At 54.6% G+C, this 57671-nt stretch carries 51 protein-coding genes (2 of these 51 running past the window's edge); 24 read left to right on the forward strand and 27 right to left on the reverse strand.

Translation table 11 applies throughout. From position 1 onward, the window contains the following. Positions 1-714: the 3' portion of an oxygen-dependent coproporphyrinogen oxidase gene (gene hemF, locus AB1287_RS09850; RefSeq protein ID WP_435617651.1), read on the forward strand. 186 nt of this gene lie to the left of the window's left edge; the window shows 714 of its 900 coding nt (coding positions 187-900); its start codon lies beyond the left edge, outside the window; it ends in the stop codon at positions 712-714. Positions 715-791: 77 nt separating this feature from the next. Here hemF and maeB read toward each other — a convergent pair whose 3' ends face one another. Then, positions 792-3071, reverse strand: coding sequence for an NADP-dependent oxaloacetate-decarboxylating malate dehydrogenase (gene maeB / locus AB1287_RS09855; RefSeq protein ID WP_312625109.1), 2280 nt, complete (start codon positions 3069-3071; stop codon positions 792-794). Between the two features lie 280 nt (positions 3072-3351). Between maeB and tal the strand changes: the two genes are divergently transcribed. Together tal and tkt are read left to right on the forward strand one after the other, a co-directional pair. After that, on the forward strand, positions 3352-4302 hold the full coding sequence (gene tal / locus AB1287_RS09860) for a transaldolase (RefSeq protein WP_312625107.1): 951 nt from the start codon (positions 3352-3354) through the stop codon (positions 4300-4302). A gap of 21 nt (positions 4303-4323) precedes the next feature. Continuing rightward, positions 4324-6318 (forward strand): transketolase, encoded by a 1995-nt coding sequence (tkt, locus tag AB1287_RS09865; protein WP_435617652.1) that lies wholly within the window; start codon positions 4324-4326, stop codon positions 6316-6318. 89 nt (positions 6319-6407) lie between these two features. On the opposite strand, the gene AB1287_RS09870 is transcribed toward tkt, so the two are convergent. Continuing rightward, on the reverse strand, positions 6408-7454 hold the full coding sequence (locus AB1287_RS09870) for a DUF1176 domain-containing protein (protein ID WP_312625105.1): 1047 nt from the start codon (positions 7452-7454) through the stop codon (positions 6408-6410). Positions 7455-7529: 75 nt separating this feature from the next. After that, positions 7530-8105 carry a GDP-mannose pyrophosphatase NudK gene (gene nudK / locus AB1287_RS09875; protein ID WP_312625104.1) on the reverse strand — a complete coding sequence of 192 codons (576 nt, stop codon included), beginning with the start codon at positions 8103-8105 and terminating at the stop codon, positions 7530-7532. Between the two features lie 217 nt (positions 8106-8322). Between nudK and acrD the strand changes: the two genes are divergently transcribed. Further along, positions 8323-11436 carry a multidrug efflux RND transporter permease AcrD gene (gene acrD / locus AB1287_RS09880; protein WP_435617653.1) on the forward strand — a complete coding sequence of 1038 codons (3114 nt, stop codon included), beginning with the start codon at positions 8323-8325 and terminating at the stop codon, positions 11434-11436. A 98-nt stretch (positions 11437-11534) separates the two neighbouring features. Here the strand turns inward: acrD and ypfM are convergent, their stop codons facing one another. After that, positions 11535-11594 (reverse strand): protein YpfM, encoded by a 60-nt coding sequence (gene ypfM / locus AB1287_RS09885; RefSeq protein ID WP_100181659.1) that lies wholly within the window; start codon positions 11592-11594, stop codon positions 11535-11537. A gap of 354 nt (positions 11595-11948) precedes the next feature. On the opposite strand from ypfM, the gene AB1287_RS09890 reads away from it, so the two are divergent. The 3 genes from AB1287_RS09890 to AB1287_RS09900 are packed head-to-tail and all read left to right on the forward strand — an operon-like array spanning position 11949 to position 13652. Next, on the forward strand, positions 11949-12302 hold the full coding sequence (locus tag AB1287_RS09890) for an ArsC family reductase (protein WP_312625102.1): 354 nt from the start codon (positions 11949-11951) through the stop codon (positions 12300-12302). A 3-nt stretch (positions 12303-12305) separates the two neighbouring features. Beyond that, a complete protein-coding gene (dapE, locus tag AB1287_RS09895; protein ID WP_435617654.1) occupies positions 12306-13433 on the forward strand; it encodes a succinyl-diaminopimelate desuccinylase in 1128 nt (375 codons plus the stop codon). Positions 13434-13460: 27 nt separating this feature from the next. Then, positions 13461-13652: a YpfN family protein gene (locus AB1287_RS09900; RefSeq protein ID WP_312625099.1), complete on the forward strand. Its 192-nt coding sequence runs from the start codon at positions 13461-13463 to the stop codon at positions 13650-13652. Between the two features lie 44 nt (positions 13653-13696). On the opposite strand, the gene AB1287_RS09905 is transcribed toward AB1287_RS09900, so the two are convergent. Further along, on the reverse strand, positions 13697-14491 hold the full coding sequence (locus AB1287_RS09905) for a helix-turn-helix domain-containing protein (RefSeq protein ID WP_435617655.1): 795 nt from the start codon (positions 14489-14491) through the stop codon (positions 13697-13699). A gap of 101 nt (positions 14492-14592) precedes the next feature. Here AB1287_RS09905 and AB1287_RS09910 point away from each other — a divergent pair, with 101 nt between their 5' ends. Then, positions 14593-15720 carry a multidrug effflux MFS transporter gene (locus tag AB1287_RS09910; protein WP_435617656.1) on the forward strand — a complete coding sequence of 376 codons (1128 nt, stop codon included), beginning with the start codon at positions 14593-14595 and terminating at the stop codon, positions 15718-15720. A gap of 393 nt (positions 15721-16113) precedes the next feature. On the opposite strand, the gene lpxP is transcribed toward AB1287_RS09910, so the two are convergent. From lpxP to AB1287_RS09925, 3 genes are all read right to left on the reverse strand, one after another. Continuing rightward, positions 16114-17022, reverse strand: coding sequence for a kdo(2)-lipid IV(A) palmitoleoyltransferase (gene lpxP / locus AB1287_RS09915; RefSeq protein ID WP_312625097.1), 909 nt, complete (start codon positions 17020-17022; stop codon positions 16114-16116). A gap of 209 nt (positions 17023-17231) precedes the next feature. Next, the gene (locus tag AB1287_RS09920) at positions 17232-17507 is read right to left on the reverse strand and encodes a hypothetical protein (protein WP_435617657.1); all 276 of its coding nucleotides are present in this window, start codon (positions 17505-17507) and stop codon (positions 17232-17234) included. A gap of 75 nt (positions 17508-17582) precedes the next feature. Further along, complete coding sequence (locus tag AB1287_RS09925; RefSeq protein WP_435617658.1) at positions 17583-17792, reverse strand: YnfU family zinc-binding protein; 210 nt, start codon at positions 17790-17792, stop codon at positions 17583-17585. 120 nt (positions 17793-17912) lie between these two features. On the opposite strand from AB1287_RS09925, the gene AB1287_RS09930 reads away from it, so the two are divergent. Next, on the forward strand, positions 17913-18146 hold the full coding sequence (locus tag AB1287_RS09930; protein WP_312625286.1) for a hypothetical protein: 234 nt from the start codon (positions 17913-17915) through the stop codon (positions 18144-18146). Between the two features lie 19 nt (positions 18147-18165). Here AB1287_RS09930 and AB1287_RS09935 read toward each other — a convergent pair whose 3' ends face one another. The 3 genes from AB1287_RS09935 to AB1287_RS09945 all read right to left on the reverse strand — a co-directional run bounded on the left by AB1287_RS09935 (position 18166) and on the right by AB1287_RS09945 (position 27360). After that, positions 18166-26745 (reverse strand): GH36-type glycosyl hydrolase domain-containing protein, encoded by an 8580-nt coding sequence (locus tag AB1287_RS09935; RefSeq protein ID WP_435617659.1) that lies wholly within the window; start codon positions 26743-26745, stop codon positions 18166-18168. A 156-nt stretch (positions 26746-26901) separates the two neighbouring features. After that, positions 26902-27072: a YnfU family zinc-binding protein gene (locus AB1287_RS09940; protein ID WP_435617660.1), complete on the reverse strand. Its 171-nt coding sequence runs from the start codon at positions 27070-27072 to the stop codon at positions 26902-26904. A 75-nt stretch (positions 27073-27147) separates the two neighbouring features. Next, the gene (locus tag AB1287_RS09945) at positions 27148-27360 is read right to left on the reverse strand and encodes a cold shock domain-containing protein (protein WP_435617661.1); all 213 of its coding nucleotides are present in this window, start codon (positions 27358-27360) and stop codon (positions 27148-27150) included. A 275-nt stretch (positions 27361-27635) separates the two neighbouring features. On the opposite strand from AB1287_RS09945, the gene AB1287_RS09950 reads away from it, so the two are divergent. Further along, the gene (locus AB1287_RS09950) at positions 27636-27854 is read left to right on the forward strand and encodes a cold shock domain-containing protein (RefSeq protein WP_312625091.1); all 219 of its coding nucleotides are present in this window, start codon (positions 27636-27638) and stop codon (positions 27852-27854) included. Positions 27855-28546: 692 nt separating this feature from the next. Here AB1287_RS09950 and AB1287_RS09955 read toward each other — a convergent pair. Continuing rightward, positions 28547-29506, reverse strand: coding sequence for a LysR family transcriptional regulator (locus tag AB1287_RS09955; RefSeq protein WP_435617662.1), 960 nt, complete (start codon positions 29504-29506; stop codon positions 28547-28549). Between the two features lie 128 nt (positions 29507-29634). Here AB1287_RS09955 and AB1287_RS09960 point away from each other — a divergent pair, with 128 nt between their 5' ends. Further along, the gene (locus AB1287_RS09960; protein WP_435617663.1) at positions 29635-30387 is read left to right on the forward strand and encodes a glucose 1-dehydrogenase; all 753 of its coding nucleotides are present in this window, start codon (positions 29635-29637) and stop codon (positions 30385-30387) included. A 235-nt stretch (positions 30388-30622) separates the two neighbouring features. Here AB1287_RS09960 and AB1287_RS09965 read toward each other — a convergent pair whose 3' ends face one another. Continuing rightward, a complete protein-coding gene (locus AB1287_RS09965; RefSeq protein WP_312625088.1) occupies positions 30623-31378 on the reverse strand; it encodes an SDR family NAD(P)-dependent oxidoreductase in 756 nt (251 codons plus the stop codon). A gap of 110 nt (positions 31379-31488) precedes the next feature. Between AB1287_RS09965 and AB1287_RS09970 the strand changes: the two genes are divergently transcribed. Beyond that, positions 31489-32160, forward strand: a complete 672-nt coding sequence (locus AB1287_RS09970) for a TetR/AcrR family transcriptional regulator (RefSeq protein ID WP_312625086.1) — start codon at positions 31489-31491, stop codon at positions 32158-32160. A 133-nt stretch (positions 32161-32293) separates the two neighbouring features. Next, the gene (locus tag AB1287_RS09975) at positions 32294-32608 is read left to right on the forward strand and encodes a PTS sugar transporter subunit IIB (protein WP_312625084.1); all 315 of its coding nucleotides are present in this window, start codon (positions 32294-32296) and stop codon (positions 32606-32608) included. Between the two features lie 167 nt (positions 32609-32775). On the opposite strand, the gene AB1287_RS09980 is transcribed toward AB1287_RS09975, so the two are convergent. Continuing rightward, the gene (locus AB1287_RS09980; RefSeq protein WP_312625082.1) at positions 32776-33174 is read right to left on the reverse strand and encodes a VOC family protein; all 399 of its coding nucleotides are present in this window, start codon (positions 33172-33174) and stop codon (positions 32776-32778) included. Positions 33175-33263: 89 nt separating this feature from the next. On the opposite strand from AB1287_RS09980, the gene AB1287_RS09985 reads away from it, so the two are divergent. Continuing rightward, positions 33264-33983, forward strand: a complete 720-nt coding sequence (locus AB1287_RS09985; protein WP_435617664.1) for a helix-turn-helix transcriptional regulator — start codon at positions 33264-33266, stop codon at positions 33981-33983. A 242-nt stretch (positions 33984-34225) separates the two neighbouring features. Here the strand turns inward: AB1287_RS09985 and ypfH are convergent, their stop codons facing one another. From ypfH to dapA, 6 genes are all read right to left on the reverse strand, one after another. Continuing rightward, positions 34226-34921 carry an esterase gene (ypfH, locus tag AB1287_RS09990; RefSeq protein ID WP_435617665.1) on the reverse strand — a complete coding sequence of 232 codons (696 nt, stop codon included), beginning with the start codon at positions 34919-34921 and terminating at the stop codon, positions 34226-34228. A gap of 78 nt (positions 34922-34999) precedes the next feature. After that, positions 35000-37000: a tRNA(Met) cytidine acetyltransferase TmcA gene (locus AB1287_RS09995; RefSeq protein ID WP_435617666.1), complete on the reverse strand. Its 2001-nt coding sequence runs from the start codon at positions 36998-37000 to the stop codon at positions 35000-35002. 3 nt (positions 37001-37003) lie between these two features. Beyond that, positions 37004-37888, reverse strand: a complete 885-nt coding sequence (gene ypfJ / locus AB1287_RS10000) for a KPN_02809 family neutral zinc metallopeptidase (RefSeq protein WP_312625077.1) — start codon at positions 37886-37888, stop codon at positions 37004-37006. A gap of 127 nt (positions 37889-38015) precedes the next feature. Then, on the reverse strand, positions 38016-38729 hold the full coding sequence (gene purC / locus AB1287_RS10005) for a phosphoribosylaminoimidazolesuccinocarboxamide synthase (RefSeq protein WP_312625076.1): 714 nt from the start codon (positions 38727-38729) through the stop codon (positions 38016-38018). Between the two features lie 112 nt (positions 38730-38841). Then, on the reverse strand, positions 38842-39873 hold the full coding sequence (gene bamC, locus AB1287_RS10010; RefSeq protein ID WP_435617667.1) for an outer membrane protein assembly factor BamC: 1032 nt from the start codon (positions 39871-39873) through the stop codon (positions 38842-38844). A gap of 16 nt (positions 39874-39889) precedes the next feature. Further along, the gene (gene dapA / locus AB1287_RS10015; RefSeq protein WP_312625073.1) at positions 39890-40768 is read right to left on the reverse strand and encodes a 4-hydroxy-tetrahydrodipicolinate synthase; all 879 of its coding nucleotides are present in this window, start codon (positions 40766-40768) and stop codon (positions 39890-39892) included. A 153-nt stretch (positions 40769-40921) separates the two neighbouring features. Here dapA and AB1287_RS10020 point away from each other — a divergent pair, with 153 nt between their 5' ends. Next, on the forward strand, positions 40922-41491 hold the full coding sequence (locus AB1287_RS10020; RefSeq protein WP_312625071.1) for a glycine cleavage system transcriptional repressor: 570 nt from the start codon (positions 40922-40924) through the stop codon (positions 41489-41491). Positions 41492-41493: 2 nt separating this feature from the next. Then, a complete protein-coding gene (bcp, locus tag AB1287_RS10025) occupies positions 41494-41964 on the forward strand; it encodes a thioredoxin-dependent thiol peroxidase (RefSeq protein WP_435617668.1) in 471 nt (156 codons plus the stop codon). Between the two features lie 46 nt (positions 41965-42010). On the opposite strand, the gene AB1287_RS10030 is transcribed toward bcp, so the two are convergent. Further along, positions 42011-43072, reverse strand: coding sequence for an AI-2E family transporter (locus AB1287_RS10030; protein ID WP_435617669.1), 1062 nt, complete (start codon positions 43070-43072; stop codon positions 42011-42013). Positions 43073-43295: 223 nt separating this feature from the next. Between AB1287_RS10030 and bepA the strand changes: the two genes are divergently transcribed. After that, positions 43296-44759: a beta-barrel assembly-enhancing protease gene (gene bepA / locus AB1287_RS10035; RefSeq protein ID WP_435617670.1), complete on the forward strand. Its 1464-nt coding sequence runs from the start codon at positions 43296-43298 to the stop codon at positions 44757-44759. Between the two features lie 9 nt (positions 44760-44768). After that, a complete protein-coding gene (gene arsC, locus AB1287_RS10040) occupies positions 44769-45125 on the forward strand; it encodes an arsenate reductase (glutaredoxin) (RefSeq protein WP_435617671.1) in 357 nt (118 codons plus the stop codon). Positions 45126-45128: 3 nt separating this feature from the next. Here arsC and AB1287_RS10045 read toward each other — a convergent pair whose 3' ends face one another. After that, a complete protein-coding gene (locus tag AB1287_RS10045) occupies positions 45129-45944 on the reverse strand; it encodes a helix-turn-helix domain-containing protein (protein WP_435617672.1) in 816 nt (271 codons plus the stop codon). Positions 45945-46100: 156 nt separating this feature from the next. Here AB1287_RS10045 and celB point away from each other — a divergent pair, with 156 nt between their 5' ends. Genes celB through AB1287_RS10060 form a run of 3 tightly spaced genes read left to right on the forward strand, consistent with a single transcriptional unit; the run spans position 46101 to position 49820 of the window. Next, entirely contained in the window at positions 46101-47420 is a 1320-nt protein-coding gene (celB, locus tag AB1287_RS10050) for a PTS cellobiose transporter subunit IIC (RefSeq protein ID WP_435617673.1), read from the forward strand. Between the two features lie 2 nt (positions 47421-47422). Further along, complete coding sequence (locus AB1287_RS10055) at positions 47423-48376, forward strand: N(4)-(beta-N-acetylglucosaminyl)-L-asparaginase (RefSeq protein ID WP_435617674.1); 954 nt, start codon at positions 47423-47425, stop codon at positions 48374-48376. A gap of 4 nt (positions 48377-48380) precedes the next feature. Further along, positions 48381-49820: a M17 family metallopeptidase gene (locus tag AB1287_RS10060; RefSeq protein ID WP_435617675.1), complete on the forward strand. Its 1440-nt coding sequence runs from the start codon at positions 48381-48383 to the stop codon at positions 49818-49820. A gap of 78 nt (positions 49821-49898) precedes the next feature. On the opposite strand, the gene AB1287_RS10065 is transcribed toward AB1287_RS10060, so the two are convergent. The 5 genes from AB1287_RS10065 to bglK all read right to left on the reverse strand — a co-directional run bounded on the left by AB1287_RS10065 (position 49899) and on the right by bglK (position 55251). Beyond that, positions 49899-50600, reverse strand: a complete 702-nt coding sequence (locus AB1287_RS10065) for a DnaA inactivator Hda (RefSeq protein ID WP_312625285.1) — start codon at positions 50598-50600, stop codon at positions 49899-49901. Positions 50601-50706: 106 nt separating this feature from the next. Continuing rightward, positions 50707-51996, reverse strand: a complete 1290-nt coding sequence (gene uraA / locus AB1287_RS10070) for a uracil permease (protein WP_312625058.1) — start codon at positions 51994-51996, stop codon at positions 50707-50709. A gap of 81 nt (positions 51997-52077) precedes the next feature. After that, complete coding sequence (upp, locus tag AB1287_RS10075; RefSeq protein ID WP_312625056.1) at positions 52078-52704, reverse strand: uracil phosphoribosyltransferase; 627 nt, start codon at positions 52702-52704, stop codon at positions 52078-52080. A gap of 227 nt (positions 52705-52931) precedes the next feature. After that, on the reverse strand, positions 52932-54362 hold the full coding sequence (locus AB1287_RS10080) for a 6-phospho-beta-glucosidase (protein WP_435617676.1): 1431 nt from the start codon (positions 54360-54362) through the stop codon (positions 52932-52934). Positions 54363-54375: 13 nt separating this feature from the next. Then, on the reverse strand, positions 54376-55251 hold the full coding sequence (bglK, locus tag AB1287_RS10085) for a beta-glucoside kinase BglK (RefSeq protein ID WP_435617677.1): 876 nt from the start codon (positions 55249-55251) through the stop codon (positions 54376-54378). Positions 55252-55502: 251 nt separating this feature from the next. On the opposite strand from bglK, the gene purM reads away from it, so the two are divergent. The 3 genes from purM to ppk1 form a co-directional block, all read left to right on the forward strand. Next, positions 55503-56540, forward strand: a complete 1038-nt coding sequence (gene purM / locus AB1287_RS10090; RefSeq protein ID WP_312625052.1) for a phosphoribosylformylglycinamidine cyclo-ligase — start codon at positions 55503-55505, stop codon at positions 56538-56540. Beyond that, positions 56540-57181 carry a phosphoribosylglycinamide formyltransferase gene (purN, locus tag AB1287_RS10095; RefSeq protein WP_312625051.1) on the forward strand — a complete coding sequence of 214 codons (642 nt, stop codon included), beginning with the start codon at positions 56540-56542 and terminating at the stop codon, positions 57179-57181. Before purM ends, purN begins: the two co-directional genes overlap by 1 nt. A gap of 208 nt (positions 57182-57389) precedes the next feature. Further along, a protein-coding gene (gene ppk1, locus AB1287_RS10100; protein WP_312625050.1) for a polyphosphate kinase 1 crosses the window boundary here: on the forward strand, positions 57390-57671 show its start. 1779 nt of this gene lie beyond the right edge of the window; only the first 282 of its 2061 coding nucleotides appear in the window; it begins with the start codon at positions 57390-57392; its stop codon lies off the right edge, out of view.

Here is a 57671-nt window from a genome sequence, read left to right on the forward strand (position 1 = left end):
AGCCACGTCCACGGTGATGCCATGCCCGCCTCCGCCACGGCGCACCGCCCGGAGCTCGCTGGCCGCAGCTTTGAAGCAATGGGCGTGTCGCTGGTGGTCCATCCCCGCAGCCCGCACGTGCCCACAAGTCACGCTAACGTCCGCTTCTTTATCGCAGAAAAGCCCGGTGCCGATCCGGTGTGGTGGTTTGGCGGTGGTTTCGATTTAACGCCCTATTACGGCGTGGAAGAGGACGCCGTTCACTGGCACACCGTTGCCCGCGACCTGTGCCTGCCGTTCGGCGAAGACGTTTATCCCCGCTACAAAAAATGGTGCGACGACTACTTCTTCCTGAAGCATCGCAACGAGCAGCGCGGCATCGGCGGCCTGTTCTTTGACGACCTGAACACCCCAGATTTCGACACCTGCTTCGCCTTTATGCAGGCGGTGGGAGACGGCTTCACCGATGCCTATCTGCCAATCGTTGAGCGCCGTAAAGCGCAGCCCTGGGGTGAGCGTGAACGGGATTTCCAGCTTTATCGCCGCGGGCGCTATGTGGAATTTAACCTGGTGTGGGATCGCGGCACGCTGTTCGGCCTGCAAACCGGAGGCCGCACGGAGTCGATTTTAATGTCGATGCCGCCGCTGGTGCGCTGGGAGTATAACTGGCAGCCAGAAGAAGGCAGCCCTGAGGCTGCCCTGAGTGAGTTTATTCAGGTGCGGGACTGGATTTAATACCGGGCGGTGCATTCGCTTGCCCGGCCTACGCTATCCTGTAAGTCGGGTTAGCGTAGCGCCACCCGACAAACTCCTTAAAGCGGCTCAGTCTGCGCCTCAACCACCGCCAGCGCCACCATATTGACGATGCGGCGTACCGAGGCGATTGGCGTCAGAATGTGCACCGGCTTGGCCACCCCCATCAGCACCGGGCCGACGGTCACGCCCTCTGAGCTGGAAACGCGCAGCAGGTTGTAGCTGATACGCGCCGCTTCCATATTCGGCATCACCAGAATGTTGGCGGCACCTTTCAGCGGGCTGTCTGGCATCCGTTCCTGGCGAATGCTTTCCACCAGCGCGGCGTCGCCGTGCATCTCCCCGTCGATCATCAGTTCCGGATCGCTCGCCCGCACCAGCTCAAGGGTCTCACGCATTCTGACTGCCGCTGCACAGTTCGACGATCCAAAGTTCGAATGCGACAGCAGCGCCACGCGCGGCTCAATCCCGAAGCGGCGCACGGTTTCCGCCGCCATCAGGGTGATTTCCGCCAATTGCTCCGCCGTTGGGTCGTTGTTGACGTAGGTGTCAGCAATAAAGGTGTTGCCGCTTGGCAGCAGCAGCGCGTTCATTGCGCCCGCCGTGTGGACGCCATCGCGATAGCCAAACAGCTGCTGAATCACGGTGAAGTGCTCATGATAATCGCCGATGGTGCCGCAAATCAGCGCATCCGCTTCACCACGCTGGACCATGATCGCGCCAATCACCGTGGTGTTGCTGATCACGTGGCGCTGCGCCTGCTCCTGGGTGATCCCCTTGCGCTTCATGATGGCGTAATACTCCATCCAGTACTCTTTAAAGCGTGGGTCAGATTCGTTGTTGACGATTTCAAAGTCCACGCCAGGCTTCATTTGCAGGCCAAGCTTTTGCAGACGCATTTCGATAACGTTCGGACGACCAATCAGAATCGGCTTTGCCAGACCAAGCGTAATCAGCTCCTGGGTAGCATGCAGCACGCGAGTATCCTCACCTTCCGCCAGCACCACGCGCTTCGGCTCTTTGCGCGCCTGGGAGAAAATCGGCTTCATGAACAGGTTGGTTTTGTAGACGAACTCGCTCAGCTTCTCTTCATAGGCGGCGAAATCGGCAATCGGACGCGTCGCCACGCCCGAATCCATCGCCGCTTTGGCCACGGCCGGCGCGATTTTCACAATCAGGCGCGGATCGAACGGTTTTGGAATGATGTACTCCGCGCCAAAGCTCAGATCCTGATCGCCATAGGCGGAGGCCACCACTTCACTTTGCTCGGCGTGCGCCAGTTCGGCAATCGCATGCACCGCCGCAAGTTTCATCTCTTCGTTAATCGCCGTTGCGCCCACGTCCAGCGCGCCGCGGAAGATGAACGGGAAGCAGAGCACGTTGTTCACCTGATTCGGGTAGTCGGAACGCCCGGTGCAGATGATGGCGTCCGGACGCACCTCTTTCGCCAGGGTTGGCAAAATTTCCGGCTCAGGGTTAGCCAGCGCGAGGATCATCGGCGCGCGGGCCATTTTCTTCACCATCTCCTGGGTGAGGACTTTCGGGCCAGAGCAGCCGAGGAAAATGTCAGCGCCTTCGATAACGTCGTCCAGCGTGCGCTTGCCGTCATCAATCACCGCGTAGGCCGCTTTGGTCTCCGCCATGTTCGGTTCGCGATCTTTATAGATAACGCCCTTTGAATCGCAGACCACGATATTGTGTTTCTGCATCCCCAGCGCCACCAGCAGGTTCATACAGGCAATTGCCGCCGCGCCTGCTCCGGAGACCACCATGCGCACATCAGAAAGATTTTTTTCAACCACGCGCAGGCCGTTCAGGATCGCCGCCGTGCTGATAATCGCCGTACCGTGCTGATCGTCATGGAACACGGGAATGTTCATGCGCTCGCGCAGCTTCTGCTCAATGTAAAAGCACTCCGGCGCTTTGATATCTTCGAGGTTAATGCCGCCAAAAGTGGGTTCCAGCGCAGCGACCACATCGATGAACTTATCCGGATCGAGCTCATCCACTTCGATATCGAACACGTCAATCCCGGCAAATTTTTTGAACAGCACGCCCTTCCCTTCCATCACCGGCTTCCCGGCAAGCGCACCGATATTACCGAGGCCAAGTACCGCGGTACCGTTAGAAACCACCGCCACCAGGTTGCCGCGGGCAGTGTATTTGTAGGCCGCCAGCGGGTCTTTCTCGATTTCAAGGCACGGGGCGGCAACGCCCGGCGAATAGGCCAGAGCCAGGTCACGCTGGGTCGCCAGCGGTTTGGTAGGCGAAACCTGAATTTTCCCGGGGACTGGGAATTCGTGGAAGTCGAGAGCGCTTTGTTTTAACTGGTCATCCATTTGGGGTTCCTTTTTTACATCACGTCATTATCAGGAGAAATGTCTTTCCGGTGCTAACCCCTGAGTATCCTCCGTTACTGGTTTGTAAACTTTGAAGGCCGCCATACTCTCGTCATCAAAACGCCATTTTGTTATTAATTTTTAACACCTCTGTTAACACGCATCGCAAAGCAAGGCGATCGTCGTCTGCTATGCTTTTGAGTTAAGACCTTCATTCATCATCCGGAACGGCAAGCGAAAACATTCGCATAACGCCTTGCTTTCTAAGGAGTCTTATTTCATGAACCAGCTAGATGGCATTAAGAAATTCACCACCGTGGTCGCCGACAGCGGCGACATCGAATCCATCCGCCATTATCAGCCCGAAGATGCCACCACCAATCCGTCGCTTTTACTCAAGGCCGCCGGGCTTGAGCACTACGCACACCTGCTTGACGACGCCGTGACCTATGCCAAAAAGCAGGGGGCAAGCCGCGAACAGCAGGTGGTTGACGCCAGCGACAAACTGGCGGTCAACTTCGGGGTAGAAATTCTGAAAAGTATTCCCGGGCGTGTTTCCACCGAAGTGGACGCACGCCTGTCGTTCGATAAAGACAAGAGCATCGCAAAAGCGCGCCATCTGGTAGAGCTGTATGCCGATCAGGGCATCGACAAATCCCGCATTCTTATCAAGCTCGCGTCAACCTGGGAGGGCATTCGTGCCGCCGAGGTGCTGGAAAAAGAGGGCATTCACTGCAACCTGACGCTGCTGTTCTCCTTTGCCCAGGCCCGCGCCTGCGCAGAAGCGGGCGTGTTCCTGATTTCCCCGTTCGTCGGGCGTATCTATGACTGGTATCAGCAGCGCGAGCCGATGGATCCGTACGTGGTGGAAGAAGATCCCGGCGTGAAATCGGTGCGCAATATCTACGATTACTTTAAACAGCACCGTTATGAAACGGTGGTGATGGGCGCAAGCTTCCGTCGCACCGAGCAAATTCTGGCGCTGGCGGGCTGCGACAGGCTGACCATTGCCCCGCCGCTGCTGAAAGAGTTGCAGGAGAAAGATGCTGAAGTGAAGCGCAAACTGATCCCGGCCTCGCAGTTCTTTAACCGCCCTGCACCGCTCACCGAAGCGCAGTTCCGCTGGGAGCACAATCAGGACGCCATGGCGGTGGATAAACTGGCCGAAGGCATCCGCCTGTTCGCCGTCGATCAGCGCAAACTCGAAGATCTGCTTGCCGCCAAACTGTAATTTTTGCCACGGAGAATAACTATGTCCCGTAGAGAGCTTGCCAACGCCATTCGCGCCCTGAGCATGGACGCAGTACAGAAAGCCAATTCCGGCCACCCGGGCGCGCCCATGGGGATGGCGGATATCGCCGAGGTGCTGTGGAACGATTTTCTAAAGCACAACCCGAACGACCCGCACTGGCTCGACCGCGACCGCTTTATTTTATCCAACGGCCATGCCTCCATGCTGCTGTACAGCCTGCTGCACCTGACGGGCTACGATTTGTCGATGGAAGAGATTAAAAACTTCCGCCAGCTGCACTCCAAAACGCCTGGCCATCCAGAAATAGGCTATACGCCGGGCATTGAAACCACCACCGGGCCGCTCGGTCAGGGGCTGGCGAATGCCGTCGGGCTGGCGATTTCTGAACGCACGCTCGCTGCGCAGTTCAACCGGCCGGATCATGATATCGTCGATCACTATACCTACGTCTTTATGGGCGACGGCTGCCTGATGGAGGGCATCTCGCACGAGGCCTGTTCTCTGGCAGGCACGCTGGGGCTCGGTAAGCTGATTGGTTTCTACGATCACAACGGTATTTCCATTGACGGTGAAACCGAAGGCTGGTTCACCGACGACACCGCCAAACGCTTCGAGGCCTATCACTGGCACGTAGTGCATGAGATCGACGGGCACGATCCGGAAGCGGTGAAAAAGGCGATTCTGGAAGCACAAAGCGTGAAGGACAAACCGTCGCTGATCATCTGCCGGACGGTGATTGGCTTTGGTTCACCGAACAAGGCCGGGAAAGAGGAGTCGCACGGCTCGGCGCTGGGCGAAGAAGAAGTGGCGCTGGCGCGTAAGCAGCTGGGCTGGAAGTACCCGCCGTTTGAGATCCCAAAAGAGATTTACCAGGCCTGGGACGCCCATGAGAAAGGCGAAAAAGCCCAGCAGAGCTGGAATGAAAAGCTCGCAGCCTACAAAAAAGCACATCCTGAACTGGCAGCAGAATTTATACGCCGCACCCGCGGTGAGCTGCCGGAAAACTGGCAGAGTGAGTCTCAGGCTTATATTGAAAAATTGCAGTCTGAACCCGCTAAAATCGCCAGCCGTAAAGCGTCGCAGAATGCGCTCAATGTCTATGGCCCAATGCTGCCGGAGCTGCTGGGCGGCTCAGCCGACCTTGCGCCCAGCAACCTGACCATCTGGAAAGAGTCGGTTTCGCTGAAAGAAGATCATGCCGGAAATTACATTCACTACGGCGTACGAGAATTCGGTATGACCGCCATCGCCAACGGTATCGCCCACCACGGCGGCTTCGTGCCTTACACTGCCACTTTCCTGATGTTCGTCGAATACGCCCGCAACGCGGCGCGCATGGCGGCGCTGATGAAGGCCCGGCAGATCATGGTTTACACTCACGACTCCATCGGGCTTGGCGAAGACGGTCCGACGCACCAGGCAGTTGAACAGTTAGCCAGCCTGCGTCTGACGCCGAACTTCAGTACCTGGCGACCATGCGATCAGGTGGAAACGGCAGTGGCGTGGAAAGCGGCTATCGAAAGGCACAACGGGCCGACGGCGCTGATCCTCTCGCGTCAGAACCTGGCGCAGATGGAACGCACGCCGGATCAGGTGAAAGACATCGCGCGCGGCGGCTATGTGCTGAAAGACGCGGGAGGTAAACCCGATCTGATCCTTATCGCCACCGGTTCGGAAGTTGAAATCACCGTACTGGCGGCGGAAAAACTGACGGGTGCCGGGCACAACGTTCGCGTGGTATCGCTGCCCTCTACGGATGTATTTGACGCCCAGGATGAAGCGTATCGCGAATCCATACTGCCTTCGGACGTAACGGCGCGCGTGGCGGTAGAAGCCGGGATTGCCGACTACTGGTACAAATACGTCGGGCTGAAAGGGGCGATTGTCGGCATGACAACCTTCGGGGAGTCCGCGCCTGCCGAGAAGCTGTTCCCGTTCTTCGGCTTTACGGTAGAGAATATCGTCGCGAAGGCGCACAAGGTGTTGGGGAAATAGTCGTTGGTTGTTGCCGGATGCGGCTTTGCCTTATCCGGCCTACAAAGCACCAGCCCTTGCAGGCACGATAAGCGAAGCGCATCGGGCAATCAGCGAGTGATCCACAGCGTCGGCCAGGCATCCGGCCCCTGCCAGCTGTCGCAGGCCGGTTGCCCGGCGTAGCGCACCAGACGAAAACGCTGGCCATCATAGCGCCAGCGCGTTTGCACACCGCAGTCGCCCTGGCCGCGTCCCTTCTCCAGCGTGATCAGCTCCCGGGTTTTGTCGTTGAAGGTGAGATTGACCAGTTCAATCTCCCTTTCTTCGCTGTCCGGCGGCTGAAACGGCAGACGCAGGCGCACGGCCTGCGCCACAAACGGCTTGTGCCGTGATACCAGCCATGCGCGATAAATAGTGTTATACGCCCCGGATTCACAGCTCATCATCAGCAGCGCTTTTTCATCGGTAAGCGGTGTAACCCACACTTCGCGCCGAAGCGGGTCGAGCGAGCACTGACTGCTGCTCATGCGCAGACTGCCATAATCCAGGAGATCGTTAAATTCGTCGTGGCTGAACGGCACAGGCGTCGGGTTAACTTTCGCCACGGATTTCAGCGCGGGCGCAGGCGGCACGCTCAGCGGGGGCTCATCACCCTTTCCAATCCACGCCGTTTCGCTTCCGACGCGTTTTTGCCTGTCGTCGATAAACAGCAGCGCCGCTTTCAGCCCCTGCAGGGAAATTTGCTGCGTGCCCTGCACCAGCGTCAGCGCCTGTCCTTCCTGAATATGCTGCAGGAAGACGTTGATGGTCTGCGTATCATGAGTACTGAGGTGCCACGGCGTAATCTGCCAGCGATCGCCGGTGAGCTTCAGTGGTGACGCATCCAGCAGCAAGCGGGGAGCAATGGGCGGGATTTTGGGCAGCACATTTTGCGGGCCACCCAGTTCGATACGCAACGTGGAGTCGTTGTGCGCCCCTGCGCTGCGGGTCAGGGTCATCACCAGCCCGTGATGTAAGCCGGTGTTTCGCGTCGTACAGAAGTTCTGGTTATTGCAGGTAACCTGCCAGTCGCTGAATTCCTGTTGCACAGGCGCACTCCAGGCCTGCGTCAACGGCAACCCGAGAAGCCAGCAAAGGAAAAACAGACGGTAAAGCACGAGATGACCCCAGAAGAAAAAAGCGCCCCAAACTGGCTCGTATCCTCGCTGGCGGCCATCTTTTACTCAATCGGATTAGTCCATTAAACCGGCGTTGTGCAGATATTGCAGAAGGATGACGGCTTTGCCGTCGCGGATTTCGCCGCTTTTCACCAGCGCCAGCGCCTGGCTAAACGGCAGTTCCAGTACGTCAATATCTTCATCTTCCACGCCGCCACCTGCGTTGGCCCGCTGTGAGTCGTCATATTCAGCGATAAAAAAGTGCACCAGCTCCGTCACGCCGCCCGGCGACATATACAGTTCAAACACTTTGCGCACGTCCTTCACCTTATAACCGGTTTCCTCAACGGCTTCTTTGCGAATGCACGCTTCCGGCTCGTCGTCATCGAGCAGGCCGGCGCAGGTTTCAATCAGCCTGCCATCGGCGTTGCCGTTAACCCACGTCGCCACGCGGAACTGACGCACCAGCACCACGGTTTTCTTTTGCGGATGATAGAGCAGGATCGTCGCGCCGTTGCCGCGGTCGTAGACTTCGCGCTTATGGCGCACCACTTCGCCATCCTTGCGCGTTAAGTCATAGGTGATGTTGCGAAGAACGAAGTAATTGTCCGACAGGATTTTGTCTTTGATGATGTCGATGTGAAACGCCATGCTGGCTCCTCAGCGTCAAATAAGCGTCTCAGTCTACGCGCTACGTCACATTTTGTCCTTACGGACGTTTATCTTGACTTATGTATGCTTTGGGCGAAAAGCGGCATGATAATTTACACTATCTCCTTAATTTCTCCACGTTTCGCCCAGGCCTTGCCGCTACAGTGTGCAAAGCCTGTCATAACAAAAAAATACGCGTAATGAGGTCCTGATTCTGATGGCGAATTTCTTTATCGATCGCCCCATTTTTGCCTGGGTGCTGGCCATTCTGTTGTGCCTGACCGGCACGCTGGCAATTTTGTCGCTTCCCGTTGAGCAATATCCTGATTTAGCGCCGCCAAACGTGCGCATCATCGCTAACTATCCAGGGGCTTCCGCACAAACGCTGGAAAATACGGTCACCCAGGTTATCGAGCAGAACATGACCGGGCTCGACAACATGATGTACATGTCCTCCCAGAGTAGTTCTGCCGGGCAGGCGACTGTCACCATCACCTTTACCGCCGGAACCGATCCGAACGAAGCGATGCAGCAGGTGCAAAACCAGCTACAGTCTGCGCTGAAAAAACTGCCGCAGGCCGTGCAGGATCAGGGCGTGACGGTACGTAAAACCGGCGATACCAACATCCTGACCATCGCGTTCGTGTCCACGGACGGCAGTATGGATAAGCAGGACATCGCTGACTACGTCGCCAGTAACGTCCAGGAGCCGCTGAGCCGCGTCAACGGCGTGGGCAACATCACCGCCTACGGTTCGCAGTATTCAATGCGCATCTGGCTGGACCCGGCGAAGCTCAACAGCTATCAATTGACCACCAAAGACGTGACCGATGCAGTCAACTCACAGAACGCCCAGGTCGCCGTCGGCCAGCTGGGCGGTACGCCGCAGGTGAACAAACAGGCGCTGAACGCCACGGTAAATGCGCAATCCCTGCTGCAGACGCCGCAGCAGTTCCGCGATATCACGTTGCGCGTTAATCAGGACGGTTCCGTTGTCACACTCGGCGACGTTGCCACCGTTGAACTCGGCGCGGAAAACTACGATTACCTCAGCCGCTATAACCGCAATCCGGCTTCCGGGCTTGGGGTTCAGCTCGCCTCCGGCGCTAACGAAATGCAGACCGCAGAGGCGACGCTGGCGCGTCTCGACGAACTCTCGCACTATTTCCCGCACGGGCTGGAATACAAAATAGCGTATGAGACCACGTCGTTCGTTAAGGCATCGATTCACGACGTGGTGAAAACGCTGCTGGAGGCCATCGCGCTGGTGTTCCTCGTGATGTACCTGTTCCTGCAAAACTTCCGCGCCACGCTTATCCCGACCATCGCCGTGCCGGTGGTGCTGATGGGCACTTTCGCCATCCTCTTCTCCTTTGGCTATTCGATAAACACCCTGACGATGTTCGCGATGGTATTAGCCATCGGCCTGCTGGTGGATGACGCCATCGTGGTGGTGGAGAACGTCGAACGCATCATGAGTGAAGAAGGGCTCTCGCCGCGTGAAGCGACGCGAAAATCGATGGGTCAGATTCAGGGTGCGCTGGTCGGCATCGCGATGGTGCTGTCAGCGGTATTTATCCCGATGGCCTTTTTCGGCGGCACCACCGGCGCGATTTACCGCCAGTTCTCGGTGACTATCGTGTCGGCGATGGTGCTGTCGGTGCTGGTGGCGCTGATCCTGACGCCCGCGCTGTGCGCCACGCTGCTTAAGCCTCTGCACAAGGGTGAACAGCACGGGCAAAAAGGCTTCTTCGGCTGGTTTAACCGCATGTTCAACCGCAACGCCGAGCGCTACGAAACCCGCGTCGGCAAAATCCTCCACCGCAGCATGCGCTGGATGCTGATTTACGTCCTGCTGCTGGGCGGGATGGTGTTCCTGTTCCTCAGGCTGCCGACCTCTTTCCTGCCGCAGGAAGACCGCGGCATGTTCCTGACCTCTATTCAGCTGCCGAGCGGCTCCACGCAGCAGCAGACGCTGAAGGTTGTGGAGAAGGTCGAGGACTACTTCTTTAAAAACGAGAAGGCTAACGTTGCCTCTATCTTTGCCACCATCGGCTCCGGCCCCGGAGGCAACGGCCAGAACGTGGCGCGTATGTTTATTCGCCTGAAGGACTGGGACGACCGCGACGCCAAAACGGGCTCCTCGTTTGCCATTATTGAACGAGCCACTAAAGCCTTTAATAAGATCAACGAAGCGCGCGTGTTCGCCAACAACCCGCCCGCGATTAGCGGCCTCGGCAGTTCAGCAGGCTTCGACATGGAGTTGCAGGATCACGCCGGGCTGGGCCACACGGCCCTGATGGCCGCCCGTGATAAGCTGCTCGATCTGGCAGCCAGCGATCCTGAGCTGACCCGCGTACGCCACAACGGCCTCGACGACAGCCCGCAGCTGCAGATTGATATCGACCAGCGCAAAGCGCAGGCGCTCGGCATCTCTATCGATGACATCAATGACACCATGCAGACCGCATGGGGCTCAGACTACGTCAACGACTTTATGGACCGGGGCCGTACCAAGAAGGTTTACGTGCAGTCCGCCGCGCCATACCGCATGCTGCCGGACGACATCAACTTCTGGTACGTGCGTAATAACAAAGGCGAAATGGTTCCTTTCTCTGCTTTTGCCACCTCACGCTGGGAAACCGGTTCGCCGCGTCTGGAACGCTACAACGGCTATTCCGCGCTGGAGATTATCGGTGAAGCCGCACCGGGCGTCAGTACCGGGACCGCAATGCAGGTGATGGAACAGCTGGTCAGTCAGCTGCCGACAGGCTTTGGTCTGGAGTGGACGGCAATGTCATACCAGGAACGCCTCTCCGGCGCGCAGGCCCCTGCCCTGTACGCCATTTCGCTGCTGGTAGTATTCCTTTGCCTGGCAGCGCTGTATGAGAGCTGGTCGGTGCCGTTCTCGGTCATGCTGGTGGTGCCGCTTGGGGTAATCGGCGCACTGCTCGCCACCTGGATGCGCGGGCTGGAAAACGACGTCTACTTCCAGGTCGGTCTGCTGACGGTTATCGGGCTGTCGGCGAAGAACGCCATTCTGATTGTTGAATTCGCGAACGAAATGAATGAGAAGGGTGAGGATCTGCTGAAGGCCACGCTGCACGCCTGCCGCCAGCGTCTGCGCCCAATCCTGATGACCTCGCTGGCCTTTATCTTCGGCGTGCTGCCGATGGCGACCAGCACCGGCGCGGGCTCCGGCAGCCAGCATGCTGTCGGCACCGGGGTAATGGGCGGGATGATTTCTGCGACCGTACTGGCCATTTTCTTCGTACCGCTGTTCTTCGTGCTGGTGCGTCGTCGCTTCCCGCTGAAGCCGAAGCCGGAATAAAAAGCAGGCATTAAAAAAGGCGACTTTGCTGGTCGCCTTTTTTGTCGCTCCTGCCGGTACACCTCGAAAACAGTTAGCACATTTGCTCTTATTTGGAATTATTTACGAAGCATCCCTTCGATAAAGTCTTTCCAGTTTCCCAGTTCATGTTCGATCATAACAGCCTCTCTTATTATTATGGGTAGTGTACGAAAATAGCCTGGTGGTGTGAAGACGGTTTGCTCCATCGCTGCGATAACTGCCTCTCAGCCCTTACAGACCGGGCATGTGCTAACTATGAGCGAGTTTATGTTAATTTAATGTGACGCACAGCAATATTCAGAAACAGTACAACTTCCGCATGATTTCACCTCGTTATGCACTATTACCGAAAATTCATTCATCTTATTTTCGCGCTATTTTCAGACGACCGTGGTAGGGTCTGAGGCCTATTTCGCGTATGATTCAGGCAGGCTTTTCGCTTATTCTAAAAATCTGAGCTATTCACCTGCTTTACTGCAAAAGGATTAACCATGATTACGATGTATGGGATTAAAAACTGCGACACCATTAAAAAAGCCCGCCGCTGGCTGGATAACCATCATGTGGAGTATCGCTTTCATGACTACCGGGCAGACGGTCTCGATCGTGCATTGTTAGACACTTTTATCGCTGAGCTGGGCTGGGAAGCGCTGCTCAATACGCGCGGCACCACCTGGCGCAAGCTGGATGAATCGCTTCGTTCCACCATTACCAACGCCGATGCCGCCGCCGCGCTGATGATCGAAATGCCGGCAATCATCAAACGCCCATTGCTCTGCGCGCCCGGTCAGCCTATGCTGCTGGGCTTTAGTGATTCCAGTTACCAGACGTTTAACGAGGTGTAGTGTATGTCATGCCCGGTCATTGAGCTGGCTCAGCAGCTTATTCGCCGCCCTTCCCTTAGCCCCGACGACGCGGGCTGCCAGGCGCTGATGGTTGAGCGCCTGCGCGCAATTGGTTTTACCGTGGAAGCCATGGACTTTGGCGATACCCAAAACTTCTGGGCCTGGCGCGGCAAAGGGGAAACGCTCGCCTTTGCCGGACATACCGACGTGGTGCCAACCGGCGATGCCGATCGCTGGATCAATCCACCGTTTGAACCCACCATTCGCGACGGCATGCTGTTCGGGCGCGGTGCCGCAGACATGAAAGGTTCTCTGGCAGCGATGGTGGTTGCGGCAGAACGCTTCGTCGCACAGCATCCGAACCACAAAGGTCGTCTGGCATTTCTTATTACCTCCGATGAAGAAGCCAGCGCCACCCACGGCACCGTGAAAGTCGTGGAAGCACTGATGGCGCGCAACGAGCGTCTGGATTACTGCCTGGTAGGTGAACCATCAAGCACTGAAGTGGTGGGCGACGTGGTGAAAAACGGTCGTCGCGGCTCCATGACTTGCAATCTGACCATTCACGGCGTGCAAGGCCACGTGGCTTATCCGCATCTGGCCGATAACCCAGTGCACCGCGCAGCCCCGATGCTCACCGAGCTGGTGGCGACGGAGTGGGATAAAGGCAACGAATTCTTCCCGCAGACCAGCATGCAGATTGCCAACATCAAAGCAGGCACCGGCAGCAACAACGTCATTCCGGGCGAGCTGTTCGTACAGTTCAATTTCCGCTTCAGCACCGAACTGACCGACGAAATGATTAAACAGAAGGTGCTCGCCCTGCTGGATAAACACGAGCTGCGCTACAGCGTTGACTGGTGGGTGTCCGGCCAGCCGTTCCTGACGTCCCGCGGTAAGCTGGTGGATGCGGTGGTGAATGCCATTGAGCACTATAATGAAATTAAACCGCAGCTGCTGACCACGGGCGGCACCTCCGACGGGCGCTTTATCGCACAGATGGGGGCGCAGGTGGTAGAGCTTGGGCCGGTGAACGCCACCATTCATAAAATCAACGAATGCGTGAACGCCGCCGACCTGCAGCTTCTGGCCCGGATGTATCAGCGGATTATGGAACAACTGGTCGCGTAGGCGGCATGACTTTGAGAGGTAACAGGCATGGACTGGCTGGCAAAATATTGGTGGATTCTGGTGCTGGTGTTTCTGGCAGGCGTGATGATTAACGTGATCAAAGATCTCAAGCGCGTCGATCCGAAGAAGTTTATGGCAAACAAGCCTGAGCTTCCCCCACATCGTGACTTCAACGACAAATGGGACGATGACGACGACTGGCCGAAGAAGAAGCCTTAATGGTTTAAAAGAAAAGCGCCTGCGGGCGCTTTTTTGTTTAGCGGTTAAACAGAAGATAAGGCCTGATTTTCAGCGCCTGAATGACGCAGATAGCGAGTCGGTGTTGTCCCCGTATAATGACGGAAAAAAACGATAAAGGCACTGTCGCTGACAAAATCAAGGTGCTGTGCAACCTGACTTAACGGCCAACCGCCACATAGCATTTCCATTGCTTTCATGAGCCTCCACTGCTGCCTCCAGCTCTGATAACTCATTCCCGTATCCCTGATAAAAATACGGCTTATTGTGCGTTCACATGCGCCGACCTTTTGGGCTAACTGTCCCAGGCGTGGGGGTAATTCCCCCCTGCGTACTCTGTCCAGCCATGCGCTCAGACGACTATCTGAAGGAAATCTCACCGTCCAGTTTTCACTTTGTGCGTTTTTAATTTCTTCACAAAAAACGGTGATGAGACTGCGTTGTTGTTCTTCAGCCATTCCCCACTGCCAGAATGCCATCCGCTCTATCACTTCAAAGAACAGGGGGTTAACTTCAACTATCTGCAGGGGCAAATCAGATAACGGTAAAGTGCATGAAAAGTACAATGAACGATAGGCCATCGCACCATTCATAATGGCCCGATGAAGCGTGCCGGACGGGATCCAGGCAGCACGCCGGGGCGGAAGCAGGCACAGGGTATTATCCAGCTCAATCGTGATACTTCCGGCTGCCGAAAAAAGGAGCTGATGGCGCTGGTGACTGTGCATCCCGGAATCGTGTACCCCCATATCGGATGCAATCCCGATAACTAACTCATCAAACCTATCCGGATTGAAAGAATCTTCCGGGTTGATCTTCATCTTATGTCCGATTTTTAATATATAGAGTCCTCATCATGGTAATTCGACAAGGTGACTTCCGCAATAATAGCCGCATATCCTGTTTCTCTAAGGAAGTTGCCATGAATACCCCCCAACGGCCACCTTTGTGGCTACTGACATTGCTGATAATGTTTCCCCAACTGGTCGAAACCATATACAGCCCTGCATTGCCAGACATTACCCGTGCTTTTCAGGTGAGTAGCGAACGTGCCGCTCAGACTCTTTCGGTCTATTTTGTTGCTTTTGCCGTCGGCGTCGCACTCTGGGGAGGATTAAGCGACCGCATTGGTCGGCGGCCAGCCATGATGGCCGGACTGCTCTGCTACGGCACTGGTTCCGCACTAGCGCTTGTGGCTACAGATTTTAGCGTTTTGCTCCTGGCCCGCATGATAGCTGCCGTGGGTGCAGCAGCAGGTTCCATCGTAGTACAGACCATGCTGCGAGACAGTTACGAATCGACTGCGTTAGCCCGCGTTTTTTCCGTTATGGGGGCTGCGCTGGCAGTGAGCCCCATTTTCGGTCTGATAAGCGGAGGCTGGCTGGTCAGCCTGTATAGTCATACCGGCGTGTTTGTGGCGCTGGTCACGATGGCGATAGTGCTGCTAACGCTGACAGCAACCTTGCTGCCCGAAACGCGATTGGAAAATACTTCCAGCTCCCGGTTTGGAGGGCTGGTTTACCGGATGGCAGGAGACGGAAGACTCTGGAAAAATGCAATGCTTGTTGCGCTACTGAATACTATGCTTTTCAGTTACTACAGCCTTGCACCGTTTCTTTTTGGACAGTTAGGCTGGAGTTCCAGGACATTCGGCTGGACGGGGATCTTACTGGCTTTTGCTTCCCTGACGGGGAGCCTTTGGAGCCGGAAACTGCTGTCGATCGGCTTGTCACCGGAACAACTTGTGAAAAATGCCTGCACGCTGGCACTGTTGTCTGGCGTCACGGCATGGGTATTACAGCAATCTCTGTGGATCCTTTTACCGGTAGCCGGAGTTGTGGTTGCCTATGGCATTGCGATACCCAACGTGCTGAGCCAGGCCTTGAGCCAATATCGTGAGCAGGCAGGGGCTGCCGGAGCGCTGTTTGGATTGGTCTACTATTTATTGCTGGGAATAATGCTGGGACTCGCCGGTATCGTGCAGCAACTGGGATTGGTTCTGACAGCTTGTGCCGTAACAGCCTGGTTTTGCTGCCTGTCACGCCGCTAAACCTGCTGGTTATAATGTTTGCCCTGCAACCTTTTGTTTAATGGGTTCCCGGTGCGAGAGTAAATCGAGCGTCATTGCTACCGCCTTATTGACCATTCCTATCCTGTAATGCTTAGCCTTAGACAAGGCAACGCGCTTAGACGCAATTCACGGCCAAAAAAAGAAGCTTGATAACGTGCAAATGCCGCCTTCGGACGGCATTTCTCAGCTTTGTATGGGTCCGTTGAGAGCGAAAAGCGGACCTTCAAATCCGAATAGGCTCCGTTGATGAACCATGGCTGTCAGTTCTGCCGTTATTAACATGGAGCAGACTGAATAACGACCCATTTCATTCTTAACAAATACATTCAGTGGCAAGAAAGATAGATTCTGACTCATGACAAGCAGGATGATTCATTTGTATAAAGAGATTTCTCCTTCCGGACGTGTTTTAAACCTGCGATGCATCCAGAGATACTGCTCAGGGGCACGGAGAATTTCACGCTCAATGATTTTATTCATATAAGCAGCTGCGGCGACCCCGTCCTCCTCAGGATAGTCCGGCAACGGATGACTGATATACATGTGATAACCTTTTTTATCGCTCCGTCGAATCATACTCAGTGTGATCAAATGTGCACCAGCGAGTTTTGACAGTGCATACGTTCCATTCGTCGTGGCTGCTTTTTTTACCGAGAAAAAAGGTACGAAAATGCTCCCCTTTGCCCCATAATCCTGATCCGGTGCAAACCACACAGCTTCACCGGCCTTGAGCGCATGAACAAAACCAGACAAATTACGTCGATTAATCATCGCTTTATTTGAACGCATACGCCCTTTCGTCTGAACCCATTCCATCAATGGATTATTGTGTGGACGATACGTTGCCATCATAGGGTGACATAACCCCATGACTCTTCCGCACAATTCAAGAGACATGAAATGAATCCCGACAACCATTACCCCTCTGGTTGCGCCGGTCAGGTTTTCAATCCCTTCGACATCAAACCATTTTTTGACTCTCGCATCGCTCCAGAACCAGGCCATGCCAGTTTCCATCAGTCCCAGCCCGAGAGAAACAAAGTTTTTATTGATCATCTGACTTCGGGCAAACGGGGTCATCTCAGGAAAACAGAGTTCGATATTTCTAATCGCAATACCTTCCCGACGTTTCAGAAAAGGTCTGGACATTTTTCCAAGACCAGAGCCCAGAATATGTAAAACCGGATAAGGAAGTTGAACGATAAGCCACAGCAGACCCAAACCAGTCCAGGTAAGCCAGTAGCGGGGATGGAGTAAATTATGAGTAAAGAGATGTGACATAAATTTCCTGAATGCTAATGAAAGTTGTAACGCATAAGGAAAAGAATGAGAGAATTCGTCTTTAGCGATACACATCGTGTTAGACAGTTTAAGCATGTCTAAATTCAGAAAAAAATAAATAATCAGGTAATTAATGGTAAAAAAAATATGGGAAGCCAGGCAAAAATTGTCAACCATCAATGTTATTCAACCTAAAATTCACGGGATTGTCATTGATATTCAATAAATTGCCTTCTGGATTCATCATCATCAAGATACTCAAATGAGAGAAGACGAATTTGGGTGAAATTATAAAACCATTGACAATCGTTTCGTTGAATACATTCGCCAGGCTTGAAACACATCCCTGATGCTTCCCGAACAACCGCGTATTTTCCATTGTTAAATCTAACCCTGTGAATACAGTAAGATTGACCAGCCTGTCCATGAAGGCTGTTCGAAAGGATTTCTCCTACAATAAAAACAGATTTTTTAGATTTCATCATCAAGCCCTCTACAACTGTAATACAAGAGAAATGTTGTCATTCCCGGTACCGCTCACGTTAAGCCGCGAGAGCCGATCAGCCGCCGATACACCAGCATTCTGATGGCCTGAACAACAGCCCGCAGGCGGGGCATTCCAGAGTCGCATCTTTTCGTAGTTTACCTGCTTTCTGATCGGCCCTGTGCGCACATACCGGGCAAGCAACATGAACCGGTCTTTCTTTAAAGTGTCTGAGCCCTTCTGTATAAGACATAAATAATCCTCGGGGGAATATAATAATTATCATACGCTTTAATATAAAAATAACTGCATTAAGTTATGATGATTTATGTCTGAATCAAAACATCAGACATTAGAAAATAAATGTCTGATTTATGATACAATACCCTTCCATGAGAAATTTATGATGAAATCAGAAGACACCCTTGACTGGTACCCGGCACAGTTGCCACCGGTGAAAATTATCCTTGGTGAAGCCGTACTGACTGTGGGTAAACAGGGTCGACCAATTAATACCCGAACCTTACTTGAGTATCTTCAGGTAATGCAGAAGAAGCAAAAAAGGCGGGATGACAAAATCGCCATGCAGACTGCGATCGATGTTCTCAGAGATAATCAGCGCATTAACGGCAGACGTTAATGCGCTTTTGCAGCCAGCGTCAGTTCTGAACGATCTCAACCGTATGGTTTTGTCCATCATCCCGCAGCGGGATTCTGTCATCAGGCAGGAGGACGCCATCAAATGTAACCCGATATTCGCCGCCGCGTGAAACAGTCATCTGATAATAGCTTTCGCCATATTGATATGTCATAGAAAAAGATGGCCACGCATCCGGCAACCGGGCATGGACAGTAAAGGCAGCACCGGAGCGTTTTATCCCCAGTAACTCTTCGGTAAGCAGGCGATAAGCCCAGCCTGCTGAACCGGTATACCAGCTCCATCCTGCTCGTCCGATATGGGGAGCGACGCTGTAGACATCAGCACTCATAACATAAGGCTCCGCTTTATAAATCCCGACGGAGTCTTCATTCAGGGTATGATTTATCGGGTTGAGCATTGACCAGAGTTGCCAGGCACGTTCGGCATTCCCCATTCGGGCAAATGCCATCACTGCCCAGATGGCACCATGCGTATACTGCCCCCCGTTTTCCCGCACACCGGGCAGATACCCTTGAATGTAGCCCGGATTTGGACCGTGACCATCGAAAGGCGGCGTTAACAGTTTTATCAGCCCCCCCTCGTTATCCACAAGATGCTTATCCAGCGCCTGCATGGCCTTTGCGCACCGTTCCGGACTTGCGGAGCCGGACAATACAGACCAGCTCTGCGCAATCGCATCAATCCGGCAGTCCGGTGAGGCTTTCGACCCCAGGGGAGTACCATCGTCAAAATAACCGCGCCGGTACCATTCACCATCCCAGGCGTGGGTTTCGAGATTGTTTTGCAGGCGCAGGGACTGCGAACGACACATTGAAGCGACACTGTCATCCTGCCTGCTCTCCGCCAGCGCCGCAAACCGCTGTAGAATGTCGTACAGGAAGAAGCCCAGCCAGACGCTTTCACCTTTGCCTTCGATACCCACCCGGTTCATCCCGTCATTCCAGTCACCGGCACCCATCAGCGGCAGACCATGCTCTCCGAACCGCAGTCCATGTTTAATCGCTCTGACGCAGTGTAACCAGAGTGTCTCTTCGGTGCCGCTGATAACCGGCGTGTCATAGACAGACTCTTCACCAGGCTGAAGCAGACGCCCCTCCAGATAAGGGATGCGCATTTCCAGGACATCTTTATCTCCCGTCGTGTCCACATAGTGGCAAACGGCAAGCGGAAGCCACAGGTAGTCATCAGAGCAGCGGGTACGCACACCGTTGCCATGTGGCGGGTGCCACCAGTGCTGCACATCACCTTCAATAAATTGCCGTGATGCGCACAGTATTATCTGTTCACGCATCCTGTTCGGATCGGCATGACTCAGTGCCAGCGTGTCCTGCAGCTGATCGCGAAAACCAAATGCACCGCCAGACTGATAGTAACCACTGCGGGCCAACAGGCGAGAGGCGACTGTCTGATACAACAGCCAGCCATTAACCAGTAAATTTACGGAAGTATCGGGAGTGTTAACCACGATTTTATCGAGCACATTGTGCCAATGGTTATGAACCCGGTTCAGCTCCTGGCGAACTGTCTCCTCATTCATATAGCGTGCAAGCGTCTCCTGGGCACGGGCATGATTCTCCTCTGCGCCGAGGATGAAAATAAACGTTCTCTGATCGCCATCAATTAATGTCACCGCCGATTGTACTGCCCCGCAGGGATCCAGACCGGCACCCGTCTTACCTGAAAGCCTGCGCAGTTTCATGGCCGACGGGGCATGCAGGGAACCATTACGGCCGATAAACTCCCGGCGGTCCCCTGTCAGTGAACAGTCATTACCGCTGACGGCAAAAAATGCAGTACGGTCACCACCGTTATCGCCATAAAAGTTGTTCGCCAGCACCCCGCAACCCCCAGGCGCTCTGGTCGCATGTGTCACAATGTGAGGGGCTGAGCGAGTTCGTGATCCTCCGAGCGTCCACTCCACATAGCCTGTGACGGAGAGTTTACGTGTCCGTCCCGAAGAGTTACTGAGCGTCAGGAGCACCAGTTTAACCGGCGCCTCTTCGGCAACCAGGACCGTCAGCTCGCTGTCTATACCACTCTCACGATGGGCAAAAACGCTGTAACCAAAACCATGACGGGTCAGGTAATCACCGTGTCCGCGAACGGGCAAAGCCGTCGGTGACCAATACTCACCGCTCTCTTCATCGCGCAGATAAAACGCCTCGCCGCTGCGATCGCTCACCGGATCGTTCTCCCACGGTGTCAACCGGTACTCATGCGCATTCTCATACCAGGAGTAGGCCTGCCCCGCCTCTGAAATCACACTGCCACAACGGGAGTTTGCCAGTACGTTTGACCACGGAGCCGGTGTCTGCGCATTTTCACGGAGGACAATCTGATACTCCCGACCATCCTGAGAAAATCCACCGTACCCATTGAAGTGGCATAACTGACTGATATCAGGGCTCCAGTCCGTATGTTGATTACGTTCCCGCACAGCACGCGGAATGAATGCCCTGGCCGGAGGTTTCAGGGTATGAGTACGCTGGTTAAGCTGCTCATTAATACTCCCTGTGCGGTCATCAAGATAAAGACAAGCCACGCTCATCAAAAGCAACTTATCCTCAGCGGAGAGATGCTCACCATTACGGACAAAAATACCGCCCGTTTTATCCAGCAGACTGGCTTCAGACCCGGCATAAATTAAATCCATAATCTTATTTTGTAATTCCTGCTGGTAGCCGCCGGGGCTGTTATTCAGGATAACCAAATCAACATTCAGTCCTTTCTGTCTCCAGTAACGGTGTGCCTGAATCAGTGTGGTAACGGAGGTGATACCTTCCTCGCTGGTAATACCGAGCAACACTATCGGCAGATCGCCTGAAATGGCCCACCCCCACAGACCGGACTGACCACGCCGATTGCGGCCGATCGCCTGGCCTTCGGCGCGTAGCTCCTGGACAGGGTAAAGCACAGCGCTGGCGAGACGGTTAAATAAAGTGGCATCATCTTCACTGGCGTTCATCTGGCGTAATACCACCAGACTGTGAGACCAGGCCAGTTCAGAGACGCGATCGGCGATAGGGTAATCGCGATATTTTTCCAGCAGCGCCAGGCTCTGCTGTCGGGTCTCGCTGACACCATAAATGATATCAATCGTGACCGGCTGCCCCGGCTGCAGAATGATGGCGTGGCGTATTGCCAGTATCGGATCCAGCACGGACCCCGACGTGTTGCTGAGCGCCCCTCCCGCCTCTATTGCCAGGGCATCAGCAGGGTTTCTGCCACGGCCAAGAAATTTTGCCCTGTCTGTTTCAAATGAGACGTTATGTCGGTTATCGCCATGCACCACCATCATGTGAAACAGGCAAGGGCTCGGTTCATCCGGGGAGCGGGGGCGCCGGCGGCAAAGAATAGCGTCACGCTCAGGATCCAGCTCGGTCTGAATAAACAGATTGCTGAATGCCGGGTGTGCAAGATCGCTGGCTTCAGGTGCCAGTACCACTTCGGCATAGGTTGTTAGTTCCAGGGAGCGGGGCTGGCGACCACGATGAATCAGTGTGAGTCGTCGCAGCTCAATATCATCCTCCGGGGAGATCACAATCTGAGTTTTGACGCTGAGTCCCCCGAAGGTGCGTCTGAATTCAGCACTCGCATCGGTGAATATTACTTCCTCGTCGTGTCCGCTGGTATAGCCAGTCGGCTGCCAGGTATTACTCCACACATTCCCCGTCTGTATATCGCGGATATAGCAGAATGCTCCCCAGTTATCGCAGGTGGTATCACTGCGCCAGCGCGTAAGAGCAATATTATTCCAGCGACTGTAGCCGCCGCCGCCCGCTGTCAACATCAGATGATAATGGCTGTTGGACAGCAGTTGAATATCCGGGGCTGGTGTCTCCACCCCATTAAAAATTCGGGGTTCATAGCGAACGGGTTTGACCCTGCCCTCATGAGATTCAAAATGACGGCGGGGACTGTACAGATCGACCGCATCCGGCACGCGCTCCTGTAACAGCAGGCTCGCTGACCGGAAGACCGTACTGGACATGAATCGTTCAGTCATGGGGGCATCAAGCAGCACATGAGCCAGTGCCTGAAATGCCATACCCTGGTGATGCGCCATCCAGGACTGTACCACCGCATAGAGCTGACCGGTTGCGAGGCGTGAAGGGGTATAGTCCAGCGCTTCATAAAAGCCGTATTCGCCGTGTGCGCCATTTTTTTGCAGCCTGAACAGGTTCTCACAGGCTCTCTGTGGAGAAACCATCAGCGCCAGCAGTGTGGCGTAAGGTGCGACAACCATGTCATCGGCAAGCCCCCTGCGCAGACCAAGACCCGGTACGCCAAATGCCTGATACTGATAATTATGCTGAACATCAAAAGCATGATAGCCAGACTCTGAAACGCCCCATGGTACCCCGCGCTCTTTCCCCCAGTGAATCTGGCGCCTGACCGCCGACTGACTCATTTCATCGAGCAGGCTGCCGGGCCAGGTAGGCATCACCAGATTTGGCATCAGGTATTCAAACATAGACCCGCTCCATGACATCAGGGCAGTTTCATTATCAATCGTAGTAAACAGTCGACCCAGCGCGTACCAGCTTTTAAGAGGCAGTTGGTTAGTCGCAATGGCAAGAAAACTGGTCAGGCGGATTTCAGACGGCAGGAGATCGTAGTGGCTCTTGTCAGGCATATTTGTGTCACAGTTATAACCGACGCTGAGCAGACTGGTTGCTTCGCTGTACAGAAAGACGAAATCCATCCGGGCATGCTCATCCAGCCGCTGTTCAAGCTCGGCGATAATATTGAGTCGCATCCGGGCCTGTTCCGTCGCTGACGCCGTAGGTGTTCCTTTACCCGTAAATGTCGCACGGGCAAGCTCACTCAGCGTCGGCAGCGTCTGTTCGTTCCAGGATGAAGGTAACCAGCCAAGCAGCAGTGACCACTCATGGCAAAGCTGAACCAGCTGATGCTCCAGATGTCCTGCCCAACGCTTCTGAAGGGGAGATCCCTGATGACATTGCGTGGTCAGGTGGTTGCACTGGGTTCGCATGTTTTTCAGCTCGCTGAAAAATGCCTTCGGTGAGAGAAACGCTGCGTTCAGGCAGTGTTTGCGCAGCTGCAGCAGGCCGTCAGGTGGGTTCTGACCCCACTGTTTTTCCAGAATATCCAGCGTATCGTTCAGCCCCGCCAGTATCTGTTGGCTGTTTAAAACTGGCAGATGACGCATGGCGGACAGCCCTGCACGCAGTGTCAACAAATGCCCCGCCATGTTGCCGCTGTCGACGCTTGAGATATAGCGTGGGCTGAGGGGGGCCAGCGTACGGGTGTCATACCAGTTGTAGAGATGGCCCCGGTAGTGCTCCATTTTATCCAGCGTGTCGAGCGTGAGCGACACGCGCCGGAGCACTTCTCCGCCGGGCAGGTAGCCAAAGTCCCATGCCGTCAGGTTAGCCATAAGGGAAAGGCCAATATTGGTAGGGGAAGTTCGATGGGCCACCGTCGGTTGCGGCGTTTCCTGGTAGTTATCAGGCGGAAGCCAGTTCTCTTTTTCTGTGGCAAAGGTCTCAAAAAATGCCCAGATTTCACGGCTTGTCTGGCGTAACAGCTGTTTTTGTTCCTGATTTGGCGCAAACACCTTACGCATGGGCTGGCGACTCAGCCAACTCATCAGCAGCGGCGCCACACACCATAACAAACCGATCGGCAACGCAATCCCCAGCAGCTGTGGTGCACATTGCCCGGTCAGTATTGTCAGCGTCACGCCACCTGCAACATTCAGCCACATCGCCTGATAAAAACGCGCAACGGTGGGTCTGGCCTGATTGCTGTCCAGGCCGTGACTGACCCACTGGCTGAGGTTACGCCTGCTGATCCCCAGTCGCCATAGCGTCACGGCAATCGCCTTCAGCGAATATCCGGCTTCGTGCGGCAGTATCGCAAAATTAAGGCCGATACCTGACAAACGCTTCAGCGCGCCCTCCCCCACCAGTAACAGATGCGGCTTCAGGCGGCGGCGCAGAGGTTTATGCAGAAGGTCATGGGCGATACAGAGGATGGCTGGCAACAGCCATATCATCGACAGTACGCCAAGCCAGTAAACCGGATTGGGTGCCCCGGACAGGGTGAAGAACAGCAATACCAGTAAAGAGGGAGCGACCAGACTGCGACGCAGATTATCAAGTAATTTCCAGTAAGAAAGCGCGGTCAGCGGATTCCTGGCCCGGGTTCCATCAGCTTTTCTGATGCGTGGTTTCAGCCAGTTAAGCAGTTGCCAGTCACCGCGGATCCAGCGTGAACGGCGTGCAACATCTGACAGATAATTATTAGGGTATTGTTCGTAGAGTAGCACTTCACTCAGCAGACCCGAACGTGCATAGCATCCTTCGAGGAGATCATGGCTGAGAACCAAGTTTTCCGGGCAGGTGTTAGCAGTGGCCTGCATAAAAATATCAACATCGTAAATCCCTTTGCCCACGAACGATCCTTCCCCAAAGAGATCCTGATAGATATCCGAAGACATCATCGAATAGGGGTTATTGCCCGGTATGCTGCTGCGCAGTGCTGCGTAACGCCCCTGACCGTTGCGTGGTATCTCCTCCGCAAGACCGGGTTGTAAAATACCAAATCCTTTGACAACTCTCTGGCGTACCGGATCATACTCGGGCGTATTCAGCGGATGCGCCATCGTCGCGACCAGTTTGTGTGCCGTATCGCGTGGCAGCATCGTATCGCTGTCCAGGGTAATGACGTACTTAATGTGACCCGGTAAAAGGTGGGGAGGTAGGTCTGCAACGCTGACGAATTGTGTTCCCGGATGGCGCAACCAGCTGTTCAGCAACGCCAGTTTTCCCCGCTTGCGTTCATAGCCCATCCATTTTTCTTCAGCGGGGTTCCATTCAGGCTGGCGGTGTAGCAGATAAAAACGTGGGCGGCTGGAGGAGTAGCGGCGATTCAGCGCCTGCGTGTCGGCGATCGCCTGTCTGAGCAGCGCGTGGCTTTCCGGCGAGGGTTCATTATCAGAATCAGCGAAATCAGTGAGCAGCGCGAACCTGAGATTTTCGTTTTCATTCCCCAGCCAGCAGACTTCAAGATTGGTGAGGAGCTGGCTGAAACTTTCGTGGCTGGTCAGCATGCAAGGGATGACTAACAGGGTGGCACTGTCAGCAGGAATACCGGTTGAAAAATCCATCCCCGGCAAGGGACGAGGAACGCGGAAACGGGTGGTTGCGTCACTGAGTAAGTCGCTCATTAACTGAGTTAAAGCGATAATCAGAGGCAATATCACCGCGATCAACAGCCAGTCTGTGCCCTGCATGGCAGTTTCGTGCAATATTGCCGCGGTCGTTGCTGTGGTCAACAAAGCCAGACTTCCAAGCCATGACAGCAGGGTTATTCTGTTGAAACTGTGCCGCAAGCGTATGAGCCTTGAGGTGTCTGCCAACAGATGAATTTCCAGCATCTGTCGACCTTCGCCCGCGAGATAATAACCAACATGATGTTCCGGTGTATCGGGAGCACTGTTCCCTGAAAGCGCCAGCACCCTGTCAGCAACCTCAGGCTCGCTGAGACCGCTGTCTCTGGCCAGGATCTCCACAATGTGTCGGTAATGATCCCGGGTATTGAAGTGCATCCGGGGATAGATACCGGCAGGATCATTGCGTAATGCTTGTTCGACAACGCTTATCGTTTCGGCAAAATCAGCCCAGTCCGTTTCACTCAGTAATCGCAAACCCGCGATGCTGTTACTGACGGATAGCTGGCTGGCGGCAAGCTGTTGATTGAAGCTATGGATGAGAACGTCGGTGGTGATCCCCTGTTCCCGAAGGCACTGATCAACCCAGGTCAGCGGTAACGACAGCGCGTTTCCGTGTCCTTGCAGCCGCCGCACCAGTTCTGCGACAAACGCACTGCTTAACGGAGGACGGGAGCGAGCCATATCGGCAACCACCATGATTAAATCACCAGGCTCATTCTCTGCGCATTCGAAAATTCTTGTTATCCACGCATCTGCCAGGTTTCTGTCCCGCTGCGCTTTTATCACTTCCAGGCTGATACGACGAAGATTTTCAATCAGCGCCAGACGCAGCATCCCAGGTAAGGCCCAGACTTCACCTAATGTCAGCGGTGTCACCTGTTGATAGGCTGTGAGGTAGCTGGTCAGGCTGGCGATATCCCAGCGGCCATCACCGTGAACGATGGCCTCTGAGGCAATATTGTAAATTCGTGGACAGTTCAGCGGCGGCATCAGCGACGGGAGACCTTTACCAAAGCTTTTCGGCAAGTGCTGGCGGACAGTGCGGATTTGTTCCTCAATCAGATAATAATTGTCCAGCAACCACTCCCCGGCGGGCATGATACTCGTCTTTTTAGCCGTGTTAAGTTCATAGCAGTTTTGCGTGATGAGGACTTCATTGTCGCCGAGCCTTTTCAGAAGGTAATAAGGGAGTTTATTCGGCGATAATTTATGGGTCCGCGCCAGCTTCTGACCATAGCGTTCCATCTGGACGGTCGAAAAGAGTTCTGACTGCGAGGTGCTTTCACCGCCAGGATCGTTCGCCGAAAACGTTACGCTTTCAGCGGCATTCATCGGAATACGGGAGCGGTAAAACCACGCTCTGGGGTTCATTTTCATAGCATTGCTCTGATGCAACGTTAGCACGCAGGAGCAGTTGCGAAATCAGTTCAGAAACGTTCTCTCAGGATGGGCGTAAGGCATCAGGGATTTAACAGCTGCTGGAATTTAACTTAAGTATAGAATATGGGCTCTGTCTGCGGTTTATCGGTCGAACTAGCGTCGGGAGATAAACAGGGCCTTACACCCGGGGCAAAGCATGGCCTGATTGCGACGGATTTTTGATAGCGGTTGCGCTGATTTTAGGCCACAAACAGGGCAGACGGCAGTAGTGGTAGACGCACCGCTGAAGAGTTTCATTGCATAATCGATAATGGACATAATCATTAACCTTTCAATGAATGAGCTTCACCGTATCACATATGGTTAAGTTTTAATCTAATTATTTTGGTGCACTGAGATTCAGAAAATAGAGATATTTGCAGCCACAGGCACCCTGAGACTATCGATCCGACAAAATTCAATACGGCTTCCTGAGATGAGTAATTCTGAACCGCAGGCGTTAACGGCTGAAATGTGAAGCAGAACGTCTTTTCGGCCATCTGAAGCGGTAATGAGACATTTACCACTGGGAATACCACAACTTTTGATAATGCCAGCCAGTTTATGCAACAAGTCACTTTTTTAAAACAAACAAAGACCACACGCTGGATAATTTTTTGCCACTTTTAATTTTCCTGGCAGGACCTCCGGACGGCTAAAATATAATTTGCTTATTATGACTTCCCGTGCCTTAATGACCCCCATCAGTTCGATGTACAAACGAACGTAAAACATTTTCCGGGCAGTCCTCATTACCAGGCGTTATCGCTGATATCCCCTCCTTTTGAGTCCATACGTTTAATACTATACGTTTACTATCAATACAATCATGTGTGACAGGAGCCAGTATGACCTCAAGAGTTAAAGGCCTGGTAAAGTGGTTTAACGAAGATAAAGGTTTTGGTTTCATCTCTCCTCTTGATGGAAGCAAAGATGTTTTCGTTCATTTTTCTGCGCTTCACGGCGACAACTTCAAAACCTTATTTGAAGGGCAGAAAGTTGAATTCGCAATACACGGTGGTGACAAAGGCCCTGCTGCTACAAATGTAATACTTTGCGATAAATAAATATTTATGGGTCTGCGACAACGATGAAGGATTATTCCTGAGTAGACAGCCCCATAAATTAAACCAGAGAAAATCCGTTTATTCTTAATATCAGGCCAGCATATTTTTGCGCATGTATGAGTGTGCTGACCGATGTGGTGAAGTGCAGTCCTGCTGTATGAAAAGCCTGAAAAACGGTGAGGAAACACATCTTCGGATTATGTCCACAGATTTTCCTTCCTTAACCGGCGATCATGATGTTATTTAAGCAACTTCTGACAGGGAATTGACCTCAAAGGAAATACCTGATATTGCTAAAAACATTTATAGCATTTCATTATCCTCTCTGCCTCACGTTTAATTGTGTACTTACCTTATTTATCAGATGCGAACAAAAAATGAGTAACAAACCTTGACAGCCTGCTATTAGCAGGCTTTTTTTTTCTGACATATTAAAAATGTTTAATACTTACCCTGAAGATAAAATCATTCTTTGTGCGCTGAAAAAATACCGTATCTCACTCATCCCCTTCCTGCTATCTTCCCTTTTATGATGAATCCTCCTCAGCGGCAGGGCTAATTAACCTGATGACTCTTCTGCTGGAATATTCTTCATGTACAACTGAAGCTGTGAGTCATGGAGTTACCCAAAGGCTTAGCGGGAGGCACCCGGTAACATATGTATAAGGCCCTGCTGGCGAGTTCTCTATTGTTTAATCAGTAAGCTCAGCATCCACGCGAACTGTCTCAATCAATGCGTTAAGCGCTGCAGGCATCTGCCTGTGGCCCGGAAAATAAAGGTAAAAGCCGGGGACTGTAGGTGACCAGTCTGCCAGGACGCGAACCAGCCGGCCAGCAGCTACATGCTGCTGATTCTCTTCGCAATCAGGGGCATATACCAGACCTGTACCCCGCAGTGCGACATCAATCATCATGTCTACCGTGTCCAGTATCAGCGGGCCCTCTACCGATACCGCGACGCGCTTACCGTCTTTAGCAAATTCCCATCGATACAGGTTACCACTGGAGATTTCACGTCGGCCAATACATAAATGCATTTGTAAATCTTGCGGCGTCCGGGGCAAAGGGAAGCGGCGAAAATAATCGGGTGAGCCATATACTGCGGCGGTGAAGTCTTGTGTGACCCGCACTGCGTTCATGTCTTTCGGGATATCAGAACGCAGACGAATACCGGCATCAAAGCCCTCTTTGACGATATCCACAAAGCTATCGTTGAGAGAAATTTCCAGCGTTATATCGGGGAAGTCATGCGAAAACTGCTTAGAAATGGGCATAAAAACCATCTGGTACGCAATACGCGGAGAGTTGATCCGTAGGCTGCCATGGGGATGCTGGCGAAAGACGTTCACTTCTTCGACTGCCTCAGCGATTGTCGAAAAGGCGGGGGCAATTCTCTCAAGCAATGCCTTTCCGGCTGCGGTAGGCGAAACGGTACGGGTAGTGCGATTAAGCAATCTCACACCGAGCCGTTCTTCCAGTGCGCGCAAAGAATGGCTGAGTGTTGAGGCCGTCAGGTTAAGCCTCGCGGCTGCTCGTCGAAAGTTTCGCTCTTCGGCAACAGCCACAAAAGCTGTCAATTCACCCAGTTGATTAGTGCGCATATTAGCTATCCCATTGATGAATATTAGCCAGTAATACATGCGATAAAGCATGGCTTATCTTCAACAATAAAGCATCCTATAGTTATTTCTCAGCGTTCAGGTAACTCATCCATATTGACGCGGCTCGTACTGGCTGTACTGGGTGCGGCAACCTTCAGAAATATTGAGAACTAAGCACTATGAAAACGTTCAGCGATAAAGTTGCACTCGTTATTGGCGGCACCTCTGGTATTGGCCGGGCCACCGCGCTTGCATTTGCCCAGGAAGGGGCAAAGGTTGCCGTTGTGGGACGTCGGGAGGCCGAGGGCAAAGAAAGTGTCACACTCATCGAGCAGGCTGGGGGTAAAGGTCTTTTTGTACAGGCCGATCTTTCTGTCGAAGAACAGGTAGCGCTCTCAGTCACGCGAACCGTGGAGGTATTTGGGGGCTTACACTTCGCATTCAACAACGCAGGTGTATTTCTCCCGTCTGCTTCGATTACTGAAACCTCCGCTGATGACATCGACCGTACTCTGGCCGTCAATGTGCGCGGTACTGCACTTTGTATGAAGTACGAAATCCCCGCGATACTGAAAAGCGGTGGAGGAAGCATCGTTAATACCGCTTCGTTCCTGGGGCTCCGGGCCTTTCCGGGGTCAGCAATATACAACGCGAGTAAATTTGCCGTTATCGGGCTGACCAAATCAGCGGCGGTGGAGTTTGCTTCACAAGGAGTCCGGATCAATGCAGTGTGCCCGGGCGTGATTGACACGCCGATGAACGAGGCGATGCGAGCTGAAGAGAGTGGACGTAATTTTCTCAATGACCTGCAACCGATGAAACGAACCGGACGCCCCGAAGAGATTGCAAAGGCGATTCTTTACCTGTGCTCGTCAGGTGCCGGGTTTATCACAGGCACGACTCTTAGCGTTGATGGGGGAATCACGATCTAGAGGGTTTTAGAATCACATGATGCCATGATCACTTAATTCATATCGCATTGCTCAGCGCTACATTTTCCCTTTCGCCATCCTGGCGTAAATTCAGATGGTGCGGGTTTGGAACGAAAAGAAGACATTAGTCCCACGCACCCTTGGTACACCGGGCCCCGATAACATTGATACAATTTGGATATGAAGGGAACAGCCGCTCAGGCGGCTGGTATGTCCTTAAAGAAACAGAGAAGACTCAAGCGGTAAAGCCGCCGTTAACGTCGATCACTGAACCTGTTATTGAGCTCGCATCGGGTCCGGCAAGAAATACGATTGCGGCGGCGACTTCTTCAACCGTTACATAGCGCCTGATGGCATGTGACTCCATAATGATAGGTGGCAGCTTATCCTTCGATTCTGACGCCATATCCGTATCCATAAGCCCCGCCTGGACCACATTAACCGTAATACCGCGGGCCCCGAGATCGCGTGCTGCTCCCTTGCTGTAGGCGACAATTGCCGCTTTGCTGGCGGCGTAATCGGTCGTACCGGGAAAAGCAACACGGGTCCCGAGACCAGACCCAACCGAAATAATACGTCCACCTTCCGGCAGAACCTTTACCGCAGCACGAATGTTGGCGATGACGCCCATCGTATTAATCGCCCACTGACGATCCATTGCCGCATTGTCGATGTCAGGAGCGTCTATGTTCTTTCCCTGCAAAGCAACGGCTGCGTTATTGACAAGAATATCCAGTTTTCCAAGTTTTTCTTTAACTTCACGGATTAACAATTCAGCACCATCAGGATCGCCCTGGTCGGTTTTTATCGCGATTGCACGTACGCCTTTGTTAACGAGAGCAGAGACAACACTAAACGCTTTTTCTTCGGAAGCGACATAGGTGATAGCGACATCCGCCCCTTGCTCTGCCAGCGCCGCAGCAGTAGCGGCACCAAGCCCACGGGAACCGCCAGTAACGAGGGCAACTTTTCCAGAAAGATTCTTGTTCATTTGGATACCTTGTTGTTGAAATTCAGGTTGGAGCCCGGTTAATACGCGACTCATTAAGCGCATAGCAAATACAATACCGATCGATATCATACCGAACGGTATTTTATTGCATGTGCATCGTCAAGCGTTTTATACTGATCGTTATTGAAATTTGGCGAAGGCTTAAAATGGGACGACATAAACAATTTGATGAAGGTGAAGCTCTGGAAGCTGCGCTCTCTGTCTTCTGGCAAAAAGGTTATGAAGGCACCTCATTTCAGGATTTAACTCGCGCGACGGGTGTAGCACGTCCCGGTCTGTACGCAGCATTCGGTAACAAGGAAGCCTTTTTCAGGAAGGCACTTGATCTCTATGAAAGCAAATACATGGGATATATGTCGAAGGCGCTCGATGAACCGACGTCCCGCCAGGTTGTAGAAGGTATCCTGAGAGGCTCCGCCTTCCTTCAGACCACAAATGCGGCTCATCCTGGTTGCCTGGGCATAAACGGTGCACTGGCGTGTTCTGAAGATGCAGAACCCATTCGTCTTGAACTTATTAAACGCCGTGCAAAATTTCAGCTGGCGTTACAAAAACGCTTCGACAAGGCCCGCCTTGAGGGAGATTTGCCCGAGTCGATTGACTGCACAACGCTCGCCTCCTTTGTGATGGCAATTGCGCAAGGCATGGCCGTGCAGGCTAAAGCAGGCGCATCAAGAAAAGCGCTTATCGGGTTAATTAAACATACTCTCTTTACATGGCCTTCTGCTGCGAATGAATGCCAGAAGAACCAAAACGGTTAAACCAACGTCCGCTTCAGGCTTAGCGCCCGGCAGGGGAACAACGACTATGGTTTTGTCACACAACTATGAGGTAGACCTCACTTTATAAGCTTTGCGAGTCATATCCTGTGAGTAATTCTCAGGAGGTAAACACATGAAAAAGCTTCTGATATGTTGTTTGTTTGGAAACACAGCAAATTCTCTCGCCAAAAAGATGCAGCTGCTGGCGGAAAAAAAGGGCCACCCACTCATTGTTGGTGCGGTGGGTCTGGAAAATTTTGCCAGCGTGGCTCCCGCTTTCGACGGATTTCTTGTCGCACCGCATATTCAATATAAGCTCGCTGAAATTGAAGACATTGTTGGAAACTCTCGTTCAATTGCCATTATTGAAAGTCTGCCCTATGCATCACTCGACGCGGAAAAAGTTTTAGCGTTTGTGATGGCACAAATGCCTGAACTGGTCGCCTGACAGCGAAGGCCGCATCTTTTGTGCGGCCTCCTTTCTTCTGCTATAAGCGAAAAGCTGACATTGGTGCGGAGCATAGAGCAGCAATGGCTTTTAGCACATAATAAAGCCATTGCTGATGGTTACCGTTGACCCGTATTGTAAAATTCAAGCCTGAGTGAGCATTATATTCATCGATTAAAACGACTGATGGCAATATCCGTTACTGGCGTGAAGAAGGACACCAACGTTCCTTCAGGATCGCGAATCTGCATTGTTCTGTTTCCCCAAGGCATATTTTTGGGTTCATGAACAAATTCCAGACTGTATTCTTTTAATCTAATGAATGCCTTATCAACATCCTTGACCATAAATTCAAGAATTGCTGAGTGGTTGGACGCAGGCCGGGCGCAACCTTCTTTAAATAAAGCAACGGTTTCTTCGCTCCCAATGGCTATTACTGCCGTAGGCGTTATGATTTCAGCAAACACCGGTGCCAGCCATTCAGCCTGATATCCTGTTATTAATTCATAAAAATTAACAACTTTGTTGATATCTTGTACGATAAGTCGTATTGATACTAATTTCACAGACTACTCCTTATTGCTGCGAGAAGTGCAGCATTCGGGAGAATCATCACTCAGGTCTGCTGACAACGTGGTGGCAACAGGTAAAAAAAATGAGGCGGGCAGACCGACTTTTCCAGATCATTCAGATACTCAGACGGACAAAACTCCCGGTCACGGCGGCCAGGCTGGCTGATGAGCTCGAGGTATCTAAACGCACCGTATATCGGGATCTTGCTGATTTGGCAGGACAGCGGGTTCCGGTTGAAGGTGAGGCCGGGTCCGGCTACAGACTCAGTGAATATTATGATTTTCCCCCTTTAATGTTCACCCCGGATGAACTTGATGCCTTATTGCTCGGCGTTGAACTGGTACAACGCCTGCCGGATGCCACACTTGTCAACAACGCAAAGGATGTATTATCAAAAATATCATCAGTGATTCCGGGTAAGTTGCAGAGTGTTTTAAACCCATCGGCGGTTGCTTTAAAACCCGAAGAGCCGATCGCAACGAAAACTGACACCCGCCAGATCAGAGCCGCAATCCGTGACGGTAGAAAACTGTTGATCGAGTACCGTTCCGCTGATGGAACTCTCTCCAAAAGAGTTGTCTGGCCGATCGTACTTGGCTATGACCAGACTCATTGTCTCCTCATCGCCTGGTGTGAAAAAAAAGAGAGTTTTAGACATTTTCGTGCCGATCGCCTGGTCAGTCTTTTATTATTAAATGAATTTATAGACACTGACAGAAAAGTACTCAGATCGAGATGGGAAGAATGGCGAGAAGCAGAGTTATTACGACTCAGAGAAATAAAACTTTTAAGGGGATTATAATAATAGGCTCCCCTGCATCGCTTATTGAGGTTGGCTGTATCAAACGTATCAGGCTCACAGTTTAGTCTTTTCGTTAGCTCCTCAGGTTTTTACTGGCTGTCTTGTTGATTCTTTGATTTTAAAATTCTCAACGTCCGCGTTTGGCACAAATCACCAGCCATACTGCAAACGAAGAATCCCTCTCAAAAAAACGCCCCGACACCAAAGTATCGGGGCGTTTTTGCTTAATAAAGGCGACAGAGCTACATCAGCTCAATAATATCGTCATCCTGAGGCTTACTGCCGCTCAGCGCTTCGTCGAAGTAGTGCTTCGGCACGGTGAAGCGCAGATGGTCGAGCGCGAACTGCATACTACGGTCGTCGATGGCATGGCCGAGTTCGTCAACAATATCCAGGGTGACGTCACCGCCTGCCTGCATCAGCGCTTCCTGGGCCGATACTGCGTACGCCAGATCAATCACGCTATCCTCGCCGCCGTGAATCAGATGCACGGTGGTGGCGGTACTGGCTTTCGTCGGCAGCGTGGCAAAACGCCCATTGAAAGCGATAATGCGTGACGCCAGGCCAGGTGCCGCTTTGGTGCTTTCCAGCGCCATGATCGAACCTTGCGAGAAACCAATCAGCGCGGTAGCCTGCGGGCCGACGCCGCTCTCTTTTTGCCAGAAGCGCACCGTTTCGATAAACGTCGGCATGATAGCGTCGATGCGCTGCTGGCGGTTTTCCTCCGTCACGCCCTGCACGGAAAACCACTGTCTGCCCGTTGGGCCACAGGGCTCCACGCCGCCGATGCTGACGATCAGCGACTCCGGAAACAGCGGCGCAAACCAGCTGCCAATCTGCCCCATCGCCACCGGGTTATCACCCACGCCATGAAACAGCAGCAGCAATTGTTTCGCCGGGGCTGAAGGGCTCTGGACAACAAAATGGTCGTGTTTCATGGCTTTCTCCTTAATCTGTTGCCGGGGAGTCTACGCCGTTGGGCGGCAATGACCATGACATTAAACTGAATGACTCAGTTAAAAAAATTGCAGGTTTTTGACCTTCTCCGCCAACCGCTGAGTGCGCTGCGGATCGAGCGCCGTCAGCGCATCCGCCGCCTCTTCGCGTAGCCGCGCGAGGAAGGCCTTACGTCCGCCATGAGCCTGTGCGGCTGGGTTGTGCGGCTGAAGTGCGCTACGCAGCGCAGGCAACGGTATCACCACCGTGGCAACAAGCCGGTTCAGGCTCCCCACTGCCGCCATCAGCGGACGATGGGCGAAGGCGAATCCGGCCAGCTCCTGCCAGTCATCCTCTGTAAGAATAGCCTCTGACGGCGGACTCACCGTCAGCGTATCCTCATCGCGCCAGGATGCCAGCCAGGCTCCGTCTCGCACGAAGCGTTGCTGTTCGCGCTCAGCCAGCGCCTCACCCGCCGCATTCAGTGGATAAATTGCCATGGCGGTATAGCAGCCGCTGCTGGCTTCACGATGGGTGCCAAGCCGCACCAGCCGGAAGCCGCACTTCTGCCAGAAGCGCCACAGCTCGTTGGTAAAGCCAAAGCTCACCGACAGATAATCGCAGCCGTCCGCGCTGACGATAGCCTCTTCAATCATTCGCTGTCCGATGCCCTGCCGCTGGCGCTGCGGGTGAATGGCGATACGGCTGATACGTCGGCTTTTCAGCATGGCCGCCTGCGGGCTGCCGCCGTGAGCCGCCAGAGACTGCGCCACGAGGTTGCCGCGCGGGCGGCGAAACCCTGCCCAGACGGCCTCGCTCAGCCCCACGCTCAGGCCGCCTTCGTCGACGAGCCACAGAGCACCGACCAGGTCGTGCCTCTCCTGCGCGCTGACAAAGTGCTGACCGGGCGCGTCCATCATTCGCCGTAGATCCAGCGGCGAAGTGCGGTAATGCGCGGCGGATAACAGGCGGTACATCGACGCAGGTAAATCAGGGTCCTGTTGCCAGGCATTCTGTTCGACCCGCTTCAGGGATAGCGGCTCGGGTGGCGATAACGCGGGCAGTGCGTCATCAAAGAGCAAAGCCCGGGCGACGAAGTTCTCCAGCGGGCAGCCACTGGCCCAGCGCACTGGCTGGCTCAGGGAATAAGATGCCAGCTGCGAAAATCGCGCACAAAATTTGAGTAAGAACCCCCGGCCAGTGCCTTCGTAGCCCTGAACCGTTGTCGTTAACAGCGTTCGGGGGAACCGGTTAACCAGCTTTTCCAGCAGTGGGCCGGGAAGGGCAGCGGCTTCGTCGACAATCAGCCAGTCGGCCTGTTCTGCTGACGCGAGCAGCGCATCGGGTGCCATAAAACGAAAGCGTTCCCCGGCGAAGTGAGCGAGTACATCGGTGGCCGCTTTCGCCGGAGCGGTAACAATAGCGGTGCCCGCCAGCGCACGCAAATGCATTCCTGCCAGTGCAGATTTACCGCGACCGCGTTCTGCGGTCACCACCGCCACGCCCGGCGGCGACTTCACGAGAGCCGCCAGAATGCGCGCCTGTTCCGCCTGCGGCTCCCCGTTAGCAGCGTGCCACAATGGTCTGGAGGTAAATTCGGGCAGCGTGAAAGGTTGATGCTGTTGCCAGATAATGGCTTCAGCATCGTTTTGCAGCGTATGACAGAAATGATGAATAAAGTGCGGCGTGGGGATCGGCTCGGCGCTGTCGCTCCAGCGAACGGAATCGGCATCCACTCGCTCATGCCAGCGGCTTAAATCGGGAGCCAGCAGGACCAGCCAGCTTCCGGCCTTAAGCGTTCCGGCCAGTGCGGCAAAGGCAGCGACGTCAAATCCTGCGCGGGCATCGAAAAAGGCATGTTCGAATTCACGTCCAAGCAGCGTCCTGAGCGCCTGAGGCGCACACCAGGGCTCGGGCTGCGTCTGCGGGCTGACAAACAGGCCATCTCCACCAAGATTGATTCTCAGCCACAGCACCTGCTGTTCAGCCCACCCCTCTTCGCCGCTCAGCACCAGCAGGCGGCGAATGCCCTGCTCCTTCATGCTCGCGGTTAACGCGAAAATGGCTTCCCTGTCGTTCATCAATCAGTTCAGCGCGGTTTTACCGAAGGTGTTGCACTGAGACGGGTCACCGCTGTCAAAACCGCGTTTGAACCAGGTGTAGCGCTGCTGGGACGTGCCGTGAGTGAAGCTGTCCGGCACCACGCGGCCCTGACTCTGCTGCTGCAAACGGTCGTCGCCAATCGCCTCGGCGGCGTTCAGCGCTTCCTGAACGTCACCTGCTTCCAGCACGCCCTGCTGCTGCATGCTGTGGCCCCAGACGCCCGCGAAGCAGTCGGCCTGCAGCTCCATTTTTACCGACAGCTGATTGACCTGAGTCTGGGAAGCATTCTGCTGCATCTGGCGCACTTTTGGCTCGATGCCCAGCAGCTTCTGCACGTGGTGACCGACTTCATGAGCAATCACGTAACCCTGGGCGAAATCGCCATCGGCCCCGAGCTTGCTTTTCATGTCATCGTAGAAGGAGAGATCGATATAGACAGTGCTGTCTGCCGGGCAGTAGAACGGCCCCATTACGGACTGGCCGGTGCCGCAGCCTGTACGAGTTGCACCCCGGTACATCACCAGTTTGGGCTGCTGATACTGACGGCCCATTTTCTGGAAAATCTGCCCCCAGGTATCTTCAGTGGTAGCGAGAATCACGGAGGTGAATTTGGCGGCTTCATCATCGTTCGGGCTGATAGAACGCGGGGTGCTCTGCTGCTGCACCATTGGCTGACCGGTCAGCATGCCGGTGAGATCCACGCCGTAATAGCCCGCGACCACCACCACGATCAACAGAATAATACCGCCTTTACCGCTCGGCAGACGAAAACCGCCGCGCCCGCCGCCCATCATCGGCGGCATCCCGCCGGAATCGTTTCGCCTGTCTTCCACATTGTCGCTTTCGCGACGACCTTGCCAACGCATAACAACCTCTGAACGTTATGTTTCTGATAGATTGATCGTAGGCGGTTAAGCGTGGAATTACCATAGTAAACAAGCCAGATAGCAAAAGAGGATGCACAGCATCCTCTTTAATCAGAAGGGGTTAGCCTTAATCCAGGTTCACGCCCAGACGACGCGCAACTTCTTCGTAGGCTTCAATCAGGCCGCCAAGGCTCTGACGGAAACGGTCTTTATCCATTTTATTCATGGTGTTTTTATCCCACAGGCGGCTGCCGTCCGGGGAAAATTCGTCCCCCAGCACCACTTTGCCGTGGAACAGGCCGAACTCCAGTTTAAAGTCGACAAGGATAAGACCGGCGTCGTCGAACAGCTTTTTCAGCACGTCGTTGGCTTTGTAAGTCAGCTCGCGCATGGTCGCCAGATTTTCTTTACTAACCCAACCGAAAGTTTCGCAGTAGGACTCATTGACCATCGGATCGTGCATCGCATCGTTTTTCAGGAACAGGTCGAACAGCGGCGGGTTCAGCTCAATGCCCTCTTCAATACCCAGGCGCTTCACCAAAGAGCCTGCCGCACGGTTACGCACCACGCACTCCACCGGGACCATCTCCAGCTTTTTCACCAGACACTCGGTATCAGACAGCAACTGCTCCATCTGAGTTGGGATTCCCGCTTCCTGCAGCTTGCTCATAATGAAATGGTTGAACTTGTTGTTCACCATGCCTTTACGGTCGAACTGTTCAATACGCGCTCCGTCACCTGCTGACGTATCGTTGCGGAATTCGAGCACCAACAGGTCCGGGTTTTCCGTGCTGTAAACGGTTTTCGCTTTGCCGCGATACAACTCAGCTTGCTTTTGCATCTTTCAATACTCCGGTCAGGAAAATGAACAAAAAATCAGGTTTTCTGCGCTACGCACACGTTTGCGTATCATATCAGAAAAAAGGGCTGGTTTGCGCCAGCCCTTTAAAATCTTACTTAAATGCCGCCTGGAACACCGCCACCAGCGCGTCGTTCTGCGACTGGGTCAGGGTATGTCCTTTCGGATCGATGAACTGCATGCTGCTACGGTTATCGAGGTCGCCAACCTGCAGCTTGTAGTCGCCGGAAACGAGGCTCGGATCCTTCACGCCAAGGTCGCTCCAGCCGCTGTCGGAAAGCGGTTTGTAGGTGACGGCCACGCTACCGGTGGAACGGGTGCTGTCGGTCACTTTCATGCCCACTTTTTCAAGCGTTGCCGGGAGTTTTTGCCACACCAGGTTGAACGGACCGCGTACGACCAGCATTGGCAGCCCGGTGTCGTCCGCTGCGCTCTGCACATCGAAAGAGGCACCTTCACGGCTCTGCGCAGCGTTCTGCGCCGTGGTGGCATTCTTATCCAGACCCGCAGAAATCACGTTCAGCATTTCCGCGCTGTAGCGCTGCATGGACGCGGCATCGGCAACAGGCTTACCAGCCTGCTCAAGATTCAGCAGCTTCACCACGACGGCCTGTTGATAGCCCTGAGGCTTCACTGAAACCTGATAGCGACCGCGGTACTGCTGATCTTCGTCCAGACGGTTCCACTGCACCCAGTCGGTAGTCAGGGACTGCGAGGCGTCGTCGCGCTTGTCGATGGTGTAGTTTTGGCCCTGAATGATGCTCACAACCTGCGGCCACAGGTTGCCGCTACGGCCGCTTTCAACCAGCAGCTGTGCGGTATCCCCCGTAAACTGGGTACGCGCCCCAGAAACCAGCGCTAACGGCTGTGCAGGTGGACGAATATCCAGCGCTTTCCCCGTGGCACCGTCGCCGCGGGCAACCGGGATGTTGTAGTCGCCGTTCTGGATCGGCAGGATCATCCCGGCAGGCGCATGAAGTTCAGAAAGCGGCGCCGCTTCCAGGTAGGATTCATCACCGCTCACCTGGCGCTTGTAGCGCGAATCGGAACTGCAGGCTGCGAGAAGCAGAACAAGCGAAACACCCGCAACTTTTGCCAGCTGCGACTTCTGTACTGAGTAAGCCATCAAATCTCCCTAAACTTTACAGCAAACCGGCATGCTTCAGCGCGGATGCCACCACGTCACGGCCATGGGCGGTGATCGGGGTCATTGGCAGGCGCAGCGTATCGGTCGCCACAAGACCCAACTCCATACAGGCCCATTTCACCGGGATAGGATTGGGTTCGACAAATAATTTATTATGCAACGGCATCAGACGCTGGTTAATCGCACGGGCTTCAGTAAAGCGCCCCTCGGCGGCCAGTTTACACATTTCTGCCATCTCGCGCGCGGCAACGTTGGTGGTGACGGAAATGACGCCGTTGCCGCCAAGCTGCATAAAGTCCAGCGCGGTAGCGTCGTCGCCGCTCAGCAGAATGAAGTCATCTGAAACCAGCTCTTTGATCTGGTGAACGCGACTTAAGTTCCCCGTGGCTTCCTTAATACCGATAATATTTTTGATTTCGGCAAGACGGCCCACGGTTTCCGGCAGCATATCGCAGCCGGTACGGGACGGCACATTATACAGAATTTGTGGCAAATCAGTATGTTCGGCAATCGCTTTGAAGTGCTGGAACAGCCCCTCCTGAGTCGGGCGATTGTAGTAAGGCGTGACGGTCAGACAACCGACAATACCGCTGTTATTGAAGCGCTGGGTCAGGCTGATTGCTTCGGCGGTGGCGTTAGCGCCCGTACCGGCAATGATCGGGATGCGGCCATCGGCGAGCTCCACGGTCATCAACACCACGTCACCGTGCTCATCGTGGCTCAGGGTGGCGGATTCACCGGTAGTCCCTACCGACACAATCGCCGAGGTTCCGTTGGCGACATGATAATCAATCAGTTTTTTCAGGCTGGAGCGGTCGACCTGACCTTTTTCATCCATCGGCGTGACAAGCGCTACAATACTTCCCGTGAACATGGGCCATCCTCGGTGCGGGTGCGGACAAGAGCCTCAATGGTACGTTTGGTCTTGTTATAAAAGCAAGAGAGCGGAGGCACTCAGGATGTTGTATGCCGGTTTTTTTTATGCTTTCCTAGTCACAACCTCCCCTTTTCACAGGAAGAACAAGGTTTGACAGCCTCCCTGCATCACTATCTGGTGATTACCGCCCTGGGTGCCGACCGCCCCGGCATTGTGAACACCATCACCCGTCACGTCAGTAGCTGCGGCTGTAATATTGAGGACAGCAGGCTGGCGATGCTCGGCGATGAATTTACGTTTATTATGCTGCTCTCCGGCTCCTGGAACGCCATCACCCTGATTGAGTCCACGCTGCCGTTGAAAGGGGCGGAGCTGGATTTGCTCATTGTGATGAAGCGTACCCTGGCACAGCCACGCCCGGCGCAGCCGTCAACCGTCTGGCTTCAGGTAGAAGTGCCTGATTCACCGCATATTATCGAGCGTTTTACCGGCCTGCTGGACGCCCATGAAATGAACATCGCCGAGCTGGTTTCCCGCACGCAGCCGGGCGATAACGCCTCTTCGCCGCAGCTGTTTATTCAGGTGACGGCACACAGTCCGGCGTCGCAAAATGCGGCGAAGATCGAACAAGCGTTTAAAGACCTGTGTACAGAACTGAAAGCGCAAGGCAGTATAAACATCGTCAATTATTCACAGCATGATGAACAAGATGGAGTTTAGTAATGACCCCACTGAAAGCCGGTGACATCGCACCGAAATTTAGCTTGCCCGATCAAGACGGTGAGCAAGTAAATTTGACCGACTTCCAGGGACAGCGTGTTCTGGTTTATTTCTACCCGAAAGCCATGACCCCGGGCTGTACCGTACAGGCCTGCGGCTTGCGCGACAATATGGATGAGTTAAAGAAAGCGGGCGTTGAAGTGCTGGGTATCAGCACCGACAAACCGGAAAAGCTCTCCCGTTTCGCCGAAAAAGAGCTGCTGAATTTCACCCTGCTCTCTGACGAAGACCACCAGGTCTGCGAACAGTTTGGCATCTGGGGCGAGAAATCCTTCATGGGTAAAACCTACGACGGCATTCACCGCATCAGTTTCCTTATCGACGGCGACGGCAAAGTCCAGCACGTCTTCGATGATTTCAAAACCAGCAATCACCACGATGTGGTATTGAACTGGCTGAAAGAGAACAGCTGACATCTCCTCATAAAGCTAAAGGCCCGCAAATTTTGCGGGCCTTTTTCTACTCTTCTACCGCCGGGCTGTCCGGCCAGGCATGTACTACCGCTTTAATCAGCGTCGCCAGCGGAATGGCGAAGAACACGCCCCAGAAGCCCCACAGGCCGCCGAAAATCACCACTGAAAGAATAATCACCAGCGGGTGCAGGTTCACCGCTTCGGAGAACAGCACCGGCACCAGAAGGTTGCCGTCAAGACCCTGAATAATCAGGTACACGGCAAACAGGCTCCAGAACTCTGTTCCCAGGCCAAACTGGAACAGCGCCACGCACACCACCGGAATGGTGACCACGAACGCGCCGATGTAAGGGATTAGTACAGACACGCCCACCAGCACCGCCAACAGCAGCGAGTAGTTCAGGCCAAACAGCAGGAAGCCAATCCAGGTCGCCACGCCGACGACGATCATCTCCAGTACTTTGCCACGAATGTAGTTGGTGATTTGCTGATTCATCTCCTTCCACACCTGCCCCGCCAGTCCGCGGTTTCTTGGCAGCACGCGGCGCACGGCATTGAGCATCTGCTCTTTATCCTTCACCAAGAAGAACACCATCAGCGGCACCAGCACCAGGTAGACGGAAAGCGTCAGCAGCCCGACCAGCGAAGCGAGCGAATATTTCACCACCGAATCACCCATGGTCGTCATTCGCGCACGCATGTTCTCCGCCATCGCATCGATGATCCCTGCATCCATCAACGCCGGATAGCGGCGCGGCAGCGTGGCGGCAAAATCAGAGAGCTTATTCAGCATGCCGGGCATGTCGCGAATTAAATTGATGCCCTGCTGCCAGGCGACGGGCATCACCACAAACGCCATCAGCAGCATCGCACCGACGAAAAGCACCAGCACAATTGAGGTTGCCCAACGGCGCGAGCAGCCAATACGCTCCAGACGCGCGGTCGGCCATTCGAGGAGATAGGCCAGTACCAGCGCCACCAGCAAGGGGGCCAGCAGTCCGCTGAAGAAGAAGAGAATGCCGAAGCCGGCAAGCAGAATGACCAGCAGCGCTATCGCTTCCGGGTCGCTGAAACGACGACGATACCACTGCATTAACATTTCGAGCATAACTACACCGTTCCCTGAATGGCGGGCAAAAGGCCCGCATGAATTGTATCGAAGTGTCACAAAATTGCCTTCGCTTTTTGCCGCGGGCCGCACATGACAGCAAAAGTCGCGCGCGGGTATTTCCAGGCGTCTCTCTGCCAGCTACACTGCCAGGGCAGCCGACAGTGGAACGTTACGCCGCGTTGTCGGTCAAACTGGCACACCCTACAGACAGGATCGAGTTATGTTCAGGCAGTTAAAGAAAACGCTGGTTGCGACTCTCATCGCGTCGTTGACCCTGGGCCAGGCCCTGCCTGCCTTCGCGGATACCGCCGATTCCCTGCCGGATATGGGCACCACCGCAGGCAGCACGCTCTCTATCGGACAAGAGATGCAAATGGGTGATTACTACGTGCGCCAGCTGCGCGGCAGCGCCCCGCTGATAAACGATCCGCTGCTGGTGCAGTACATTAACGGCCTCGGGATGCGCCTGGTTTCCCACGCCAACTCGGTGCGCACGCCGTTCCATTTCTTTTTAATTAACAACGACGAGCTGAACGCCTTCGCCTTCTTTGGCGGCAACGTAGTATTGCACTCGGCGCTGTTCCGCTATGCCGATACCGAAAGCCAGCTGGCGTCGGTCATGGCGCACGAAATCTCTCACGTCACCCAGCGTCACCTCGCACGCGCAATGGAAGATCAGAAGCGTAATGCGCCGCTGACCTGGGTCGGAGCGCTGGGCTCCATTCTGTTAGCGATGGCAAGCCCGCAGGCCGGGATGGCAGCGCTGACCGGCACGCTGGCAGGCACGCAGCAGGGGCTCATCAGCTTTACGCGTCAGAACGAAGAAGAGGCCGACCGTATCGGGATCCAGGTGCTGCAGCGCTCCGGCTTCGACCCGCAGGGCATGCCGCAGTTTATGGACAAGCTGATGGATCAGTCCCGCTATTCATCGCGCCCGCCGGAAATGCTGCTGACGCACCCGTTGCCGGAGAGCCGTCTTGCCGATGCGCGTAACCGCGCCAACCAGATGCGTCCGGTGGTAGTGCAGTCTTCAGAAGATTTCTACATGGCAAAAGCGCGTACGCTTGGCATGTACAACAACGGGCAGAATCAGCTTGGCAGCGATCTGCTGGACAACTGGTCGAAAGGTAATATTCGCGAACAGCGCGCCGCGCAGTATGGCCGGGCGCTTCAGGCGATGGAAGCCAATAACTACGCGGAAGCCGGCAAGCAACTACAGCCGCTGCTCACGGCCAACCCGCAAAACGCCTGGTATCTCGACCTCGCCACCGACATTTCACTCGGGCAGAAAAAGAACGCCGAGGCGGTTAATCGCCTGAAAGCAGCAAAAGATTTACGTACCAATCCTGTCCTGCAGCTGAACCTTGCCAACGCCCTGCTACAGTCCGGAAATCCGGGTGAAGCGGCAACGCTGCTTAACCGCTATACGTTCACTTATAAAGATGACACCAACGGCTGGGATCTGTTGGCGCAGGCGGAAGGCCAGCTCGGCAATCGCGATCAGGAGCTGGCGGCACGCGCTGAAAATATGGCGCTGGTTGGCCGGCTCGATCAGGCCATTTCTCTGCTCAGCAGCGCCAGTTCGCAGGTTAAGCTCGGCAGTCTGCAGCAGGCCCGCTATGACGCACGCATCGATCAGTTCCGCCAGCTGCAGGCCACCTTTAAACCCTATATGAAAATGTAAGGATACCCGATGAGTCACCCGGTCACCATTTACCATAACCCGCGCTGCTCCAAAAGCCGCGAAACCTTAGCGCTGCTGAAAGAGAAAGGCGTAGAGCCGGAGGTCATTCTGTACCTTGATACGCCGCCGGATGCCGCCCAGCTGAAACAGCTGCTGAAGTTGCTCGGCATGAAAAGTGCCCGCGAGCTGATGCGCCAGAAAGAAGATCTCTATAAAGAGCTGAATCTGGCGGACAGCTCGCTCAGCGAGGCCGATCTTGTCAACGCAATGATTGCCAATCCGAAGCTGATTGAACGCCCGATTGTGGTGAAAAACGGCCAGGCGCGCATTGGTCGTCCGCCGGAGTCCGTGCTGGAAATCCTGTAATCTTTAGCGCCGCAGCGCTTCCAGAAAGGCCTGCGGCGTACACTCTCCTAATTTCTTCTGCGCCTTCCCTGTATTCCATAGTTCACATAGCCGCCGCACCAGTGCATCCGGCTCCGCTGCCGCCGGGATCAGTGTACTCAGATTTTCCGTGAAGGTTATCGCCACAGGAGTGACCTCCGGCTTACGAATAACAATCAGCCCCGGTATCTCAATCGCGAACCATTTAATGGCCTCAGTCTCAAGACATTGAATATCAGCCGGGCAGCATGCAAGCGTTTCATCCAGCCAGGTTTTGACCAGCGGGAGAGACATCCCGGAAAAGACCCGCGCAGAGCACCAGCCGCTGACGGATTCACGTGCCCACAGCAGATGGTGCTCACCTCCGTCGTCCATGGTCATCGACAATCGACGGTAGTGCAGCGTCAGCGTGTCAGGCATATGCCCGTTTTTCAGGGCCCTGACGCCCTGCGGCCCCGGCTTTTCCCGCTGATGCGCAGGACGAAGATAGCGGTTGAGCGTGGCGCGGGAAACCGGGATCCCCAGCCCTTCATTTACCATAAACAGCAGCTCATCCAGCGGTGCGTGCAGCGTATCGCGCAGTGCGTTCACCACCGCGGTCTGCTCAGGTCTCATTGCTTTGTATATCACATGCGGCGTCGTATGCCGGTCGCCCGTTTGTTCGCGGTTGCGCCAGCGTCGAACGGTGGTCACGGAAATACCCAGCTCTTTCGCCAGCTCCCGGTCGCTTTTATCGGATTCCTGAAGATAACGACGGATCCGCGGCGTGGTGGTGGCATTGGCGTGCAGCTTAATTTCCATCGTCGGCTCCTGATGATTTTATATAATCAATCATATGAGACTTATATTTCCTGTGCGCTGGCATTGTGACCGAATTCACCTTTCATCATCCGCCTTTCATTGATAATCCGCAGTCATAACACACAACCCAACACTCAGTCTCGTGCGGAGCTCACAATGAACAATGTTCTGGGATTTTTAGAAGCCAAACTGATGCCACTGGCGGCCAAAGCGGCGGCACAGCGCCACCTTTGCGCGATTCGCGGTGCCTACGTTTCATTCATGCCGTTTATTATCGTCGGTTCGATCCTGCTGGTGATCTCCTCCTTCCCGAATCAGGGCTACCAGCAGTTCATGTCTCATACCTTTGGTGACAGCTGGAGCAGCATCGTCGAGATCCCGTTTAACGCGGTGTTCTCCACGATGTCGCTGTTTATCAGCTTCCTGGTCGCCTATCGTCTGGCGGAACACTATAAAGAAGACCGCCTTTCCTGTGGGATCCTGGCGCTGGTCTGTTTTCTGATCCTCACGCCGTTTATTAAAGTAGCTGAAAACGGCAGCATCACCGTCATACCCGTTGAGTGGATCGGGACTAAAGGTCTGTTCGTGTCAATGATTGGCTCCCTGCTGTGGACGGAGCTGTTCTGCTGGCTGAAGCGCAAAAAGCTGGTTATTAAAATGCCGGACGGCGTGCCACCTGCGGTACAGGAATCCTTTGCCGCGCTGATCCCGGCGCTGCTGGTGATGATTCTGGTGCTGGTTATCCGTATCGGCTTTGAAAATACCCACTACCGCACCATCCACCAGTTCATCTATGAAGTGGTCGCCACGCCGGTGCGCCACTATGGCACCTCCTATTTCGGTGCGCTGATGACGGTGTTCAGCATCACCATTCTGTGGTCCGTCGGCATTAACTCCGGCTCGATGATCAACGGCATCATTCGCCCGCTGTGGATGGAAAATCAGACCGACAACATCGCCGCCATTCAGGCGGGCGTCACGCCGCCGCACATCATTACCGAGCAGTTCTTCGATATGATCTGGATGGGCGGTGCGGGGGCCACGCTGTCGCTGGTTATCGCGATGCTGATTTTCGCCCGCAGTAAAAACATGCGCGAAGTGGCACGCCTCGGCGCGGGTGCTTCCCTCTTTAATATCAACGAGCCGGTGCTGTTCGGCCTGCCGGTGATCATGAATCCGATCATGCTAATCCCGTTCAACCTCGTCCCGCTGGTGCTGGTCACAATCCAGTATGTAGCAATGAAAATTGGCGCGGTGGCCGTCACCACCGGAGTATTTATTCCGTGGACGCTGCCGCCTGTGCTGAGCGGGTTTATCGTCACCGGGCACCTCTCGGGCAGCGTGATGCAAATCCTTAATCTGCTGATTGGCGCGATGCTCTACCTGCCGTTTATGCGCATCCTCGACAAGCAGTACCGCGCCGCAGAAGCCATCACCGAAACAGAAACCAGCAAGCTTGCAAAACAGGAGTCGTAACGATGTGGGGAATTATTGCAACCTGGCGTATGGCGCTGGAAGGGGTTACCGAAGCCGCCACAAAGCTTGCTGGAGGGAGTGGTGCTTCGGCGAGTATCGTCGACGCGGTTGCCGCCGTGGAAGATTTTCCGTACTACAAATCCGTGGGCTATGGCGGATTGCCGACGGAAAACGGTGAAGTCGAACTGGATGCCGCCTTTATGGACGGCGATACTCTGGCGTTTGGTGCCGTCGGTAACCTGATCGATATCGCTAACCCGGTGCGCGTGGCGCAGGCGCTGAGCCGCCAGCGCTACAACTCGCTGCTGGTCGGCCAGGGCGCACGCGAATGGGCTCTGGAACAGGGCTTCGCGGAGAAAACCATGCTCACTGACCGCGCGATGCAGCATTACCGCAAGCGCTGTCGCGAAACGCTGGATAAAGGCTTAAGTCCGTATGATGGCCACGACACCGTTGGCATTATCGGCCTCGATAAGCAAAGTTCAATGAGCGTCGCCACCTCCACCAGCGGCCTGTTTATGAAGAAGCGTGGCCGCATCGGTGACTCACCGATTATGGGCTCCGGCTTCTACTGCGACAGCGAAACTGGCGCGGCAACCGCCACCGGCGTGGGCGAAGATTTAATGAAGGGCTGCACCAGCTATGAAATCGTCCGCCGCATGGCGGGAGGCATGACGCCGCAGCAGGCCGCCGATTCCGTGGTCTTCGAACTGGAAGACAAGCTGATGTCACGCTTTGGCCGCGCGGGCGATCTTTCCGTGGTGTGTATGAATCGCCACGGCGAGTTTGGCGCCGCAACCAACATCAAAACGTTCTCGTTTGTGGTAGCGACTGAGAAACAGCCGCTGACCGTCTTCCGCGCCGAGCGCCGCGCAGAAAAAACTCACTATCAGCCAGTCGACGACGAATGGATGCAGGCTTACGCCGCACGCATTCGCGCACCGATTGAGGAGTAAAAGAATGGAATACCACGTCATCACTGAGCCTTCCGCTCTGCGCCCCGGCAGCCATTTAATCACTTCGCCGCGCAGCCCGCTGCTGAGGTCTCTCGACCTTTCCGTTACAGGTGAGATGATCGCCCTGACAGACAAAGGTGAAGTGGCAGACTGCCGCTTTGCCTGCGCGCCTTTTTCCCGCCTGACGCTGCTCCCGAATCAAGCCTGGGATGATACCCTGACGGACGAATTGCTCGCGCAGCTGCGCCCGCTTTTCAAAGCGCCCACCAGCGACAATGTGATAGTGGATTTCTCCGTCATTACCGAAACTCGCGTTCGTGATTCAGCGCTACGCTGGTTCTTCAATCTCGATCATCGACTGGACGATCTGGGCCTGAAAACGACTGCCGGTCACAGCGTACGGGTCAAAACGCTGACCGTTTTCTGTCCGTCGTCACAGCAGGAAGCCTTGCAGAAGGCCTGCCGTCAGCAGTCGGCTATTGCCAACGGAATGCTCGCAGCCCGTCGTCTCGCGGATATCCCGTCGGAAACCTGCACGCCGCAGTTTGTGGTGGAAGAAGCTGAGCGTCTTTGTGCCGCTTTCCCGGCGCTACGCTGCGAAGTGCTGGATGAACACGCCATTCAGGAGCAAGGCCTTGGGCTGCTGTACGCGGTTGGCAAGGGCTCCACGCGCCCTCCTCGCCTGCTGGCGATTCACTATGATGGCGTGGCAAACGGCCCGGTACGCACTTACGTCGGCAAAGGTATTACCTTCGATACCGGCGGTCTGTGGCTAAAGGAAGGCGCAGGCATGTACACCATGAAGTACGACATGTGCGGCGCGGCGAACGTGCTGGGGCTGATGCTGAGCATTGCCGAACTGGCGCTGCCCGTGCGGGTGATGGGCGTACTGGCGCTGGCGGAAAACGCGATTGGTCCGGACGCGATGCAGCCCGGCAGCGTGGTGCGCGCCTGTAACGGCATGACGGTGGAAATCAACAATACCGATGCCGAAGGCCGTCTGGTGCTGGCCGACGCCATCGCCTGGGCCAGCCAGCGCCACGAAAAGACGCATTTCATCATCGATATGGCGACCTTGACCGGCGCAGTAGTCAAAGCGCTGGGCTATGAGCTAAGCGGGCTGATGACGCAAAGTGAAACGCTGCGGGAACAGCTTACGCAGGCCGGCAAGAAAAGCGGGGACGAAGTATGGTCGCTGCCGCTCGATAAGCGCCTGAAAAAGCAAACCGAAAGCGCCATTGCGGATTTATGCAACACGCCGACAAACAATGCGGCGATAAGCGCCTCGGCGGCATGGCTGCTCCAGGCCTTCTGCCCACCGGAAATCCCATGGGCGCATCTGGACGTCAGCGGCACGGCGCTGTGGCGCGAAGGAGGAAGAAGCGTGGCGTCCGGCAGGCCGATTCCGCTGCTGATGCAGCATTTGCTGGACGAGCTGAGCTAAATGAAACCGCCCGGTGGCGCTGAGCTTACCGGGCCTACAGCTCACGTAAGTCGGGCAAACAACGTGCCGCCCGGCAAGTTACAACTTAAGGATCTCTTTCACAAACGGAATCGTCAGCTTACGCTGGGCGGTGATTGACGCGTGATCGAGCTGATCCAGCGTCATAAACAGGGTGCGGGTTTCACGGTCAAGGCGCTTCATCAGGAAGCGGCACACGTCTTCCGGCATTTCGAAACCACGCATTTTTGCACGCAGCTGCAATGCCTGCAGTTTGTCTTCGTCCGACAGCGGCTGAAGCTTGTAGATTTGCCCCCAGTCGAGGCGCGAGGCCAGATCCGGTAAGCCAAGATTGAGCTGACGCGGAGGACGGTCGCCGGTGATCAGCAGCCGCGTTTTGCCGGATTCCAGAATGCGGTTATAGAGATTGAAAATCGCCATTTCCCACAGGTCATCCCCGGCCACGCACTCGATATTATCGATGCAGACCAGCGCCAGTTGCTCCATTCCCTCCAGCACTTCAGGCACAAACCAGGTGCGTTTATCGAGCGGAACATAGCCCACCGCATCACCGCGCTGCGACAGTTCGGCGCACGCCGCGTGCAGCAAATGGCTGCGGCCAGCGCCTTCGCGCGACCAGACGTAGATGTATCCGCTGTGTTCCTGACGCAGCATGGTTTGCACTGCGGCAAGTAAAGAAGAGTTATCGCCCGCCCAGAAACTCGCAAAAGTTTCGTCGTCGGGAAGATAGAGTGGCAGAGAGAGCTGAGCCGGAGCGTTCAGAGTGACCTCAACATGGAACTGCTAAAAACGCGATGAGTGTAACACAAAAGCCATGAAGGAGAGAACCGGGCGGATCCTTTGCCCGGTCATTCGATCGTCAGAACGATCAGTGAGACGGCGTCTCGCTGTCGGCCGCGTCCAGCACTTCTTCTTCCGGACGCAGGACGCTGATCAGCTTGAAGATCAGGCTCAGTGCAATACCGACGATGGTTGCCAGCGCCATGCCTTTCAGCTCCGCTGCGCCAATGTGAACTTTCGCACCGCTGACGCCGATGATCAGGATAACGGAGGTCAGGATCAGGTTCTGCGCTTTGCTGTAATCCACTTTCGATTCAATCAGCACACGAATACCGGACGCACCGATCACCCCATACAGCAGCAGCGAAACGCCCCCCATCACCGGGACAGGAATGATCTGGATAGCCGCCGCCAGTTTACCCACGCAGGAGAGCAGAATAGCAATCACCGCCGCGCCGCCGATAACCCAGGTGCTGTATACGCGGGTGATCGCCATTACGCCGATGTTTTCGCCGTAGGTGGTATTTGGCGTGGAGCCGAAGAAACCGGAGATTACAGTGGAAAGGCCGTTGGCAAACATTGAACGGTGCAGGCCAGGATCCTTGATCAGGTCCTTTTTCACGATGTTCGCGGTAACCACCAGGTGGCCGACGTGTTCCGCGATAACTACCAGCGCCGCAGGCAGAATGGTGAAAATAGCAAACCACTCAAAGCGAGGCGTATAGAACGTTGGCAGCGCGAACCAGTGCGCCTGGCTGATTGCTGCGGTATCCACCATGCCCATGGAGAATGACAGGCCATAACCCACCAGCACGCCAATCAGAATAGGGATAATCGCCAGGAAGCCACGGAACAGCACGGAGCCAAACACCGTCACAGCCAGCGTCACCATGGACACGATGATCACTTTGCTGTCAACGCTCTGGCCGTCGGCAGGCAGCAGACCGGCCATGTTCGCGGCAACGCCCGCCAGTTCGAGACCGATAACCGCGACGATTGCGCCCATCGCTGCCGGCGGGAACATCACATCCAGCCAGCCGGTTCCGGCTTTCTTCACGATGAATGACACCAGGCAGAACAGCACGCCGCACATGATAAAGCCGCCGAGCGCCACTTCATATCCCAGCGGCAGCAGAAGCAGTACGGGGGAAATAAACGCAAAGCTTGAGCCCAGATAGGCCGGAATTTTGCCTTTGCATATGAACAGATACAGCAGCGTGCCGATGCCGTTAAACAGCAGGACCGTTGCCGGGTTAATATGAAAAAGCACAGGCACCAGCACGGTTGCGCCAAACATGGCGAACAGATGCTGCAAACTAAGCGGGATGGTCTGTAAAAGCGGCGGTCTTTCACTAACCCCGATAGCGCGGCGCGTCATAGTCGTTTCCTCTGAGTATTGTTGTTGTGTTGTAGTCAAAAAAAAGCCGACTCTCAAAGTCGGCTCTTTTTAGTGAATCACTTACTTGGTACCAAAGATCTTATCGCCGGCATCGCCAAGGCCCGGGATGATGTACCCGTGCTCGTTGAGGCCCTGGTCGATGGAAGCGGTGTACAGTTCAACGTCCGGATGCGCTTTCTCCAGCGCGGCAATACCTTCCGGCGCAGCAACCAGTACCAGCACTTTAATGCTGTTACAGCCGGCGTTTTTCAGCAGGTCGATGGTGGCGATCATAGAGCCGCCGGTTGCCAGCATCGGGTCAACCACCAGCGCCATACGCTCGTCGATGTTGGAGACCAGCTTCTGGAAATACGGAACCGGTTCGAGGGTTTCTTCATTACGGTAGATGCCGACCACGCTGATACGCGCGCTCGGAACGTGCTCCAGCACGCCTTCCATCATGCCGAGGCCTGCACGCAGGATTGGTACAACGGTAATTTTTTTGCCTTTGATCTGCTCAATCTGCACCGGGCCATTCCAGCCTTCGATGGTAACGGTTTCGGTTTCCAGATCGGAGGTCGCTTCATAGGTCAGTAAGCTGCCAACTTCTGAGGCGAGTTCACGGAAGCGTTTAGTGCTGATGTCATGCTCACGCATCAGGCCCAGCTTGTGTTTGACGAGTGGGTGTTTCACTTCAACAATCTTCATTCTCTTTCTCCTCTGAGGTGGCATCCGCAAAAAAATCGCGGGATTATACCGCTTTTTTTGGATTGCGCCATACCCGTGTTGCTTGACGTATATCAAGCAAAGTGATTTAGAGACAAAAAAACCGGAGGCAGGGCTCCGGCTTGGGCGCAGGGTTCTGCCCGGTGGCGCTACGCTTACGCGGGCCTACGTGTATTGTAGGTCGGGTAAGCGTTAGCGCCACCCGACAGCTACAGGTTATTTCCGTTGCTGGCGATCACCTGCTGATACCACTCAAACGACTTCTTCTTACTGCGCTCAAGCGTGCCGTTGCCTTCGTTATCTTTATCAACGTAGATAAAGCCGTAGCGTTTTTTCATCTCGCCGGTCCCGGCAGAAACAAGATCGATACAGCCCCATGGCGTATAGCCCATCAGATCCACGCCGTCTTCCACGACCGCTTTTTTCATCTCAGCAATGTGCGCAGACAGATAATCGATACGGTACTGGTCATTCACGCTGCCGTCCGCTTCACGTACGTCAATCGCCCCAAAGCCGTTTTCAACAATAAACAGCGGCAGCTGATAGTGATCCCAGAACCAGTTCAGGGAGTAGCGCAGCCCCACCGGGTCAATCTGCCAGCCCCAGTCAGATTTCTTCACGTACGGATTGGAGACCAGCGCTTTCGTTTCGTCGTAGTCCAGCATTGGGTTATCTTCCGTCGCCTTAGTTGCGAAGGACATGTAGTAGCTGAAGCCGATGTAATCGACGCAGCCCTGCAGCAGCGCCGCTTTATCTTCGGCGGTGATATCCAGCGTAAAGCCGCGGCGGTCGAAGTAGTTCAGCAGGTGCTGCGGGTATTTGCCGCGCACGTGGACGTCGGTAAACCAGTAGCGTTTATGCATGGCGTTCATCGCCATCATCATGTCATCCGGCACGCAGGTCAGCGGGTAAATCGGGCACATGGCGATCATGCAACCGACCTGCAATGACGGGTTAATCTCACGGGCAATTTTCACCGCCAGGGCGCTTGCCACCAGCTCGTAGTGCGCCGCCTGATACATAATCGGCTCGCGATCTTCACCCTCTTCATACTTAATGCCGGAGTTGGTGAACGGTGCGAAATCTTCGTGGTAGTTGGCCTGGTTGTTGATTTCGTTGAAGGTCATCCAGTACTTCACTTTGTGCTGATAGCGCTCGAAGGCCACTTTCGCAAAGCGCACGAAGAAGTCGATGGTTTTACGGTTACGCCAGCCGCCGTACTCTTTCACCAGGAAGTAAGGCATTTCGAAGTGCGACAGGGTGATCACCGGCTCGATGCCGTACTTCAGGCACTCGTCGAACAGGTCATCGTAGAATTTCAGACCCGCTTCGTTCGGCTCCAGCTCATCGCCTTTCGGGAACAGTCGCGTCCACGCGATAGAGGTGCGGAAGCATTTAAAGCCCATTTCGGCGAACAATTTAATGTCGTCTTTATAGCGGTGATAAAAATCGATCGCCTCGTGGTTCGGGTAGTTTTTTCCTGGCAGCACGCCGTCGGTGATTTCACGCGCCAGGCCGTGAGCGCCTGCTGTCATCACATCAGCCACGCTTGGGCCTTTCCCGCCCTCTTTCCAGCCGCCTTCCAGCTGATGCGCCGCCACGGCCCCGCCCCACAGAAAATCGCTTTTAAATCCGGACATAACCACTCCCTCTTTAACGTTCAGACTGCTGATTAAAATGATAAACCGCGCCGAGTAGCCCGGCGTCGTTGCCGTGACTCACGGCATCAACGTATTCGTCGATGCCAAACCAGGCGAGATGCTGTTTGAGCTGCGCCAGAAAACCGGGGCGCTCCGTAACGCCGCCGCCGAGCAATATCATCTGCGGATCGAAAAGATTAACCAGGTTGTAAAGCCCGGCGCCCAGGCCATTGAAGAACTCTTCGACCAGACGCTGGCAGGTCACATCACCGGCATCCCAGGCATCAAAAATCTCTTCACCGCTGACTTCTTCCAGCGCTTTACCACAGTGTTGGCTGTAACGGCTGCGCAGAACGCGCATTGTGCAGGTGGCATTCATGGTGTAATGCGTGGGATGGCGGCTGCCGGGGCGTTCAGTGAACATATAGCCAAACTCGCCCGCACGAAATTTTGCGCCGCGCACCAGCTGATTGTTACAGAAGATGGCTCCGCCGATCCCCGTGCCGATGGTCAGCACCAGAAAATCGCTCATTTCAGCGGCTCTGCCCTGCCAGCGCTCAGCCAGCAGCACGCAGTTGGCGTCGTTTTCGATCGCAACCGGAAGCCCGGTGCGCTCTTCAAGCCACGCCCTGATGGCGAAATTATCGAACTTGCGGATAGCACCGCCCATCTCGATAAAGCCAGAGTGGGGATTCACATAGCCTGGCGCGCTGATGGCAATGCCTTCGCACTCAGAATGCGTGTCGATCCAGTGCAGGACCCCTTCTAAAATCGCATCCCCGTCGCTGCCGGTAACGATGGCTTTACTTTTGGCGAGTATCGCCCCTTCCTGCGTCACTACGCCCATTTTCAGCGCCGTTCCACCAATATCAAACGCGGCAATGTGCATCTGTGCCTTCCTCCGAATGCCATTTCAGAAACCGGTTTCAGTGGAATATTGTGTGCTCTGGCAATAACCTGCAAGCATTAAACCGTAACCGGTTTCATTTTCGTGAACGGGTTCAAATTTGCCGCCGGGGCTTCACTATCGTGTAAATATTCGTCAGCAAAAGATATCCCTCGCCCAGGCTCGCAAACGTTTGCTTAGGCTGTTAGAATGGCGCCGATTTTATTTGCTAACGCCCTTCGTGGAGATTTGCAGTGACCGACAAAACCTCTCTCAGCTACAAAGATGCCGGTGTTGATATTGACGCAGGTAATGCTCTGGTTGACCGAATCAAAGGTGTGGTGAAGAAAACCCGTCGCCCGGAAGTGATGGGTGGCCTGGGTGGCTTCGGCGCACTGTGCGCGCTGCCGCAAAAATATCGTGAGCCAGTGCTGGTTTCCGGCACGGACGGCGTTGGCACCAAGCTTCGCCTGGCAATGGATCTTAAGCGTCATGACACCATTGGCGTCGATCTCGTGGCGATGTGCGTTAACGACCTGGTGGTTCAGGGCGCTGAACCGCTGTTCTTCCTCGACTATTACGCCACCGGCAAGCTGGATGTCGATACCGCAGCCAGCGTTATCTCCGGCATCGCCGAAGGCTGCCTGCAGTCCGGCTGCGCGCTGGTCGGGGGTGAAACGGCAGAGATGCCGGGCATGTACCACGGCGAAGATTATGACGTAGCCGGTTTCTGCGTCGGCGTGGTTGAAAAGTCAGAAATTATCGACGGCAGCAAAGTGGCCGACGGCGACGTGCTGATTGCGCTGGCCTCCAGCGGTCCGCACTCCAACGGCTATTCTCTGGTGCGTAAGATCATCGAAGTCAGCGGCTGCAACCCGGAAACCGAAGCGCTGGAAGGCAAATCGCTGGCCGATCACCTGCTGGCCCCGACCCGCATCTACGTGAAAAATGTGCTGGAGCTGATTGCGAACGTTGACGTCCACGCCATTGCCCACCTGACGGGTGGCGGCTTCTGGGAGAACATCCCGCGCGTGCTGCCGGACAACACCCAGGCGGTAATCGACGAATCCTCCTGGCAGTGGCCTTCCGTATTCAACTGGCTGCAAAAAGCGGGCAACGTTAGCCAACACGAAATGTACCGCACCTTTAACTGCGGTGTAGGGATGGTGATTGCGCTCCCGGCAACTGAGGCGGATAAAGCGGTCGCGCTGATGAATGAGAAAGGTGAAAACGCGTGGAAAATCGGGTATATCAAAGCTTCCGATTCTGAACAGCGTGTGGTCATCGAGTAATGAAAAACATTGTGGTGCTGATTTCTGGCAACGGAAGCAACCTGCAGGCGATTATCGATGCCTGCAAGCAGAAGAGAATCAACGGCACCCTGCGTGCAGTGTTCAGCAACAAGGCCGATGCGTTCGGCCTTGAGCGAGCGCGTGAAGCAGATATTCCTGCCCATGCGCTGTCCGCCAGTCAGTTTTCCAGTCGCGAAGCCTTCGATCGCGAACTGATCCAGGAGATTGACGCCTACGCGCCCGACGTAGTCGTACTTGCAGGCTATATGCGCATTCTCAGCCCGGCTTTTGTCGCGCACTATTATGGCCGTTTGCTGAACATTCACCCTTCCCTGCTGCCGAAATACCCGGGCCTGCATACCCATCGTCAGGTGCTGGACAACGGCGACGAAGAGCATGGCACCTCGGTGCATTTCGTTACCGACGAGCTCGACGGCGGCCCGGTGATCCTTCAGGCCAAAGTGCCGGTGTTTGCCGGCGACACGGAAGAGGAAATCACCGACCGCGTGCAGCATCAGGAGCATGCAATCTATCCGCTGGTCGTCAGCTGGTTTGTTGATGGCCGTCTGGAAATGAAAAATAACGGCGCCTGGCTCGACGGCGTGCAGCTTCCTGCTCAGGGACATGCTTCCGAAGACTAACTTACCGTCGGGTGGCGCTACGCTTACCCGACCTACAAACCGTAGGCCCGGGCAAGCACAGCGCTGCCGCGCATCTACGCCCCAACGCCTTAATATCCTCAAGAAAAAAATTAACTGTCATACTTATCTGGCACAGTTGGACATCTCAGGTCAAAGCTCGCCATAATGTGAGGGCTGCCCGCGTCAATCAACCGGAGTGTGAGGAGTAATGGGTCAGGATAAGCTTTATATCGAAAAAGAACTGAGCTGGTTGTCATTTAACGAGCGCGTTCTCCAGGAAGCGGCGGATAAAAGCAACCCGTTGATAGAACGCATGCGCTTTTTGGGGATCTACTCCAATAACCTGGATGAGTTCTACAAGGTGCGTTTTGCCGAACTCAAGCGCCGCATTATCATCAGTGAAGAGCAAGGCATTACCGCCCATTCCCGCCATCTACTCGGTAAAATTCAGGCCCGGGTGCTGAAGGCCGACCAGGAATTCGACAGTCTC

Origin of the sequence: Scandinavium sp. UTDF21-P1B, assembly GCF_040750395.1 — a bacterium.
Classification (GTDB): domain Bacteria; phylum Pseudomonadota; class Gammaproteobacteria; order Enterobacterales; family Enterobacteriaceae; genus Scandinavium.

Coding starts and splice junctions, on each gene's coding strand:
- nudK (WP_312625104.1), bottom strand. CDS start 8,105: ATGGCGTTTCACATCGACATCATCAAAGACAAAATCCTGTCGGACAAT.
- AB1287_RS09910 (WP_435617656.1), top strand. CDS start 14,593: ATGAATACCCCCCAACGGCCACCTTTGTGGCTACTGACATTGCTGATA.
- bcp (WP_435617668.1), top strand. CDS start 41,494: ATGACCCCACTGAAAGCCGGTGACATCGCACCGAAATTTAGCTTGCCC.
- AB1287_RS09890 (WP_312625102.1), top strand. CDS start 11,949: ATGATTACGATGTATGGGATTAAAAACTGCGACACCATTAAAAAAGCC.
- AB1287_RS09905 (WP_435617655.1), bottom strand. CDS start 14,491: ATGAAGATCAACCCGGAAGATTCTTTCAATCCGGATAGGTTTGATGAG.
- AB1287_RS09935 (WP_435617659.1), bottom strand. CDS start 26,745: ATGAAAATGAACCCCAGAGCGTGGTTTTACCGCTCCCGTATTCCGATG.
- tal (WP_312625107.1), top strand. CDS start 3,352: ATGAACCAGCTAGATGGCATTAAGAAATTCACCACCGTGGTCGCCGAC.
- AB1287_RS09900 (WP_312625099.1), top strand. CDS start 13,461: ATGGACTGGCTGGCAAAATATTGGTGGATTCTGGTGCTGGTGTTTCTG.
- AB1287_RS09920 (WP_435617657.1), bottom strand. CDS start 17,507: ATGATGAAATCTAAAAAATCTGTTTTTATTGTAGGAGAAATCCTTTCG.
- celB (WP_435617673.1), top strand. CDS start 46,101: ATGAACAATGTTCTGGGATTTTTAGAAGCCAAACTGATGCCACTGGCG.
- AB1287_RS09965 (WP_312625088.1), bottom strand. CDS start 31,378: ATGAACAAGAATCTTTCTGGAAAAGTTGCCCTCGTTACTGGCGGTTCC.
- purC (WP_312625076.1), bottom strand. CDS start 38,729: ATGCAAAAGCAAGCTGAGTTGTATCGCGGCAAAGCGAAAACCGTTTAC.
- bglK (WP_435617677.1), bottom strand. CDS start 55,251: ATGCACATTGCCGCGTTTGATATTGGTGGAACGGCGCTGAAAATGGGC.
- AB1287_RS09930 (WP_312625286.1), top strand. CDS start 17,913: ATGAAATCAGAAGACACCCTTGACTGGTACCCGGCACAGTTGCCACCG.
- ypfH (WP_435617665.1), bottom strand. CDS start 34,921: ATGAAACACGACCATTTTGTTGTCCAGAGCCCTTCAGCCCCGGCGAAA.
- AB1287_RS10060 (WP_435617675.1), top strand. CDS start 48,381: ATGGAATACCACGTCATCACTGAGCCTTCCGCTCTGCGCCCCGGCAGC.
- dapE (WP_435617654.1), top strand. CDS start 12,306: ATGTCATGCCCGGTCATTGAGCTGGCTCAGCAGCTTATTCGCCGCCCT.
- upp (WP_312625056.1), bottom strand. CDS start 52,704: ATGAAGATTGTTGAAGTGAAACACCCACTCGTCAAACACAAGCTGGGC.
- acrD (WP_435617653.1), top strand. CDS start 8,323: ATGGCGAATTTCTTTATCGATCGCCCCATTTTTGCCTGGGTGCTGGCC.
- AB1287_RS09940 (WP_435617660.1), bottom strand. CDS start 27,072: ATGATTATGTCCATTATCGATTATGCAATGAAACTCTTCAGCGGTGCG.
- dapA (WP_312625073.1), bottom strand. CDS start 40,768: ATGTTCACGGGAAGTATTGTAGCGCTTGTCACGCCGATGGATGAAAAA.
- maeB (WP_312625109.1), bottom strand. CDS start 3,071: ATGGATGACCAGTTAAAACAAAGCGCTCTCGACTTCCACGAATTCCCA.
- AB1287_RS09975 (WP_312625084.1), top strand. CDS start 32,294: ATGAAAAAGCTTCTGATATGTTGTTTGTTTGGAAACACAGCAAATTCT.
- ypfJ (WP_312625077.1), bottom strand. CDS start 37,888: ATGCGTTGGCAAGGTCGTCGCGAAAGCGACAATGTGGAAGACAGGCGA.
- AB1287_RS09985 (WP_435617664.1), top strand. CDS start 33,264: ATGAGGCGGGCAGACCGACTTTTCCAGATCATTCAGATACTCAGACGG.
- AB1287_RS10055 (WP_435617674.1), top strand. CDS start 47,423: ATGTGGGGAATTATTGCAACCTGGCGTATGGCGCTGGAAGGGGTTACC.
- AB1287_RS10045 (WP_435617672.1), bottom strand. CDS start 45,944: ATGGAAATTAAGCTGCACGCCAATGCCACCACCACGCCGCGGATCCGT.
- AB1287_RS09955 (WP_435617662.1), bottom strand. CDS start 29,506: ATGCTTTATCGCATGTATTACTGGCTAATATTCATCAATGGGATAGCT.
- bamC (WP_435617667.1), bottom strand. CDS start 39,873: ATGGCTTACTCAGTACAGAAGTCGCAGCTGGCAAAAGTTGCGGGTGTT.
- AB1287_RS09925 (WP_435617658.1), bottom strand. CDS start 17,792: ATGATAATTATTATATTCCCCCGAGGATTATTTATGTCTTATACAGAA.
- AB1287_RS09950 (WP_312625091.1), top strand. CDS start 27,636: ATGACCTCAAGAGTTAAAGGCCTGGTAAAGTGGTTTAACGAAGATAAA.
- uraA (WP_312625058.1), bottom strand. CDS start 51,996: ATGACGCGCCGCGCTATCGGGGTTAGTGAAAGACCGCCGCTTTTACAG.
- AB1287_RS10030 (WP_435617669.1), bottom strand. CDS start 43,072: ATGCTCGAAATGTTAATGCAGTGGTATCGTCGTCGTTTCAGCGACCCG.
- AB1287_RS09995 (WP_435617666.1), bottom strand. CDS start 37,000: ATGAACGACAGGGAAGCCATTTTCGCGTTAACCGCGAGCATGAAGGAG.
- purN (WP_312625051.1), top strand. CDS start 56,540: ATGAAAAACATTGTGGTGCTGATTTCTGGCAACGGAAGCAACCTGCAG.
- AB1287_RS10080 (WP_435617676.1), bottom strand. CDS start 54,362: ATGTCCGGATTTAAAAGCGATTTTCTGTGGGGCGGGGCCGTGGCGGCG.
- AB1287_RS09960 (WP_435617663.1), top strand. CDS start 29,635: ATGAAAACGTTCAGCGATAAAGTTGCACTCGTTATTGGCGGCACCTCT.
- AB1287_RS09970 (WP_312625086.1), top strand. CDS start 31,489: ATGTGCATCGTCAAGCGTTTTATACTGATCGTTATTGAAATTTGGCGA.
- bepA (WP_435617670.1), top strand. CDS start 43,296: ATGTTCAGGCAGTTAAAGAAAACGCTGGTTGCGACTCTCATCGCGTCG.
- tkt (WP_435617652.1), top strand. CDS start 4,324: ATGTCCCGTAGAGAGCTTGCCAACGCCATTCGCGCCCTGAGCATGGAC.
- arsC (WP_435617671.1), top strand. CDS start 44,769: ATGAGTCACCCGGTCACCATTTACCATAACCCGCGCTGCTCCAAAAGC.
- lpxP (WP_312625097.1), bottom strand. CDS start 17,022: ATGTCACATCTCTTTACTCATAATTTACTCCATCCCCGCTACTGGCTT.